Annotated in this window: 56 protein-coding genes, 6 pseudogenes and 1 other annotated feature; of the genes and pseudogenes, 23 read left to right on the plus strand and 39 right to left on the minus strand. The window is 39.7% G+C overall.

The features are described from left to right. On the minus strand, positions 1-142 hold a 142-nt coding region (locus E0H81_RS09160; protein ID WP_165492612.1), incomplete at its 3' end, for a transposase. A gap of 217 nt (positions 143-359) precedes the next feature. Between E0H81_RS09160 and E0H81_RS09165 the strand changes: the two genes are divergently transcribed. Next, positions 360-1,061: a DUF1003 domain-containing protein gene (locus E0H81_RS09165; protein WP_131269228.1), complete on the plus strand. Its 702-nt coding sequence runs from the start codon at positions 360-362 to the stop codon at positions 1,059-1,061. Positions 1,062-1,111: 50 nt separating this feature from the next. Here E0H81_RS09165 and E0H81_RS09170 read toward each other — a convergent pair whose 3' ends face one another. The 4 genes from E0H81_RS09170 to E0H81_RS09185 all read right to left on the minus strand — a co-directional run bounded on the left by E0H81_RS09170 (position 1,112) and on the right by E0H81_RS09185 (position 3,677). After that, on the minus strand, positions 1,112-1,813 hold the full coding sequence (locus tag E0H81_RS09170; RefSeq protein WP_131269229.1) for a VIT1/CCC1 transporter family protein: 702 nt from the start codon (positions 1,811-1,813) through the stop codon (positions 1,112-1,114). 152 nt (positions 1,814-1,965) lie between these two features. Then, entirely contained in the window at positions 1,966-2,841 is an 876-nt protein-coding gene (locus tag E0H81_RS09175) for an MBL fold metallo-hydrolase (RefSeq protein WP_131269230.1), read from the minus strand. 2 nt (positions 2,842-2,843) lie between these two features. Beyond that, entirely contained in the window at positions 2,844-3,260 is a 417-nt protein-coding gene (locus tag E0H81_RS09180) for a YeeE/YedE family protein (RefSeq protein WP_131269231.1), read from the minus strand. Continuing rightward, entirely contained in the window at positions 3,261-3,677 is a 417-nt protein-coding gene (locus tag E0H81_RS09185; RefSeq protein WP_131318366.1) for a YeeE/YedE family protein, read from the minus strand. A gap of 111 nt (positions 3,678-3,788) precedes the next feature. On the opposite strand from E0H81_RS09185, the gene E0H81_RS09190 reads away from it, so the two are divergent. After that, positions 3,789-4,100, plus strand: coding sequence for an ArsR/SmtB family transcription factor (locus tag E0H81_RS09190; RefSeq protein ID WP_131269233.1), 312 nt, complete (start codon positions 3,789-3,791; stop codon positions 4,098-4,100). Between the two features lie 4 nt (positions 4,101-4,104). On the opposite strand, the gene E0H81_RS09195 is transcribed toward E0H81_RS09190, so the two are convergent. Continuing rightward, positions 4,105-4,467 (minus strand): YidH family protein, encoded by a 363-nt coding sequence (locus E0H81_RS09195; RefSeq protein ID WP_131269234.1) that lies wholly within the window; start codon positions 4,465-4,467, stop codon positions 4,105-4,107. A 321-nt stretch (positions 4,468-4,788) separates the two neighbouring features. After that, positions 4,789-4,980 (minus strand): annotated as a pseudogene (locus E0H81_RS16185) (hypothetical protein). Positions 4,981-5,419: 439 nt separating this feature from the next. Here E0H81_RS16185 and E0H81_RS09210 point away from each other — a divergent pair. After that, positions 5,420-5,626, plus strand: coding sequence for a hypothetical protein (locus E0H81_RS09210; RefSeq protein ID WP_131269236.1), 207 nt, complete (start codon positions 5,420-5,422; stop codon positions 5,624-5,626). Positions 5,627-6,390: 764 nt separating this feature from the next. On the opposite strand, the gene E0H81_RS09215 is transcribed toward E0H81_RS09210, so the two are convergent. The 16 genes from E0H81_RS09215 to paaA all read right to left on the minus strand — a co-directional run bounded on the left by E0H81_RS09215 (position 6,391) and on the right by paaA (position 20,044). Next, positions 6,391-7,530, minus strand: a complete 1,140-nt coding sequence (locus E0H81_RS09215) for a GGDEF domain-containing protein (RefSeq protein WP_244926527.1) — start codon at positions 7,528-7,530, stop codon at positions 6,391-6,393. 101 nt (positions 7,531-7,631) lie between these two features. Beyond that, a complete protein-coding gene (locus E0H81_RS16330; RefSeq protein ID WP_268916193.1) occupies positions 7,632-7,847 on the minus strand; it encodes a transposase family protein in 216 nt (71 codons plus the stop codon). 40 nt (positions 7,848-7,887) lie between these two features. Then, a complete protein-coding gene (locus E0H81_RS16335) occupies positions 7,888-8,106 on the minus strand; it encodes a transposase family protein (protein ID WP_131318370.1) in 219 nt (72 codons plus the stop codon). Beyond that, on the minus strand, positions 8,096-8,356 hold the full coding sequence (locus E0H81_RS15980; RefSeq protein WP_171458590.1) for a helix-turn-helix domain-containing protein: 261 nt from the start codon (positions 8,354-8,356) through the stop codon (positions 8,096-8,098). Before E0H81_RS15980 ends, E0H81_RS16335 begins: the two co-directional genes overlap by 11 nt. Before the next feature lie 617 nt (positions 8,357-8,973). Continuing rightward, positions 8,974-9,573: a DapH/DapD/GlmU-related protein gene (locus E0H81_RS09235; protein WP_131269239.1), complete on the minus strand. Its 600-nt coding sequence runs from the start codon at positions 9,571-9,573 to the stop codon at positions 8,974-8,976. Positions 9,574-9,601: 28 nt separating this feature from the next. Beyond that, on the minus strand, positions 9,602-10,543 hold the full coding sequence (paaX, locus tag E0H81_RS09240) for a phenylacetic acid degradation operon negative regulatory protein PaaX (protein WP_131269240.1): 942 nt from the start codon (positions 10,541-10,543) through the stop codon (positions 9,602-9,604). A 63-nt stretch (positions 10,544-10,606) separates the two neighbouring features. Next, positions 10,607-11,899, minus strand: coding sequence for a phenylacetate--CoA ligase PaaK (gene paaK / locus E0H81_RS09245; RefSeq protein ID WP_131269241.1), 1,293 nt, complete (start codon positions 11,897-11,899; stop codon positions 10,607-10,609). 60 nt (positions 11,900-11,959) lie between these two features. Beyond that, on the minus strand, positions 11,960-13,171 hold the full coding sequence (pcaF, locus tag E0H81_RS09250; protein ID WP_131318374.1) for a 3-oxoadipyl-CoA thiolase: 1,212 nt from the start codon (positions 13,169-13,171) through the stop codon (positions 11,960-11,962). 11 nt (positions 13,172-13,182) lie between these two features. Next, positions 13,183-14,736, minus strand: a complete 1,554-nt coding sequence (locus E0H81_RS09255; RefSeq protein WP_131318376.1) for a 3-hydroxyacyl-CoA dehydrogenase — start codon at positions 14,734-14,736, stop codon at positions 13,183-13,185. A 3-nt stretch (positions 14,737-14,739) separates the two neighbouring features. Beyond that, the gene (paaG, locus tag E0H81_RS09260) at positions 14,740-15,531 is read right to left on the minus strand and encodes a 2-(1,2-epoxy-1,2-dihydrophenyl)acetyl-CoA isomerase PaaG (protein ID WP_131318378.1); all 792 of its coding nucleotides are present in this window, start codon (positions 15,529-15,531) and stop codon (positions 14,740-14,742) included. Continuing rightward, a complete protein-coding gene (locus E0H81_RS09265; RefSeq protein ID WP_131318380.1) occupies positions 15,531-16,301 on the minus strand; it encodes an enoyl-CoA hydratase-related protein in 771 nt (256 codons plus the stop codon). Before E0H81_RS09265 ends, paaG begins: the two co-directional genes overlap by 1 nt. A 40-nt stretch (positions 16,302-16,341) precedes the next feature. After that, the gene (locus tag E0H81_RS09270; RefSeq protein ID WP_131318382.1) at positions 16,342-17,400 is read right to left on the minus strand and encodes a 2Fe-2S iron-sulfur cluster-binding protein; all 1,059 of its coding nucleotides are present in this window, start codon (positions 17,398-17,400) and stop codon (positions 16,342-16,344) included. Between the two features lie 75 nt (positions 17,401-17,475). Beyond that, positions 17,476-17,976 carry a 1,2-phenylacetyl-CoA epoxidase subunit PaaD gene (paaD, locus tag E0H81_RS09275; protein ID WP_131269247.1) on the minus strand — a complete coding sequence of 167 codons (501 nt, stop codon included), beginning with the start codon at positions 17,974-17,976 and terminating at the stop codon, positions 17,476-17,478. 28 nt (positions 17,977-18,004) lie between these two features. Further along, the gene (gene paaC / locus E0H81_RS09280; RefSeq protein ID WP_131318384.1) at positions 18,005-18,760 is read right to left on the minus strand and encodes a 1,2-phenylacetyl-CoA epoxidase subunit PaaC; all 756 of its coding nucleotides are present in this window, start codon (positions 18,758-18,760) and stop codon (positions 18,005-18,007) included. Positions 18,761-18,777: 17 nt separating this feature from the next. Further along, positions 18,778-19,068: a 1,2-phenylacetyl-CoA epoxidase subunit PaaB gene (paaB, locus tag E0H81_RS09285; RefSeq protein ID WP_004279183.1), complete on the minus strand. Its 291-nt coding sequence runs from the start codon at positions 19,066-19,068 to the stop codon at positions 18,778-18,780. A gap of 31 nt (positions 19,069-19,099) precedes the next feature. Further along, the gene (gene paaA, locus E0H81_RS09290; RefSeq protein ID WP_131318386.1) at positions 19,100-20,044 is read right to left on the minus strand and encodes a 1,2-phenylacetyl-CoA epoxidase subunit PaaA; all 945 of its coding nucleotides are present in this window, start codon (positions 20,042-20,044) and stop codon (positions 19,100-19,102) included. 261 nt (positions 20,045-20,305) lie between these two features. Between paaA and paaZ the strand changes: the two genes are divergently transcribed. Further along, entirely contained in the window at positions 20,306-22,417 is a 2,112-nt protein-coding gene (gene paaZ / locus E0H81_RS09295; RefSeq protein WP_131318388.1) for a phenylacetic acid degradation bifunctional protein PaaZ, read from the plus strand. A gap of 189 nt (positions 22,418-22,606) precedes the next feature. Next, entirely contained in the window at positions 22,607-24,046 is a 1,440-nt protein-coding gene (locus E0H81_RS09300; RefSeq protein ID WP_131318390.1) for a spinster family MFS transporter, read from the plus strand. Between the two features lie 339 nt (positions 24,047-24,385). On the opposite strand, the gene trpA is transcribed toward E0H81_RS09300, so the two are convergent. Together trpA and trpB are read right to left on the minus strand one after the other, a co-directional pair. Further along, positions 24,386-25,171, minus strand: a complete 786-nt coding sequence (gene trpA / locus E0H81_RS09305) for a tryptophan synthase subunit alpha (protein ID WP_131318392.1) — start codon at positions 25,169-25,171, stop codon at positions 24,386-24,388. Next, positions 25,168-26,379, minus strand: coding sequence for a tryptophan synthase subunit beta (gene trpB, locus E0H81_RS09310; protein ID WP_131318394.1), 1,212 nt, complete (start codon positions 26,377-26,379; stop codon positions 25,168-25,170). Before trpB ends, trpA begins: the two co-directional genes overlap by 4 nt. A 102-nt stretch (positions 26,380-26,481) precedes the next feature. On the opposite strand from trpB, the gene E0H81_RS09315 reads away from it, so the two are divergent. Beyond that, complete coding sequence (locus tag E0H81_RS09315) at positions 26,482-27,363, plus strand: LysR family transcriptional regulator (protein ID WP_067723115.1); 882 nt, start codon at positions 26,482-26,484, stop codon at positions 27,361-27,363. A 13-nt stretch (positions 27,364-27,376) separates the two neighbouring features. Here the strand turns inward: E0H81_RS09315 and E0H81_RS16190 are convergent. The 4 genes and pseudogenes from E0H81_RS16190 to nudC form a co-directional block, all read right to left on the minus strand. Then, a pseudogene (locus tag E0H81_RS16190) lies at positions 27,377-27,674 on the minus strand (ISNCY family transposase); the annotation flags it as partial. 149 nt (positions 27,675-27,823) lie between these two features. After that, complete coding sequence (locus E0H81_RS09320; protein WP_131318396.1) at positions 27,824-28,609, minus strand: MipA/OmpV family protein; 786 nt, start codon at positions 28,607-28,609, stop codon at positions 27,824-27,826. Between the two features lie 47 nt (positions 28,610-28,656). Then, positions 28,657-29,259 (minus strand): GTP cyclohydrolase II, encoded by a 603-nt coding sequence (ribA, locus tag E0H81_RS09325; RefSeq protein ID WP_131318398.1) that lies wholly within the window; start codon positions 29,257-29,259, stop codon positions 28,657-28,659. A 453-nt stretch (positions 29,260-29,712) separates the two neighbouring features. Further along, positions 29,713-30,480 (minus strand): NAD(+) diphosphatase, encoded by a 768-nt coding sequence (gene nudC, locus E0H81_RS09330; protein ID WP_131318400.1) that lies wholly within the window; start codon positions 30,478-30,480, stop codon positions 29,713-29,715. Between the two features lie 543 nt (positions 30,481-31,023). Here nudC and E0H81_RS16195 point away from each other — a divergent pair. Beyond that, a pseudogene (locus E0H81_RS16195) lies at positions 31,024-31,095 on the plus strand (DUF2256 domain-containing protein); the annotation flags it as partial. Positions 31,096-31,105: 10 nt separating this feature from the next. Here E0H81_RS16195 and E0H81_RS09340 read toward each other — a convergent pair. After that, positions 31,106-31,348, minus strand: coding sequence for a TIGR03643 family protein (locus E0H81_RS09340; RefSeq protein ID WP_131269265.1), 243 nt, complete (start codon positions 31,346-31,348; stop codon positions 31,106-31,108). Positions 31,349-31,723: 375 nt separating this feature from the next. Here E0H81_RS09340 and E0H81_RS09345 point away from each other — a divergent pair, with 375 nt between their 5' ends. Then, complete coding sequence (locus E0H81_RS09345) at positions 31,724-31,963, plus strand: DUF2171 domain-containing protein (RefSeq protein ID WP_131269255.1); 240 nt, start codon at positions 31,724-31,726, stop codon at positions 31,961-31,963. Between the two features lie 117 nt (positions 31,964-32,080). On the opposite strand, the pseudogene E0H81_RS09350 reads toward E0H81_RS09345, so the two are convergent. From E0H81_RS09350 to E0H81_RS09360, 3 genes and pseudogenes are all read right to left on the minus strand, one after another. Continuing rightward, positions 32,081-32,269, minus strand: a pseudogene (locus E0H81_RS09350) (integrase core domain-containing protein); the annotation flags it as partial. Between the two features lie 134 nt (positions 32,270-32,403). Continuing rightward, a complete protein-coding gene (locus E0H81_RS09355; RefSeq protein ID WP_131269256.1) occupies positions 32,404-33,615 on the minus strand; it encodes a tyrosine-type recombinase/integrase in 1,212 nt (403 codons plus the stop codon). A gap of 194 nt (positions 33,616-33,809) precedes the next feature. Continuing rightward, positions 33,810-34,031 (minus strand): hypothetical protein, encoded by a 222-nt coding sequence (locus E0H81_RS09360; RefSeq protein WP_131318402.1) that lies wholly within the window; start codon positions 34,029-34,031, stop codon positions 33,810-33,812. A gap of 328 nt (positions 34,032-34,359) precedes the next feature. On the opposite strand from E0H81_RS09360, the pseudogene E0H81_RS16200 reads away from it, so the two are divergent. Beyond that, a pseudogene (locus tag E0H81_RS16200) lies at positions 34,360-34,467 on the plus strand (IS6 family transposase); the annotation flags it as partial. Positions 34,468-35,250: 783 nt separating this feature from the next. Here E0H81_RS16200 and E0H81_RS09365 read toward each other — a convergent pair. Then, positions 35,251-35,724 (minus strand): annotated as a pseudogene (locus tag E0H81_RS09365) (EAL domain-containing protein); the annotation flags it as partial. 49 nt (positions 35,725-35,773) lie between these two features. On the opposite strand from E0H81_RS09365, the gene E0H81_RS09375 reads away from it, so the two are divergent. Beyond that, positions 35,774-36,993, plus strand: a protein-coding gene (locus tag E0H81_RS09375) for an IS3 family transposase (RefSeq protein WP_131318404.1) whose coding sequence is annotated in 2 segments (ribosomal slippage) — positions 35,774-36,050 and positions 36,050-36,993 — 1,221 coding nt in all. Because the reading frame shifts where the segments join, the coding sequence is not laid out codon by codon here. After that, positions 36,049-36,165: a sequence feature (AL1L pseudoknot), on the plus strand. Its footprint overlaps the gene before it by 117 nt. A 35-nt stretch (positions 36,994-37,028) precedes the next feature. Here E0H81_RS09375 and E0H81_RS16000 read toward each other — a convergent pair. Together E0H81_RS16000 and E0H81_RS09385 are read right to left on the minus strand one after the other, a co-directional pair. After that, entirely contained in the window at positions 37,029-37,220 is a 192-nt protein-coding gene (locus tag E0H81_RS16000; protein ID WP_131318406.1) for a hypothetical protein, read from the minus strand. Positions 37,221-37,324: 104 nt separating this feature from the next. Continuing rightward, positions 37,325-38,038 carry a TraX family protein gene (locus tag E0H81_RS09385; protein WP_165492613.1) on the minus strand — a complete coding sequence of 238 codons (714 nt, stop codon included), beginning with the start codon at positions 38,036-38,038 and terminating at the stop codon, positions 37,325-37,327. Between the two features lie 308 nt (positions 38,039-38,346). On the opposite strand from E0H81_RS09385, the gene E0H81_RS09390 reads away from it, so the two are divergent. Beyond that, positions 38,347-39,642: a type II toxin-antitoxin system HipA family toxin gene (locus E0H81_RS09390; RefSeq protein WP_131318410.1), complete on the plus strand. Its 1,296-nt coding sequence runs from the start codon at positions 38,347-38,349 to the stop codon at positions 39,640-39,642. Between the two features lies 1 nt (position 39,643). Continuing rightward, positions 39,644-39,925, plus strand: a complete 282-nt coding sequence (locus E0H81_RS09395) for a helix-turn-helix domain-containing protein (protein ID WP_131269428.1) — start codon at positions 39,644-39,646, stop codon at positions 39,923-39,925. 1,317 nt (positions 39,926-41,242) lie between these two features. Here the strand turns inward: E0H81_RS09395 and E0H81_RS09400 are convergent. Further along, positions 41,243-42,157, minus strand: a complete 915-nt coding sequence (locus tag E0H81_RS09400; protein ID WP_131318412.1) for a ParB/RepB/Spo0J family partition protein — start codon at positions 42,155-42,157, stop codon at positions 41,243-41,245. Positions 42,158-42,175: 18 nt separating this feature from the next. After that, entirely contained in the window at positions 42,176-42,961 is a 786-nt protein-coding gene (locus E0H81_RS09405) for a ParA family protein (protein WP_131318414.1), read from the minus strand. Between the two features lie 904 nt (positions 42,962-43,865). Between E0H81_RS09405 and E0H81_RS09410 the strand changes: the two genes are divergently transcribed. The 5 genes from E0H81_RS09410 (at position 43,866) to E0H81_RS09430 (ending at position 51,575) form a co-directional block, all read left to right on the plus strand. Continuing rightward, positions 43,866-45,035, plus strand: coding sequence for a replication initiation protein (locus E0H81_RS09410; RefSeq protein WP_067724374.1), 1,170 nt, complete (start codon positions 43,866-43,868; stop codon positions 45,033-45,035). 167 nt (positions 45,036-45,202) lie between these two features. Next, positions 45,203-46,771: a type I restriction-modification system subunit M gene (locus E0H81_RS09415; protein ID WP_131318416.1), complete on the plus strand. Its 1,569-nt coding sequence runs from the start codon at positions 45,203-45,205 to the stop codon at positions 46,769-46,771. Beyond that, positions 46,771-47,970 (plus strand): restriction endonuclease subunit S, encoded by a 1,200-nt coding sequence (locus E0H81_RS09420; protein ID WP_131318419.1) that lies wholly within the window; start codon positions 46,771-46,773, stop codon positions 47,968-47,970. Before E0H81_RS09415 ends, E0H81_RS09420 begins: the two co-directional genes overlap by 1 nt. An 8-nt stretch (positions 47,971-47,978) precedes the next feature. Continuing rightward, positions 47,979-48,641 carry an abortive infection protein gene (locus E0H81_RS09425; RefSeq protein ID WP_131318421.1) on the plus strand — a complete coding sequence of 221 codons (663 nt, stop codon included), beginning with the start codon at positions 47,979-47,981 and terminating at the stop codon, positions 48,639-48,641. 57 nt (positions 48,642-48,698) lie between these two features. Continuing rightward, positions 48,699-51,575: a type I restriction endonuclease subunit R gene (locus tag E0H81_RS09430; RefSeq protein ID WP_131318423.1), complete on the plus strand. Its 2,877-nt coding sequence runs from the start codon at positions 48,699-48,701 to the stop codon at positions 51,573-51,575. 104 nt (positions 51,576-51,679) lie between these two features. On the opposite strand, the gene E0H81_RS09435 is transcribed toward E0H81_RS09430, so the two are convergent. After that, on the minus strand, positions 51,680-52,357 hold the full coding sequence (locus E0H81_RS09435) for a type 1 glutamine amidotransferase domain-containing protein (protein WP_131318425.1): 678 nt from the start codon (positions 52,355-52,357) through the stop codon (positions 51,680-51,682). Positions 52,358-53,333: 976 nt separating this feature from the next. On the opposite strand from E0H81_RS09435, the gene arsC reads away from it, so the two are divergent. The 6 genes from arsC (at position 53,334) to E0H81_RS09465 (ending at position 57,608) form a co-directional block, all read left to right on the plus strand. Continuing rightward, on the plus strand, positions 53,334-53,762 hold the full coding sequence (arsC, locus tag E0H81_RS09440) for an arsenate reductase (glutaredoxin) (protein WP_131318427.1): 429 nt from the start codon (positions 53,334-53,336) through the stop codon (positions 53,760-53,762). A gap of 58 nt (positions 53,763-53,820) precedes the next feature. After that, positions 53,821-54,141, plus strand: coding sequence for an ArsR/SmtB family transcription factor (locus E0H81_RS09445; RefSeq protein WP_086194141.1), 321 nt, complete (start codon positions 53,821-53,823; stop codon positions 54,139-54,141). A gap of 3 nt (positions 54,142-54,144) precedes the next feature. Beyond that, positions 54,145-54,618 carry an arsenate reductase ArsC gene (locus E0H81_RS09450; RefSeq protein WP_067723681.1) on the plus strand — a complete coding sequence of 158 codons (474 nt, stop codon included), beginning with the start codon at positions 54,145-54,147 and terminating at the stop codon, positions 54,616-54,618. A 5-nt stretch (positions 54,619-54,623) separates the two neighbouring features. Beyond that, entirely contained in the window at positions 54,624-55,664 is a 1,041-nt protein-coding gene (gene arsB, locus E0H81_RS09455) for an ACR3 family arsenite efflux transporter (protein ID WP_067723682.1), read from the plus strand. A 4-nt stretch (positions 55,665-55,668) separates the two neighbouring features. Next, positions 55,669-56,373: an arsenical resistance protein ArsH gene (gene arsH, locus E0H81_RS09460; protein ID WP_131318429.1), complete on the plus strand. Its 705-nt coding sequence runs from the start codon at positions 55,669-55,671 to the stop codon at positions 56,371-56,373. A 167-nt stretch (positions 56,374-56,540) separates the two neighbouring features. Next, on the plus strand, positions 56,541-57,608 hold the full coding sequence (locus E0H81_RS09465) for an ArsO family NAD(P)H-dependent flavin-containing monooxygenase (RefSeq protein WP_131318431.1): 1,068 nt from the start codon (positions 56,541-56,543) through the stop codon (positions 57,606-57,608). Positions 57,609-57,671: the final 63 nt, after the last annotated feature.

A 57,671-nucleotide genomic window follows, 5' to 3' on the forward strand; every position in this document is an offset into this window, starting at 1 on the left:
TTCCGCCATATTTAGACTTCCACTTATAGAAAGTTGCGGTGCTCATTCCATGCTCACGGCAAAGGTTTGGAACAGGTGTTCCTGCTTCAGCTTGTTTCAAAATACTCATAATTAAGCTGTCTGAATATTTAGATATTTTCATAGAAAATCTCCTTAAATCAAGGGTATTCGATTTTCTACTTTTAAGTCCAATTATTTGCGGGGGGCATTACCTTGGTGTCTCTATCGTATAAAGAAATTGAACGGTGTCAGTCTTGCAAGAAGTCTGTGATCAACGCCTAACGTAATCTAAAGCTTATCAAGTTGTAAAACTATTAGACTGTTAGATTCCTCGGTTAATTCAAGGATACAAAGGCCTCATGAATGAAAAAAATAAATGTTATAAATGCATGGTTTGTGGAAAATATTATCCTATAAAAAATCTCATTCCGATGGGCACAGTACGCAAAGCCATTACAGAAGCAATTTCACAGGATTTTCCAGAATGGTCACCTCAAAGTTATATTTGCCAGGCTGATTTAACCAAATATCGAATAAAGTATGTTCATTCATTGTTAAAGTCTGAAAAAGGTGAAGTGACTGATCTTGAGTATGAAGTGATTAACAGTATGCAACAGCAGGAACTCATCACAAAAAATGTTGAAACCAAGCTAGATCAAAACTGGACTTTTGGGGAAAGACTGGCAGATAAAATTGCGTCTTTTGGGGGAAGTTGGTCCTTTCTGATTTGTTTTGCTATTTTTTTAGCAATTTGGATTATTGTGAATACGGTGGTGATGGTCTCACATCCTGCTGATCCTTATCCTTTTATCCTGTTAAATCTAATCCTGTCCTGTATAGCGGCTATTCAAGCACCAGTAATCATGATGAGTCAAAATAGACAAGAAGCAAAAGATAGATTGCGTTCACAAAATGATTATCAAATTAACTTAAAAGCCGAGCTTGAAATTCAACATTTACATGAAAAATTCGATCATCTTTTAATGCATCAGTGGGATCGACTGGCTGAAATACAAGAAATACAACTCGAGTTACTATCTGAAATGAGCAAAAAGAATTAGACAGGTTCATTCAACATTGCCATTCATTGTATTTATATACAAAAGATATCTTAGTTCACATCAACATGAAATAATGAGCCGATCCAAGCACTGAATAACATAGCGACAATTCCCCAAATCATAACCCGAACAGAACCTCTCCAAATACTCGCCCCACCGGCATAACTGGCCAATGCACCCATAATTCCGAGGCTTAATACCCCAATCAGCATGACACCTTTATCTAAATATTGTTCAGGCAGAAGTAGAATTGAGATTAAAGGAAATAATGAGCCTACAGAAAAGGCTACAGCAGAAGAAAATGCTGCAATAAGGGGCTGTGCAGATGTGTGATCTGAGATTCCAATTTCATCACGGGCATGAGCATCTAAAGCATTATGGGCCGTAAGTTGTTGAGCGACTTCTAGGGCTAAAGTGGGTTGTAGTCCACGCTGTATATAAATATTTTTTAATTCTTGTAATTCATGTTCAGGATGGCGTTGTAGCTCACGCGATTCCATATCAAGATCATTTTTTTCAATATCTTGTTGAGATTTTACAGAAATATATTCCCCAGCAGCCATCGAGGCTGCGCCTGATATTAACCCAGCAACACAAGACACTAATATAACAGGAGATGAAGCGCCACTGGCCGCGACCCCAACGACTAAACTTGTTACAGAAATAATTCCATCATTCGCTCCGAGTACCGCCGCCCGAAGCCAGCCGGCACGCTCAAAATAATGTTTTTCAATATGATAAGAATGGCGCATTATTTAATCTCTTTTGTTATCAATATCATGGTCATTAAATTTATTTAATCTTTAAATATAAAGTAAATTTAACATTAACAGCGGAGTTTTTAATTTATTTAGTGATAAAAATTAAACAAGAGATGAATGCTCTTGTTTAATTTTAAATATTTTTACTTTTTAAAGTAGTTTAGAGGAAGCTTCAGATAAGACACGCCATTTTCCTCGGGGATTGGGAACTGTCCACCCTTCATATTGATTTGAATCGAAGGCAGGATCAGCTTCGGCATGCCCAGTCCGGCATCACGCTGCTGACGCATTTCCACAAAATCGGTTTTACTGACACCATTATGTACATGAATATTATGCTGTTTCTGCATCTGAATAGTGGTTTCACACTGATACGCATGACGTGACTCAGGCAGATAGTCATGACACAGGAAGATCCGTGTATGCTCTGGTAGTTCAAACAGCTTCTGTACTGAGTCATACAGGATAGGTGCACTGCCCTTTGGAAAATCACAACGTGCTGTACCATAGTCCGGCATAAACAGCGTGTCGCCGACAAAAACTGCATCTTCAACCACATAGCTCAGGCAAGCAGGCGTATGCCCCGGTGTTGGTATGTTATAAACATCCAGCTCACCGATTTTAAAATGTTCACCATCTTCAAATAAATGATCGAATGGCTGATTGGCATTCACCTGCTTGAGATCCAGATGATAGATTGCAGCAAAGGTTTCCTGCACCACAGCGATTTTCTGGCTGATTGCAATTTTTCCGCCCAGTTCCTGTTTCAGATATTGGGCTGCAGTCAGATGATCTGCATGAACATGGGTTTCCAAAATCCATTCCACTTCTAAAGCCTGTGCTTTAACATAGGCAATGATACGATCTGCCTGTGTGGTTGAAGTGCTTGCAGATGCCGCATCATAATCCAGCACACTGTCAATGATGGCACAGCGCTTTGTCATTGGATCGGATACCACGTAACTGAAGGTATTGGTCGCCTCGTCAAAAAAATCCTGTACCAGTGGGTGTTTTGCCATGATTATTCTCCAGCCCATTTACGGTGCAGCAATACGCCAATCAACATCGCGATAATAAAATAGAAGACCTGGTAATGCCCCAGGCCGATCAAGGTGAAACTTGGTGCTGGACATACCCCAGCAATCCCCCAGCCGATACCAAACAACAGGCTGCCAATGATTAAACGTGGGTCAAGTTTTTGACTGGTGGGCAATACAATAGGTTCATTAAATACGGTTTTCGGTGCTACAGAACGTATGGCTTTTTGAAATGGAATAAATGCCACGGCAATTGCCCCCATCATCACAAAGGCCAGACTGGCATCCCAATCACCAAATAAGTCCAGAAAGTCGAGCACTTTTTCCGGATTCGACATGCCAGATAGCATCAGCCCTACAGAAAACAAACCACCAAAAATAAAAGCGAGCAAATTTTTCATTTAGAAAACTCCTGTAATATGGCGAATCATATAAACAGTGACAAAACCAGCAAACATGAAACTCATGGTGGCCACGATGGAACGTTTAGACAAACGACTGATCCCGCAAATGCCATGACCGCTGGTACAGCCTGAACCTAAGCGCGTACCAAAGCCGACCAAGAGACCCGCAATGATCATCATCAGCGGACTCGCATTCAATTCAATTTCTGGCTGAACAAACACTCCATAGATAAATGGCACCGCGATTAAGCCCGCCATGAACCAGATCGCAGGTGTTTTAAACATCGTTTTAGGATTCAGCACCTGTCCGATTAAGCCACTGATGCCTGCGATACGACCATGCACATACAGGTAACCGACCACAGCTACGCCAAGCAGTAATCCACCTAAAAATGCGATGAGAAAATCATGCATAGTAAATCTACTCATTTACAATATATAATTTTATATTATATAATAAATAAAAATATTCAAGTAGAAGTACTGATTATTTTGTATCTCATTATTGGTTATTAGGAGGCATTCATGAACACTGCTCAGTTAAAATCGCGAATAGACTTTTCACAAGTCGATCTTGTCAGTGATTGTCTGAAAGTTTTGTCAAACCCGGATCGTCTTAAAATTCTGTGTGTCCTGGTTGAAAGTGAACTCAATGTACAGCAAATTGAACTACGCACTGAAATCCAGCAACCGACCTTGTCACAACAATTGACTGTACTGAGAAAAGCAGACATGGTCAGCACTCGTCGTGAAGGTAAACAGATTTTCTATCAGGTCTCTGATCCTAAAGTGCTTACTCTTATGCAAACCTTATATCAACTGTACTGTGCGGTTTAAACAATCAATGTATCCAAAAAGAAATGATCAGCAGAAGTCCTGTCAGCAAAGTAAACAGGTTAAGCCAAACGGGATGCTGGGTGTGATAATCAGGCAAAAACTCTGTATGGGTTAATGATTTCAGTCCGGTACGGTATTGCTGAATCGATGCCAGACTAATCAGCATACCAAAGACAATCACAGCAATACCCAACCATTGACTATATACAATCTTATGTTGGTACTTCACAGGATCTACCAACTGAATCAATAGATTTGATTTTTCAATCACAAAACCAAAGCCGATCAGAGCCAAACCACTTCGGTTCCACGCCAAAGCTGTGCGCTCCAGAGCAAACAAAACCCGTGGATCTTCGAGATTTGACATATTTTTCCTTATAATTTAATAATTGATGCTGATTATTTTTAACGCTTAGACAAATAGAATTCAATGTCCTCAACTATAGTTTTGGCAGTTCTTGATCCCCTAATTAATGTTACAGATGCCACAAATGGCCAATCCTCGTATCGGGATAATCATAAATTTGAATTAATTAAAATATAGAAATTCTATACCTTGTTGAGGTGTAGCTCTGCCTATCATGTGTCCTTTAGAATCAAAAATATCAATAGTTCTTGGCTTAGTATTTGAACTTACATTTTGACTTGACTTGTGTTATTCATCAACTCAAACCATATCAAAAAATGGTTATTTAAAGTGTAATTGGTACTCATCAGCAGTGACTTTAATTTTGAAATTTTTATATTTTCTATCATTAGAACTCAGTGCTGATTTTGTAATTTATTCGGCAAATTCCGAGTCATTCATAAGGTGTGAAAATAGCTTGTAGCCTATTAGTATTTTATTAACCTCTTTATCTTCTTCTATAGCTTCCTCAATTCATTGGTCCGGCTCTTTGATTGAAATGATATTCATCAATAATATATAATGAGACGAAGAATATCCTACGTACTAACTGTTTTTTCTTCTATGAGTGTGGCAGTCTGCATAGCAAACTAAAGTACCTACCAAATCGTTGGCTATTCATATCTCACTTTTTCTTTTTATAGAAGATGATCAGTAGAACCGCAATAATAGCTAAGATTACAATAATTATAGTTATTTCCATAGCTTGACCTAAAAGACATAAATTTAATATTTCCATAATAATTTATATTAGTTCTTAATGTTTTACTAATTCGTTATGAAACTCTCAAACTCAGTAACAGGTAGACTTTTTAGCATTGAAGAGTCATGAATTGTTGAAAAATATCATAAATTAATCTTTTCTGAATTAATATGTTATAAAGATTTCTTAAAATTTTTCTCGAGAATAAAAATGCTAATTGAACTAAAAAAAGATTTTTTCCTTAATACTGCTTATATTGTTTCAGTAGAAATTGTCACCAATGAAACGGACAATTTTTCACTAATTGTTAAAAGCTTACCCAATAATCAGGGAAATAAAGGAATTATAAATATTGATTTTGATGACCATAAGACTGCCCAAAAAATGGTGGATAAAATCAAAAAAGCACTTAACTAGATCTTAGTTACAAGAATATTTGTAAATCAGTAATTATCAAATTGGTTCAGCCGTGACTCTAATTCATTTCCTAACGCTCATATAACCTTATTTAAAGTAAAAATAGGCAATAAAAAACCCCGGCATCCTGCCAGGGTTTTTAATATTTGGTTCGCTTGGTATAACTCCTGTCGTACCTGCCAATCCTTGTGCGATCTTTCTTATTCTTGTTATTTGGAACAGCCTGTTCTCTATGGCTTCATCATAGGAAATTTCTCATATCTCAACCAGCAGCAAAGGGACGAGATTGGTGTGAGCCAAAGCGTACAACGATGCCTAAAATTTGTCCTATGGTTATCCGCAGAAATTATGGATCTTTTTCAGATCCAGAAGCGTAGAAGCGTTATAATCTAGGCAAAAGATATCAAAAGGGGGTTTAAAATCCGATTTGAGGGTTTACGTCCATTTTTATAGAGTAAGTTTTTGAAATTTAATACTATTTTTTTGGTATTAGAATCCATTTAAAGTATCTATATTCTCACCAATAAAGATGTCAATCTGGCTCATTTTCTAGGTTGACAGGATTTTTAGCAAATCCCTTAAATAGACGTATGGATCGTTTCCATACAGTTTAATAATGGACAATATGGGAAGATGTTTAGCTCACAAAAAAGTGATGCTTCACTGTATGCTTACCATCAATTAAACAATTCAATTTGAGTTAAAATACCCCTCTTTCACACAATCTAAAAAGCACAACCTGAATTCATCTCTTTCTAAAAAATTTAATTAAAACAAACTCTATTTCGGCCATTATTTTTAGCATTGTATAAACGTTTATCTGCTATTTCTAGAGCACTCATTAACTGGGAATCTGCATCTATTCTGGCTGCCCCAAAACTTGCAGTAACTCGAATATGATTAATAAAAAAGTGATCTTCAATCGTTTTGCGTAAGCGTTCAACCAAAGCGAAGGAAGATTCTTCATCTGCACTTTGCAGTAATATAATGAATTCTTCTCCGCCAAATCTACCGGCAATATCACCTTGCCGAATGTTAGATTTTAATAGATCCGCAATTTCACATAAGATTTTATCCCCGACCACATGCCCCCACGTATCATTTATATCCTTAAAATTATCAATATCACACATCACCAGATAAACTTGACCGTGCTGCAATTCATTAAACAAGTCTTTGGTTTTTTCTAAAAAACCATTACGGTTATACAGCTTGGTTAAAGAATCTCTCAATCTTTCTTCGTTAATGATATCAAACCTTTCTTTTACCGCTACAGCCGAAACTATAATTGCAAACCACAGGCTGAGGAGAAGATTTACAGAAACCATCATCATCCACCATTCGGTTGTTACTAAGTTTACATATTGCACATTTTGAAGGTATACGATGACAATTAAAGTTCTAATAACACCATAAGTAAATAATAGAACATAACTAAAACATAAAAGCTTTTCTAAGGCGTAGGTTTTTTTAAATAACTCATATACTTTTGGAAGTGCTAAAGCTTCTAAGCATAAAATCACAATATTAATGATTACTATTCGTAGCCATAACTTCTCATCGAAGTGCGTAAAATATAAAAGCAAAGCCATACCTACTACAATCAGAGTGACGGCTACAAATATATTGGATTTTGAATTGGCTTTTAAGAGCATTCCATGCACAACTGCCCAAGCTCCACCTAAATAAAAAAGTGCAAACCATGGAGCAGTCAGCCTCAGCTGTGCATTTGTCATCAGTGTCTGTGAACCTAATGCTACTGATGGCAAAATACAACTCAGCCCCATCCACAATAAATATTTAGGAGCTTTAAACCATAGATGAGCAGCAATAAAAACAGCACCAATAAGAATTAAGCAAATTGGATAAACTAACAAAAAATACTGGGTATCTGGCAGATTCACGTACTGAATGACACCTAGGGACTGTGTGATTTTTATTCTAAATTGTTTAGCTAAAATTAATCAATAATTATTTATTTTTAATAATAAAAATTTTTCATAAATCATTTTTTAATCAGTTCCATGTTGTGAATTCCGGCAATTAAATTGTATCTCAAACCAAGTCTTTTCACTCTGTTTCGATAGCGTTCCGCAAAGATATTGAAAGTTTTTAGACTACCAAATATATGCTCAATTCCGATTCTTCTTTTATTGATCTCCTGATTATAGAGTTTGAGTTCAGGACCCAGTTTACAGTGTCTTTTGGCTTTTAATGGCAACAGGCTATTGGGATAAAAAGTATAAATTCCATGATAGCCTTTATCTGCGAGGATAAAAGACCCCTAAAGGAATCTGCTTTAAATTTCGTTTAAACAACTCGAAATCATGCACTGCTGCACCTCGACTGCTACATAAACTCAGTATTTGCTGAGTCTTGTAGTGAATCATAGCCTGTACTTTAAAGGTATGGGTCTTTTTCTTGCCGCTATAGCTTTTCTTCTGTTTTTTTAAGCCTTTGGATAGGAATTTATGTGGCATCCACGATCAGCACATTCCAGTCTATGCATTCACCTTTGGGCAAATTCTTCGGTAAATTAAACAGATTGGACTGAATCAGGCAATCTTCAACATGACGGAAAATTCTTAAGACTGTGGGCTCTGAAACCCCATAACTCTTAGCAACGTGAAATAAAGTTCGGTATTCCCGCCAATAGCTCAGACAGAGCAGAACCTGATCCTCCACACTTAACTCGGGTGGTCTGCCTTTAGCTGGAACATGCTTCTGCAATTGCTCAACCCTTAAATAGAAGGTTGACCATGAGATGCCGGTGTATCGCTTGAATTGAGGCTCAGAAAGCTTGTTTGAATCGATATATTTTATCCGCAGATTATGCACGAATGCTAAAAAATCTTGAGTACAAATATCGGGCAAAAGGATGATCGTTTTTTGATTTATGAAAGAGGTTTAATAAAATAGATCAAAAAAATATAATAGTCGGAAATGATAAAAAATCTTTCCGTATATATTTGAAATCAGAAAATACCAATAAATCACTCAGTATTCTTAAGTGTTTTCTTATAATTCTTTCTTTGTTTAATAAAAATATTTATCAGACATAATGATCAGCATCTATATTTATATTTAGCTTATGATGGTGAAAACCATCATAAACCAGACTTTTTATTGATGAGAATGTGGACACTTTAAATGGGTTCTAACATTTCTGACTCATGTAACGACCATTATGTTAACAAGGGTCTGTTGACATCTGCTATTTAAAAATAGCGAGAAAATAGAATTCAATAACTAAACCAAACCTACCTCTCGCGATGCCCCATACAATGCTGAATGATCAACAGTGGTTAAAGCCGAAAGCCTTACGGAGCAATGTTCCCATGGAAAAATTAACTATTTCCCTTCAATACATGTGCCGCATTAAATTCTTTATAAGTAAGTCGATCTGCTGAATCTTCTGACAAAGGCTCAATCTCATGCATAGATGAAAGGCAGCGTTCTGAGAGCTGGATATACTGTTCGGTACCCTTAGTTTTCCATGCAATTTCTTTAGCCTCCAAGCTACGGATCACTTTGGCTGGACTGCCGAGTGCCAGTGAATTTTCAGGAATCTTGGCTTTGGCTTTTACCGTGCTATTGGCACCAATAATAGTATTTTCGCCAATTTCTGCTTCATCCAGAATGACACTGTTCATTCCCACCAGCACATTTTTGCGAATAATACAGCCATGTAAAATTGCGCCATGTCCAATATGACCATATTCTTCCACTAAGGTCACACTGTCTGGAAAACCATGTATGGTGCATGAGTCTTGAACATTGGCATTTTTTTGAATACGAATTCCACCAAAATCGGCTCTTAAGGCCGCGAAAGGACCAATATAGACCCCGGCCTCAATCACGACATCACCAATCAGCACCGCAGTCGGATGAACATAAGCTTGAGGACTGACAACAGGGATCACACCATCTATGGCATAACAAGGCATCGTTTTATTCCTTTAAAATCTGATTGCTTTAATAGCTAATTTCTTCCTGCCGCAAACCACCAAAGCGTTTATAAAACTGCGGATGTACAGGCGGCATGGAGCCTTCTGAAGTTCGTGCGATATCCATAAAGAATTCTTCACCCGCAGCCACCACTGTTTGATACAAGTTACTGCTTAAGTTTCGAGCATTGATGGATAACCAGTTTGATGGCAATAATTCAAATGGCAGGTTTGGATCCTTTAATAAAATGCGACGATATTGATGAATCAGTAAAATTCGCAGTTGAAAAGCCTGTACCGGATCGAGCTCATCTTCATTTTCGACTAAATGAAAGAACTCTCTAAACACACCGATGAATTTTTCATAACGCTGATGCAACTCTTGAACCGGCCAATTCGTTTCTACCATGCGTTTCACGGTTGGATAAGATTCTTGCCATAACAGTAAAGCTTCTGCCTTAAATACCACCACCTGCTCTGTCATTTTTAAATTTAATAGCAAGTTTTGCAGTTTGTGGTGATCACAACCCGGGTAGGCCATGACATTGGTGGCAATATTGGCAAAACCTAGCCATTCCAGTTCTTTTTTGAGTAGCAATTTATTTTCCAGTTCAACCGAACTCAGCAGCACCAGATCCCATTTCTGGTCCCATTCCTGATGAGTAAAACTGTAAATTTTTTGGTCCGCCATAATGAAGCGCTGGCGGCTGCTTTCAGTCACCCGGTAATAACTGGTGCGGCCAATTTTTTCCGAGACCAGCCAGCCATTTTGAACCAGGCGAAACACGGCAGTACGAACGGATCTCTCGTTAAAACCAAATACGTCCATTAACTGAATTAAGCTGGCAAGACTGATAATACCACCGCGGTGAAAAATACAATCACCAAAGATAGTCATGATTAATGAAGTCCCGCTCAGTGCTTCATTGCGAATAAAGTCATCGATTATTTGTTTTAATTTCAGATTCATTTCGTTTAACTTTACCTTTTAAAGACTGGATGATAGACCATTTGGTTATCATCCAATAGAACTTCATGCAGACTTGCGGATATCAAACACACGTTGTGCCTTACCTTCAGAGCGTGGCAGACTGCCTTCTGGTAACACTTCCACACTCACACTAATACCCACCATAGTTTTAATCTGGCCCTTAAGCTGAGTCGCCAGCTGATGCGCCATAATATCACTACTATCTTTACGCATTTCGGTACGGATATGCAACGTATCCATATGTCCATGTTTACAAATATGGATTTGGTAGTTAGGGATGAGTTGCTGGATCTGTAAAATCTGTTCTTCAATCTGGGATGGGAATACATTCACACCACGGATAATCATCATGTCATCACTACGCCCGACAATTTTATCCATTCGGCGCATGGTACGTGCCGTGCCTGGTAATAAACGGGTTAAGTCACGGGTACGATAACGAATCACCGGCATGCCTTCTTTGGTAATGGTGGTAAAGACCAGCTCCCCCAACTCACCGTCTGCCAACACTTCACCTGTTTCAGGGTGAATGATTTCAGGATAGAAATGATCTTCCCAGATGGTTGGACCATCTTTAGATTCCAGACATTCCATCGCCACGCCGGGTCCCATGACTTCTGACAGACCATAAATATCCAATGCATTAATGCCCAGGCGTTCTTCAATCTCCTTGCGCATTTCATTGCTCCATGGCTCTGCACCAAATACACCGGTTTTAATCGAACAGTTTTTAGCGGTTCCAAATTTTTTCTCAAGCGCCTCAATAATATTCAGACAGTAAGATGGGGTGACCATCAATGCAGTCGGCTTAAAGTCATGAATTAGCTGAGCCTGACGTTCCGTCTGTCCACCTGACATCGGGATCACGGTTGCGCCTAAGCGTTCAACGCCATAATGGGCACCTAAACCGCCAGTAAACAGGCCATAACCATAAGACACCTGAATGATATCCTTGCTAGTCAAACCGGCTGCTCGAAGAGAACGCGCCACCACGTCAGACCAAACATTAATATCGTTCTGAGTATAACCAACCACTGTAGGCTGGCCAGTGGTGCCAGAAGATGCGTGCACACGTACAATCTGTTCCTGTGGAACAGCGAACATGCCAAAGGGATAGTTATCGCGTAAATCCTGTTTGGTGGTAAACGGGAATTTAGCCAGGTCTTCCAGTGATTTCAAATCATCCGGATGCACACCAGCATCATCAAATTTCTTTTTATAAACCGGACTGTTCTGATAAGCATGCTGCAGGGTATTTTTCATACGCTGAAGCTGGACACTGCGTAACTCATCAACCGATACTGTTTCAATTTTTTCCATTGCATTGTTATTCATATTCTTACTCCTGACGCAGTCATCCTGACCACGATTTATTTCATTAATAGAATGATGTTGTTAATCCATATTTTCTAGAATCAGTGCAACTCCCTGTCCTACACCAACACACATGGTACAGAGGGCATATTTTCCATTACGACGTTTTAGTTCATGCATGGCGGTAATCACCAGACGAGTGCCACTCATACCTAAAGGATGACCCAAAGCGATTGCACCACCATTCGGGTTAATTCTTGAATCATCATCTTGTAGACCCAGTTCACGAATCACTGCCAGTGACTGCGCGGCAAAAGCTTCATTCAGTTCAATCACATCCATCTGTTCCAGACTTAGGCCAGTCTGCTTCAAGACTTTCTGCACGGCTGGCACCGGTCCAATGCCCATATATTTAGCTTCAACACCGGCACTGGCTGTCCCGATCACTTTGGCTTTCGGACGTAAACCATACTGCTCGGCAAACTGCTGATTCCCGAGTAATACGCAAGCTGCACCATCATTGACACCCGAAGCATTACCGGCGGTGACTGAACCACCTTCTTTACGAAATGGTGTTTTTAAGGCTGACAGATTGTCCAGTGTCGTCTCTGCACGTGGGTGCTCATCTTGGGAAATGGTCAGGGTAGTTTTCTTCGAACCTTTGACCTCTACCGGCAGAATTTCTTCGGCAAAAATACCTTTCTGCTGTGCTACTGCTGTTTTCTGCTGGCTGTGATAGGCAAATAAATCTTGATCTGCACGGCTAATCTGGTATTTCTCGGCCACGTGCTCTGCAGTTTCCGGCATGCTGTCGACGCCAAACTGCGCTTTAAATTTTGGATTGATAAAACGCCAGCCAATCGTCGTGTCATAAATTTCTGGCGTACGGCTGAAGGCCGTGGTTGGCTTAGACTGCACAAAAGGGGCACGGCTCATGGATTCTACCCCACCAGCCAAAATAAATTGTGCTTCACCCGATTTGATAGCACGTGTTCCCAGTCCAATGGCATCCAGACCTGAGGCACATAAGCGGTTCACGGTGAGCGCTGGAACAGATTCAGGTAGTCCTGCGAGTAAAGCCGCCATACGAGCCACATTACGGTTATCTTCACCGGCCTGATTGGCACAGCCTAAAATGACTTCGTCCAGTTCTGCCCATGGCAATGCAGGATACTGATCTTTGAGATATTGAATCGGTAGCGCTGCCAGATCATCGCTACGGATACTGCTCAGTCCACCGGCGTAGCGTCCGATCGGGGTGCGTATTCCATCAAAAATATAAACCTGTTCCATGATTCTTCCTTTTAGCCCGCGACGCGTAATGGTTGCTGCTGAGTTTTCTGTGCATGTCCCTGCACCGCTTTCTTTGCTAAATATATACTAGTTCTATAGCGATCTTCACCATAAACATGATACATATTTTCTAAAATTTGTAAAATTGTGTAATATCCAATTCTATCTGCCCAATCAAATGGACCACAAGGATAATTCACACCATATTTCATAGCAGAATCAATATCTTGTTCTGATGCAATATCATGCAAAACGGCTTCACACGCTTCATTCACCAGCATGGCGATACTACGTATAACATAAAGACCTGGATGGTCCTTAGACCAAATTGGTATCACATTCATACCTATTAGGAATAGTTCTGCCGCTTGACGCTGTTCTTCACTACAAGCCGGTGATGCCACCACTGGAATCGCCTTAGCATTGCTCCAGTCTGCATGCCAGTCCATCAACACCACCGGGTCATGCGGATAAGCCAGTTCAACCGACTCTCCAAGCGATAAACGCAAGGAAAGATCACCAATCAGGATTTCATTCTGTTCTGCTACCTGAAAACTCAGTTCCACATGAGATGCCTGTTTTAAACGTTCAATCAGTGCTAATGAATGCAGCCATTCACCTTTTACCGTGACTTTGAGCTTATTCAGCAACTTGGCATAACACACTGGCAATTCATACACTGGTGCAGGCTTGGCCTGAGCGTAATCATAAAAACCCTGTCCAGACTTGCGGCCGTAACAGCCGGCATCGACCAGTTCTTTTTGAATCAAGGATGGGCGGTAGCGTGGCTCATAGAAAAACTCCTGATAAACACTTTGCGTGACCGAGAAATTCACATCCTGACCAATCAGATCCGTGAGTTCGCACGGTCCCATGGCAAAGCGGCCACATTCGCGCATGATGTAATCGAGCTGTTCCGGTGTAGTGGATTTTTCCTGCAGGGCGCGAAAGGCTTCGGCATAATACGGTCGCGCGACACGATTGACGATAAAACCCGGGGTAGATTTGGCTCTGACTGGAACTTTGTTCCAGCCCTTCATTAGCTCAAATACAGCATCTGCAATAGTTTCTGAGGTTTTCAGTCCGCGGATAATCTCGACCAGTTTCATCACGGGGGCCGGATTAAAGAAATGCAGCCCAATCACCCGTTCCGGATTCGGAATAGCCGAGGCAATTGCGGTAATCGAAATCGATGAGGTATTGGAAGCAAAAATCGTCTGTTCCGTGCAAATGGCAGCAAGCTGTTGAAACAGGTTTTGTTTCACTTCTTTCTTTTCGACAATGGCTTCAATAATTAAGCCCGCATCGGCAAGCTGCTGAATATCCTCTGCCACAATCAGATTGGCGAAAGTACTTTCCAGCAATTGCTGGGTCATTTTGCCATTCTGTACGCGCTTACTGAGCTGTGCCTCTAAAGCAGTTAAGGCACTCTGAACTTTGCTGCGATCGAGGTCAAACACATAAGTCGGATGCCCGTGCATGGCCGCCAGTTGCGCAATCCCGATGCCCATGGTTCCAGCACCGATCACAGCAACTTTGACGTGTTCCAAATTGATCTGTTGCATGATTTAGCATCCTTTATATTCAGGGGTACGTTTCTGCATAAAGGCTTGTACACCTTCTTTATAATCGCTTGAACGTCCAGCCAGACGTTGCAGGTCACGCTCCAGAATGAGCTGCTGATCAAGATTATTGTCGGCTGCGGCATGAATGGCTTTTTTGATTAGTGACAGGCCATAAGTCGGTTGCTTGGCCAAATGCTCGGCCAGTTTTTTCGCTTCCACTTGCAGTTGCTCATCTTCAACCACCTGCCAGATCATGCCGAGCTGTACTGCGCGCTCAGCCGGAATTTTATCACCGAGCATCGCCAGACCCATTGCCTGAGCACGCCCGACCAGACGCGGTAGGAACCAAGTACCGCCTGAATCTGGCACTAAGCCAAGACGGCAGAAGGCCTGAATAAAGGAAGCAGATTTTGCTGCCACTACAATGTCACACGCCAAGGCGATATTGGCGCCTGCCCCTGCCGCCACACCATTTACCGCACAAATCACCGGTTTTGGCATTTCAGTAATCAGTTTGATTAAAGGGTTGTAATATTTTTCAATCGACAGACCTAAGTCCGGTGCATCGGCATTTGGATCGACCACACGATCATTCAAATCCTGACCGGCACAGAAACCACGGCCTTCAGCTGAAATCACTACGGCACGAATCTGGCTGTCTTTGGCCCAGGCCTTGATGACCTTGGAGACTTCCTGATGCATGGTTTCATTAAAGCTGTTGAGCTGTTTTGGACGGTTAAAGGTCAGGTAGCCCACTGCATTTTTTTCTTCGACAATAATTGTTTGATAATCCATTACACACCTCTAAATTCTGGTTTTCTTTTTTGTAAAAATGCATTGATGCCTTCCTGGCGATCTTGGGTCGCCGCCAACCAGACAAAATGCTGACGTTCCAATTTCAATCCCTGACTTAAAGTCACTTCATGAATCGACTTTAAAGATTGCTTGATGGCGCGAATGGCCAGCGGTGCCTGCTTGGCAATTTTTTCTGCCAGTTCCAGTGCGTATTGCACGGTCAGTCCTGCCGGACAGATCTGGCTGCTAATGCCATGTTGCAATGCGGTCTGGGCTGAAATCATTTCACCGGTCATGGCCCAGCGCATCGTCAATTGCTGTCCGACTAAACGTGCCAGACGCTGTGTGCCACCGGCGCCCGGTAGCATCCCTAAACCAATTTCAGGCAAGGCAAATTGGGCATTTTCTCCGGTCAGCACCATGTCACCATGCAAGGCCAACTCGAAACCTGCACCAAGAGCATAACCATTCACGGCCATGATTAAAGGTTTGGAAAATTCATCAATTTTTTTCCACAGCAGTGGCCGCTGATCCTGCTGGATGCTGACCACGTCTAACTGTGCCAGCTCATTTAAATCAGCACCGGCAGCAAAGCATTGCGTATTTCCGGTGATGACCACGGCTTTCACGGCAGCATCAGTTTCCAATTCCTGTAAACAGTCTGCAATACCTTGCAAGGTCGCATTGTTTAAGGCATTACGCTTTTCCGGGCGATTCAGCTCAATCAGTACTACACCTGGCTTGGGTGAGCTGGTTTTAATGTAGGTCATCCTTGAACTCCTGCTGTTCTCAGTGCTGTAAATTCAGCTTTTATTCATCAAAACTCAGACGTACATTGGCTGTGGTCGGACGTGCCTGACAGCTCAGCACATAACCTTTCTGGATTTCGTCTTCTTCCAGGCTGTAGTTGACTGCCATTTCGACCTGACCTTCCAGCACCTTACATTTACAAGTCGCACAAACACCGCCCTTACAGGCATAAGGTAAGTCCGCTCCGGCACGTAGCGCAGCATCTAAAATACTGTCATCCTGTTTGGAGACTTCCACAATCAACTCGCGACCATCGAGGATGATATTGACGCGTTCTTCACTGCGGCTTTCCATCTGCTGTGCGGTTGCTCGTGGTGCAGTACCGGTATTAAAACGTTCGGTATGAATCTTGCTGCGCTGAATTCCCCAAGTCGGTAATACAGTTTCCACCGCCGTCATCATTTCTTCAGGGCCACAGGCAAAACAGTGATCGGCTTCAGCAGAAATCAGATTGGCCTGAAACAGCTGCTGCAATTTATCTGCGTTGATACGCCCGTTAAAAATCTCGCTATCATTCAATTCACGGGAAAAAATATTTACCAGTTGCAGACGCTCTTTAAAACGATCTTTCAGATCCATGATCTGTTCAGAAAACATGGTCTGTTTCCAAGAACGATTGCCATACACCAGGGTAAATGTGGCTTCCGACTGACGGTTTAAAACCGACTTCACAATGGATAAGATCGGGGTAATGCCACTGCCTGCTGCAAAACCTAAATAATGTTGACCGCCTGCCTTGGCTGCTTTTTGAAAGAACACCCCTTGCGGAGGCATCACTTCCAGCACATCACCGGCTTTTAAATTTGCATTGGCCCAGCTCGAGAACTGACCCTGATCAATTTTTTTAATCGCAATACTCATATCTTCCTGAGTATCACTGCAGATTGAGTAACAGCGGCGCAGCTCGCCGTCATCGCTTAAATGGCGGATGGTGAGATGCTGACCTGGCTGATATTGGAAAGCATCAAACTGCTCAGGTGCGAGATCAAAGGCAATGCAGATCGCCTGCTCGGTTTGTGGCTGAATCGATTTAATGGTTAATGGTATAAATTGGCTCATGGCAAAATCCTTCTTTTAGGTGGCGGTGTTCAGGCTTGTTATTGGTTTACCCTGCCCACCGCGCAATCGTTACAATTAAATACATTTGAAATAGTCAAAAGTTTCTAAGCAGTCCCGACATTGATATAAAGCTTTACAGGCGGTCGAACCAAATTCACTTAATAATTTGCTGTTATTACTTAAGCACTGTGGACAGGTAATGCCATCTGTTAAAGCGACATGCGTGCCGCAGCTATGTGACTGGCCTTGCGGCGGGGCAATACCATACTGCTGTAATTTGTGTTTGCCCGATTCACTCATCCAGTCCGTGGTCCAAGCTTCAGACAGATCGACAATCACTTTGACTGGCGTCAAACCGTTCGCCTCGAAAGCCTGGGTAATTTCTGCTTTTAATAAATCCGTGGCCGGACAGCCGCTATAGGTCGGCGTGAGTCGCACCACAATTTCATCCTGCTGATTCAGCTCGACGCCACGAATCATGCCCAGATCAATCACCGATAATACTGGAATCTCTGGATCAGAAACCTGCTGCAAAACGTCCCAACATTGATCTTCTACGTGTCTAATCAGATTCATGCGACTCACTCCCTGTGATTGTGCCGAATTACCAGTTCATGTTTGGATATGAGCGCTGCATATATTGCAGTTCGGCCAAAACAAAACCGAGATGCTCTGTATGTAAACCCTGTTTAGCCCCACTCCGATAAGCACCCAGCTCTGGTAGGGTGAGTTCAAATCGAGTTAACTCGGCTGTAATTGTTTCCAGCCACTGGACTTTTAAGTTTTCAATATTCGGAATTACACCGGTATCGACTAGTTGTTTTTCAGCTGCCGTCAGGACAAAAAGCTCTTCGGTAAAACGCCATAACTGGTTTAAACCTTGCTGGGTTTTCTCGTGGGCTTCTGCTGTACCTAAACTTAGGCGCTCCATCCAGGTGGTTGAAAAACGCTGGTGATATTTCACTTCTTTCAGCGACTTCACTGCAAAGGCAGCTAGTTCTGCATGCTGACTTGCACTTAAGGCGCTAAACAATAAAGCGTGGTAGTGATCCATCAGCCACTGGCGTACTAAGGTCTGGGCAAAGTCACCATTCGGCTGTTCGCACAGCAGTAAATTACGGTATTCACGCTCTGTGCGGAAATAAGCCAGTTTGTCTTCATCACGGCCTTGTCCTTCCACTTCACCGGCCAGACTGAGTGCGGTACGTGCCTGACCGAGCAAATCCAGCCCAATATTGGCTAAGGCAATATCCAGCTCCAGTTCAGGTGCATGACCGCACCACTCTGCCAAACGATGTGACAGGATCAGTTGACTGTCACCCACATGTAAAAGAAATTCTGCCAATACTTGATTTGTCATAATTTTCACCTTTCCCTTTACATGTGCTCGATGCCAGCTGGAATATTATAAAAGGTCGGATGGCGATAAACCTTGTCCAAAGCCGGTTCAAAAAATTCTGCTTTTTCATCTGGCTGTGAAGAAGTAATCAATTCAGATTTCACCACCCAGATACTGATGCCTTCATTGCGGCGAGTATAAACATCGCGGGCATTTTGAAGTGCGACTTCCTCATCTGGTGCACGCAGGCTGCCGACATGACGGTGACTCAGACCCTGTTTACTACGCACAAACACTTCATAAAGTGACCAGTTATTTTTGTTATTCATGAGCAAATTTCCCTATATTGATCAAACTGTTTTAAGCAACTTTTTGTGCTGCTGACTGTTGCTGCTGTTTCTGCGCATAGACTGCTGCTGAATCACGTACCCACTTGCCGCCTTCCCAAGCTTTGCGGCGTGCTTCGATACGCTCATGGTTACAAGGTCCCTTGCCTGCAAGAATCGCAAAGAACTCATCCCAATTGATTTCACCGAATTGGTAATGTCCTGTGTCTTCATTAAATTGGAGGTCTGGATCGGGAACGGTTAAACCCAACTGCAAGACTTGCGACACAGTGTTATCAACAAATTTCTGACGTAGCTCATCGTTGCTGAATAATTTAACTTTCCACTGCATACTTTGTGCACTGTTCGGTGAATTATCATCACTTGGACCAAACATCATCAGTGCTGGCCACCAGAAACGGTTCACGGCATCCTGTGCCAATTGCTTTTGTTCCGGCGTACCATTGGCCAATTGCATCATGGCTTCAAAGCCCTGACGCTGATGGAAACTCTCTTCCTTGCAGACGCGCACCATGGCACGTGCATAAGGACCATAAGACGTACGGCAAAGCGCAACCTGATTGACAATCGCTGCACCATCTACCAGCCAGCCAATCGCTGCAACATCGGCCCAGCTCAGGGTTGGATAGTTAAAAATTGAAGAATATTTCATGCGACCGGCAATCAGTTTATCCATCATGTCGTCACGATCCGCACCCAAGGTTTCTGCAGCACTGTACAGATACAAAGCATGACCGGCTTCATCTTGGACTTTCGCCATCAGCACGGCTTTACGTTTCAAGGTCGGTGCACGGGTAATCCAGTTGCCTTCCGGCAACATGCCCACCACTTCAGAGTGCGCGTGCTGACCGATCTGACGAATCAAGGTCTTACGATAAGCATCTGGCATCCAGTCCTTCGGCTCTATGGAAATATCCTTTTCAATCTTTTGATCAAAGATTTGTTGTTGATTATTCATTGTTCCCTCACTTATCCCAAGTGTTGATACATTCAAATTAAAACGATACGTAATTAAAATCAATATATATTTAATTGTATCATTTGATTTTTATGGCTTATTTTAAATAAATAATTGTTTTATATGATTAATTACTTTTAATTTTATTGTTAACTATTTTTAAACACAGATTTATGATTGACTTTTTTGCTTTTTAACGACAAATTATGAAACATCAAAATTAAAATACTTCTCAAAACGTATCATAAATGGAGTTTTACAATGTTAGAGTTAGATAGCGGCTCAAGCACAATGGATTATCAAGATACTGAATTGACCCATAATCCTATTGTCATCAAAAGCTTAGCTTCATTGGTTTATGGTCAGGAATACACAGCGCAAGCCGGTTTACGTACGGTTTACCATGCCATAACCGGTGAAGCCGTTTATCAGGTCGGCAGTCAGGGCATCGATACCCAAGCCGTGGTGAATTATGCCAAACAGAAAGGCTCAACCATTGCCACCTGGACTTTCCATCAACGTGCCAATGCACTGAAGCAAGTGGCACAGTATTTATTAGAACGTAAAGAAGAGTTTTACCAGCTTGCCAAGTCAACGGGCTGTACCCGTAAGGATGCCTGGATTGATATTGAAGGTGGGATTGGAACCTTATATGCCTATTCGAGTTTGGTGCGCCGCGAACTGAGTGATGAAACCGCATGGGTTGAAGATGCATGGATTCCGCTATCCAAGCAAGGCAACTTTGGCGCCAAACATATACTGAGTCCTAAAGTCGGTGTCGCAGTGCATATCAATGCCTTTAACTTTCCAATCTGGGGCATGCTGGAAAAAATAGCGCCCACGTTACTGGCGGGCGTACCTTGTATTGTCAAACCGGCAACAGAAGGTGCCGAGCTGACCCACGCCGTGGTCAAAGCTATTCATGAAAGCGGCTTTTTACCAGAAGGTTCACTTCAGCTGATTTGCGGTCAGATTTATGATTTATTTGATCATTTAAATCCTCAAGATACGGTCACCTTTACCGGTTCAGCATCAACAGGACAAAAACTCCGTTCTCATCCGCACCTCAATGCCTACTCTATTCCATTCACCATGGAGGCAGATTCAGTCAACAGCGCGATTTTGACTGAACAAGCCAATGACGAAAGCATTGATTTATTTGTCCGTGAAGTGTTCCGTGAAATGACCTCTAAAGCCGGACAAAAATGTACCGCAATTCGTCGTGCGTTCATTCCGGCTGAACTTTTGGACACGGTACAGAGTCGCCTAATTGAAAAACTGAAAAAAGTCGTTGTGGGTGATCCTGCTCAAGAAGGCGTCAGTATGGGTGCTTTGGCCAGCATCAAACAGAAACACGATGTTGCTGCAAAAGTTGAGCAGCTGAATCAGGATGCAGAAATTGTGTTTGGTAGCCACTTACGCCAAGACTTTATTCTTCAGGTAGAAAACCCTGAAAAGTCTGCCTGCTATCCACCTACAGTTTTAGTCTGCACAGTACCAGAACAAGCACAGAATATTCATCAAGTAGAAGCTTTTGGTCCTGTGGTCACTTTAATGCCCTATCGCAATCTGGCTCAGCTTGCAGACTTGGTGGCACGCGGTGAAGGCAGCTTGGTTGCCTCCATCATCCGTAATACGGATGAAAACATTGAACAACTGCTGGGCAAAATTGCGCCATGGCATGGTCGTGTACATATTCTGGATGCAGAAAGTGCCAAAGAAAGTACCGGACATGGTTCTCCATTGCCATTATTGGTTCATGGCGGCCCGGGACGTGCTGGTGGCGGTGAAGAACTCGGCGGCCTGCGTGCGGTGAAACATTATATGCAACGTACTGCAATTCAAGGCTCACCTAATGCCATGACCCAAGTGGGACACAGCTGGACGGCTGGTGCTCAGGTCTTTGAAGATCGAGTGCATCCTTTCAAAAAATCATTTGATGAATTGCGTATCGGTGAACGCTTGCTGACCGCTCGACGTACCGTGACTGAAGCCGATCTGGTCAACTTTGGTTGTCTGAGTGGTGACTTCTTCTATGCGCATATGGACAAAATTGCTGCGGCAGAATCCCTGTTTGGTGAGCGTGTGGCGCATGGTTATTTTGTCGTGTCTGCTGCGGCTGGCTTATTCGTTGATGCCGCTCCAGGTCCGGTCATTGCCAACTATGGTATGGACAACTTGCGCTTTGTGGAACCTGTGAAAATTGGTGATACCCTTCAAGTGGAACTGACCTGTAAGCAGAAAACCCCTAAAACACTGCGCGATCCGGAACAGAAACCACATGGTGTGGTGGTCTGGGATATTAAAGTCAAAAATCAGCGCAATGAGCTGGTCGCAACATATGATATTTTAACCCTGGTTGAACGTGGCTAAAAATTCAAGCTCAAAAAAGGAATCATTATGATTCCTTTTTTCTATTCTAAAAATTTATTTGTATCCTTTTATGGAAATTGATTGACGCAAATAGATTTAATCTCTAGATTGAATAATACGATACAGAATAAAAACAATATTAATATTACAAGTATCAAAATATATCAAATGATCAACATAGGATGTTGCATGATGAATGAAAAATCGCTGGAAATAGAAACGATTGAAAGGACGCTTCAACCCGAAAATCAAAATTTTGAACCTAGCTCTGTAGAAACAGTATTGCCTGTTTCTGACCAGACTCAGCCGCCCAAAGAAAGTAGTACCTATCAATGGTATGTGGTAGTGATCTGTATGCTGGCTTACATTCTGTCATTTGTAGACCGTCAAATTTTATCGTTAATGATTGAGCCGATTAAAGCCGATTTAATGCTGAGTGATACCCAGTTCAGCTTATTGCAAGGACTCGCTTTCTCATTATTTTATGCCATTATGGGTCTCCCTATTGCCGCACTAGCTGATCGAAAGTCCCGGATTAAAATTATTGCGACAGGTATTGCGTTCTGGAGTCTTGCGACGGCAGCCTGTGGTTTAAGTAAAAACTTTATACAAATGTTTTTGGCACGCTTGAGTGTGGGGGCAGGTGAAGCCGCACTTTCCCCAGCATTTTATTCGATTGTCGCTGATTTATTTCCTAAAGAAAAATTAGGCCGTGCACTCGGTGTTTATGCAATTGGCGCCTTTATTGGTTCAGGTTTAGCTTTCCTGATTGGCGGCTATGTGATTGGTCTACTAAAAGACATCAGTTTCGTGGCTTTACCGGTAATTGGTGAAGTGAAGACCTGGCAACTTACCTTTATGATTGTGGGCTTACCCGGTGTATTGCTTGCGCTCCTCATGGTGCTGACAGTGCGTGAACCTGCTCGTAAGGGGATGAAAGTTGGTCAAGATGGTCAGATTATTAAGGCTTCCTTCAAGAACTCGATTGGCTTTATTAAGACGCATAAAAAGACTTTCTTCTGTCATTTTATTGGTTTTTCTTTTTATACCATGATGTTGTATTCACTTCTGGGCTGGGCACCTGCTTATTACATGCGTAACTTCGGCCTTGATGCAAGCCAGACCGGTTATATCTTAGGTAGCATCATTTTAGTGGCGAATACCTCTGGTGCCTTATTCTGTGGCTGGTTGATCGACTTCTTCTCTAAACGTGGATACAGTGATGCTGCTATCCGTGCCGGTGCAATCGGCTGTGCAGCCTTAATCGTTCCAAGTGTATTGTTTACCCAGGTCGACAACATGTATTTATCATTTGCACTGATATCTGTGGCTATGTTCTTCTCAACATTCCCGATTCCGGCATCTGCAGCCGCAACTCAAATGCTGACACCAAACCAACTACGTGCACAGGTTTCTGCCAAATTCCTGCTTATCTCAAATATGATTGCCCTTGGGATAGGAACCACCGCAGTTGCTTTAATTACTGATAAATATTTCCAAAACACCGTAATGGTGGGAAATTCCATTTCAATTGTGAATGCTGTCGCAGGTGTAATTGGAATGTTTTTACTGTTCAAAGGCTGTAAATATTATCGAGAAAGCATGAAGGTTGAAAAACTGATTGAATAAGATAATCAATGAATGCCAATAAAACTTTATTAGCTCCAATTTTAAAGCTTTAAATATTTCCTCTCTCGGGTCTGTTGAGAATTAAATCTGGTTAATTCTCAACAGACCCGAGATTTGGGCTTTTTTAGATTCGTGTAATAACTAAAAACACCTATAACTCATTTAAATGCGGCAAATCTAAGCGTGCAATTTCAAAGACTTCTTTAGCATTCAGCATCAATTCTGCCACTTCAATTCTCAGATCGCGCCACCCTTTATACCCTTCTCACACCATAAAAAGTGACTAATCTTAGAAGTAAAAAATGGGAGAATAGAATTCTCTTCTCCCTTTATACAAAATTATTTAGTTTGTTTAAGTACCTGTGAAAAAGCTCTTACTTTTTCTAAAGTAGCATTAACCCCTTTCTTAAAAAAAGTATCAACAAGTGCTGAACCTACAACGATTAGATCTGCTTTATTCGCTAAAGCTTTAACATGACTTTCATTTTTGATCCCAAAGCCAATTGCAATAGGAATATTAAAGATTGGTTTTATTTCAGCAATCTTTTTTTCAAGATTGGGCAGATTTAAATTTCCTCCGGTTAGGCCATTTTCCGCAACATGATATAAAAACCCTGTCGCACTTGCTGAGATTTGCTCTAACCTCTCAACAGGAGTAGTTGGAGCCGTCATAGATATTAAGTGCATATTTTTTGCATTTAATATCAATTTAAAATGATCTTGATATTCAAGCGGTGCATCTAGAATAAGGATACCTTCAATAAGATTTTCTGTTTCACATACAAGTTTTTCAAAACCGTATTGCAGAATGGGATTTAAATAGGTCATGAATACAATTGGTGTCTTATTATCCTTCAACCTTATTTCTTTGACCAATTCGATAGTTTTATTCACTGTTTGACCAGCACTTAAAGCTCTGATATGGGCAGCTTGAATGATTTCTCCATCTGCAACAGGATCAGAAAATGGAATGCCAATTTCAATAATATCTGCTCCAGCTTGGCCTAATTGACTAAACAAATTAGAGCTTTCTACGAAACCAGGATCTCCGGCAGTAAAATAACACACCAGACCGCTTCGCTTTTCCTGTTTTAGTTCCCTTAATTTTTGGTCTAAACGGTTCATTCGGTTACTCCTGCGAGATATTTTTTGACTGTATTTAAATCTTTGTCACCTCTTCCACTTAAATTGACAATAATGGTCTGTTCAGGCTGCATTTCTTTGGCCAGCTTAATTGCATATGCGATAGCATGAGCACTCTCTAACGCCGGTATAATTCCCTCCTGTTGACTTAAAATCTGAAATGCATTGACTGCATCCTTATCATTTACAGTTACATAAGTAACGCGCCCTGTTTCAAACAGGATACCGTGCTCAGGACCCACCCCAGGATAATCTAATCCTGCCGATATCGAATGTCCGTCTAGAATCTGTCCATCTAAATCTTGTAATAAGTAAGTCAAATTACCATGCAGGACGCCAACTTTACCTTTTGAAATAGATGCAGCGTGCTCACCGCTGTTTGTTCCTTTTCCACCAGCCTCAACCCCAAACATTTTGATATTCGTATCTTGTAGAAATGGGTGCATTAGTCCCAGTGCGTTGGATCCGCCACCCACACAGGCAACTAAAGCATCAGGTAGTTTATTTTCTTTCAGCAGTATTTGATTTTTAGCTTCTATGCCAATAATTTTCTGAAACTCTCTCACTATGGTTGGATAGGGATGAGGGCCTGCACCGGTTCCTAAGAGATAATAGGTCGTGTCTACATTACTGATCCAGTCACGTAATGCCTCATTCATAGCATCTTTTAGGGTTCCACGACCTTTCTGAACGCTCTTAACTTCGGCGCCTAGTAATTTCATTCGATCAACATTCATTTGCTGACGATGAACATCCGTTTCACCCATGTAAATGGTGCATTTAAGCTTGAAGAGAGCACATACTGTTGCTGTTGCAACACCATGTTGTCCAGCACCTGTTTCTGCAATAATTCTTGTTTTACCCATTAATTTAGCCAACAAGATTTGTCCAACACAATTATTAATCTTATGGGCACCTGTATGGTTCAGATCTTCTCTTTTAAGATATATTTTGGCTCCTCCAGCATACATTGTTAGATTTTTTGCATAAAAAAGAGGGCTAGGTCGACCAACAAAATCGGTTAAAATGTGTCGATATTCAGTCCAAAACTCGGCTTTATTTCGAATAATATTAAATTCCCGCTCTAAATCTTGAAGTGCAGGCATAAGACTTTCAGGCATGTAGCACCCGCCAAATCTTCCAAAAAAGCCTGATTTATCAGGACCATTACCTGTATAAAGTATTGTCATTTCATATCACTTGAAGAATCAAAATTTTCTTAATCTTAAAAGATTTCCATTTTTTATATAATTGATATATTTTTAGATCATGATGTTAGAAAAATTCACACCATGAAAGGTAGAAAGTTACCACCGTTAAATGCTTTGAAAGCATTTGAAGCGGTGGCTAGAAATAGAAGTTTCAGCTTAGCTGCAGAAGAACTATGCGTAACCCATAGTGCTGTTAGCCATCAAATAAAACAGTTGGAAGAATGGCTTGAGAAAAAATTGTTTATTCGCCATTCATCAACTATTTCTTTAACAAGAGATGCAGAAGATTTATTCCGCCTTTGTACTCACTTTTTTAACGGTCTAGAAAAATGTGTCTTTGAATTAACAAATAAAGCTGCTGAAGTTGAAATTGTTATTGGAGCATCTCATAGTTTTATGGCTAATTGGCTAATTCCACGATTAGAAAAACTCGAAATAATTTATCCGAATATCCATGTTAAATTAATGACATGCAATGATTTAAAGTTACTGGAAAAAGAAAAAATTGATATTTTTATCAATAGTTTGAATCTAGGTCAAACGCTTCCGGAGTCTCTGGAGAAATACATGTTATTTCCTGATAACATGGGACCTATTTGTAATGGTAAAACATATGATTTAAATACGGTAAATGATATTTTGAATTATCCACTCCTTCATACCCATTCCAATAAAAACGCATGGCATATATGGTTGGATAGATCAGGGCTTAATTCTATCCCTAAATCTAGTGAACGTTATTTTGATAGTCTAAATTTAATGATAGAAGCCGCTGTTTCCGGGTTAGGTATTGCCATAGCACCTCAAATTTTAGTAGAAAAAGAAATATTGAATGGAAGGGTCATAGCTCCTTTTGGTTTTATATATTGTGACTATAACTTTTATGCGATAACAAGAAGAAATAGTTCTCACAGTGAGGTTATGAATATTGTTAATTGGTTAAAGAGCGAAGTTAAAGATTAGACAAATAATAATTTGTTTTTATTGAGATATTGACGTTAGGAATGGTAGTGAACTTTCCATGCACTAAGGTGGATCCGAAACCATGGAATTGATCAGCGCCAATATTGAAGCACTTGAGTCTGAGTTCTTCAGGAAGTTGGGAGTTGCTGGTTTGGCCACGACCAGCATGGGCTAATCCAGCCACTTGAGTATTATATATTTGCCTTAAACGTCTGACTTGGCGTTCTGAAATGCAGTAGCTGAGTAGCCTGGGATTGAGTTATGCGTCGATCACCGACTTCTGGCAAGACTGATAATCGTTTATTTGACATAGAGCTGAATAGATTAAACCGCCCGCTAAGAAAATCTCTAATTGAGTATTCTAAAAGCGGACATTTTTACTTTGGAGAAACCGGACATTTCTATTTGGGGCTTACATTTTGACTTGGTATCAGCTGTATTACGTTAAGTTTAGATAAACTTAGAATTTATAGGTAATTCCCATAAAGAAGTTGGTCATTGAATCTTTATCAATTAAGGGACTATCTACTATTTTATCGGGTAGAAATTTATGGGTTACGGCCGAAGTTACTCTTATTTTTGGATTCAATGAGTAACTTGCCCCTAAGGAAAGATACGGAATAATGAGGTTATTAGGTCTATATTTTTCTACGCCCTTAGCGACTTCGCTATCTAGTGTGCCGTAATAATAATTGGCTCGGCTATCTGACAACCATTCTACTCCCACATTTGGCATAAGAGTCCATTGATTATTTAAGCGCCAAAAATACTGATAATTAGCTTTTACTTCTGCCGCATCACTGGCGTTGCCAATATCATTGACTGCTTGCACAGAAATAATGCCATAGGGTACTTTCACTATCGCTTCTAAACCAACATCAGCACTGATATCACGATCTTCTAATTGTACTCTACTTAAATTTTTTTGAGCCAACTTCGATTCATTTAAGTCATCAACATCAAGTTTATTCATATTGAGGTTCACGATGCCATTCAAGGTGAATAACTCATTTTTATAGAGTTTCATGCCCCCATAGAGCCCACGTAAAAAGAAGCGATCTCCTTCATAAGATAATAGGGGAACTGGCGTAAGGTTTGTATCTTCGCCAATATATAGACCTGTGCTTCCCACAATACCTAAGCCTGTGCTAAAGCCTGTTGATCTTTTGATGGCAGGCTGATTTTCATCTGCAATTGCATTTAATGGAATAAGACAAAATGATATTAATAGAATTTTATTTAGCATTTTTAATCCAATATATTAATTTAAGAAATTAATGAAATTTACATCTACTAAAAGTCACATTGTTCATACATATGTGACATGCGTTCTTGTTTAGTTTGTAAATAACCTTGATTAAATATATTTAAACCTACTGTTATAGCAATACGATCAACCACATTTACACCTAAATCTTTTAAGGCATTAATTTTAAGCGGATTATTAGTAATTAGTCTCACTTCTTTAATCTTTAAATAATCAAGCATAATCGTACACATGTCATAGTGACGTGCATCTGCCGGTAAGTTTAAAAGCAAATTTGCATCGATGGTATCATGTCCTTGATCTTGGAGCGCATAGGCACGAATTTTATTCGTCAAACCTATACCACGACCTTCTTGACGTAAATATAAAATAACTCCCTGACCTTTATCACTAATCATTTTCATTGTGGAATGTAATTGTGGACCACAATCACATTTTAATGAACCGAAAGCATCGCCAGTTAAGCATTCAGAATGTATTCGGACTAATATTGGTTTCGTTGAAGCAGCATCCAACCCTTGAGAAAGAGCAAGATGTTCTTCACCTGTATCTGGATCTTGAAATACAATAATTTCGAAATCGCCAAAAGCAGTCGGTAATTTAGATTTAGCCACGAATTCTATAGCCACAGATTCATCCATTTATATTTTAAAAGCCAATAAAATTATAATATTCTCTATTCAAAAAAAAACAAAAAAATAGAAAATAATTAACCAGCAAACTCACCAAAACTAAATATAATAAAAACCAAATACTTGCTTTATAAAACTAAAAAACAAAACAATTAAGCTGATATCTGATTTAAATTAAAATACATTAATATAAATCATTAAAACAGGTATCAAATAAAAAATACTTACTACATCTAATGTAGTAAGTATCTCCGCAATTAGTCCGGATAAGGGTGACTGAAAATATCTTTAGAGATTAAATTTCAATTATAATAATAGTTCTTTCATAGTGAATTTTTTGTGAAGCGATATAACCAAAATAAGAATACTTAAAGAATAATTGAAAAAAATGATATTTTTCTCAAAAAGATCTCAAGCGGACGAACGCAGAAAAAGTAATTCAACATTATTTCAAAGCCATTCTTTGGTATCATCTGCCACAGGCGTTCCATTCATCACATGCATGATCATGGCATGAGCGATGCTGCCCTGAAATGGAATCTCTGGTAACTGATCAAACTTGAAAAACTGAGCATCACTCAGTTCATTCTCCTGTATTTGAATATCGCCGGCATGATATTCCGCCTTAAATGCCATCATCAGATTACTCGGAAAAGGCCATGGCTGACTTGCTAGATATTGAATATTTTTGACCTGAAGCCCCACTTCTTCCAGAGTTTCACGACGTACAGCTTCTTCAAGTGTTTCACCTACCTCCACAAACCCGGCAATTAAACTGTACATCTGGGTTTTATTGCGGGCATTTTTCGCCAGTAAAATTTCATCTGTCCCGCGGCTAATGATGGTAATGACACATGGATTGACTCTTGGATACTGATTATATCCACAGGCAAGACAGATCATCGTATACTGGCTAACATGCTGCTGCGTCTGATGGCCACAATGACTGCAGAATTGATGATTACGACGCCATTCCAGTAACTGAACCGCGCGGCTTGCCTGCTCGAACTGCTGTCTACTCCACACCTGCACCAGCTGCCGGATCGGAACGAGCTGATAGCCTTCAGGTACAGCCTTATCATCCTGCAGATCCCGAGCAATGATTTCACCATCTTCAGACAAGTTCAGGTCATGCTGAAGCTTTTCCACCTGAGGCAACTGAAAATCGTCGTCAACCAGCAGTTGCTGCTGTCTAAAAATATAAGCTTTTGAGTGCATGCTGATTCAGATCCCTGGATTAAAAAAAAATCCCATACAGGGGACGTATGGGACAAAACTAAGGAAGCTTACATGGAATAACTTCATGGAAAATACTAGGCGTAACCGGTCTGAATTACAACTATAATAATTTGTATCTTTTTGATTAAAATCACATAATTTTCACATCTCTTATGAAACAGATAACCTGGAAAAATTCAGGAGAGTAACTAGGCGGCTTGAGCCATTTATTGTTAAAAGCCTTGCCCCTATTTATCTGGCTTGCTGAGGATTCTTCTGCATCAGTAGTCCATCGACACATGGGAAACCTTTAAAACTTAGCTTAATATTTCATGATCAGGGATGAGGGAGTCTTCTGCGCCAATCCACGCATGGGCATGACTTATCGACAGCTAGATAAGCTGCAGGACAAAGATTAGATCATTACGCATGCCCAACAGTTACTCAGTCAGGTTAATGAGTTATAGCAGCATGAAGAAATAACATTCACCGGAAAAAACCTGTTTTCACTGCCTGCGTCACTTTAGCTGGCATAAGAAATGACAACGCTGCTGGGATGAGGTCCGCTATTGTTCTGAAAGATGCAAACGTCAATCCAAACAGCGCCGATCATAGAGTAACGTTGCTAGAAACGTTTGTACTGCCGCGAACAATAGGCCCGAATGACATCCGGTGAACGCAGTTGCAAATGTTTAGTTTTACGCCCTGTCACTCGCTCACGCCATAATTTAAAACTACTTGGTTTCATATTCTGACGCATTAAGCGAATCACTGCAGATTCATCCAAACCAAACTCACGCTGAATTGCTTCAAAAGGTGTTCTATCCTCCCAAGCCATTTCAATAATCCGTGACAGATCCGCTCCCATATATTCAATTACACTATGCACAACATCCCCCCTTCTTCCTTTAAGTTGTTTAAAAATATAGAAAGTTGATTGATTAAGTTCAAACGAATATCTATCTATATTTCCTGATCAGATCAAACTGACTGACTGATGCCATCGTATGAAAAGGAACATGAATAATTTGTGATTTTTTTTGGGCTGCTCTGGATTTTTCTTATTCAATGCTATTCAGGTGTAGCCCACATATAGAAGTTTGTAATTTTCTATCAAATATTCATTTCTCTTTCACACTTACATTTTTAACTTAGAAAAACTCAAACCCTGATAACCCTTACACATACTCAATTTTTTATTGTATAGACTGTCTATCTCAGCTTCTATAAATAGGCAATTATAATGAATAATTTCAATCCAACTGATATCAAAGAACATGCTTCAGTAATTTGTTCATGTGGTACGGAAATAGGAAAAGTAGACCATTTAGAAGGCCAAGACTCAATTAAGTTGACCAGAAGTGATGATGAAAATAATGAACATCATCTTATCCCCTTAAGTTGGGTAAGTGAAATCAAAGATGAAAATGTGATGTTGAACAAAACAGCAGAAGACGCTAGAAAAGAATGGAAGACCTTATAGCAATATAATATTTTTCAGTGAATAGATTATCTGCCTTGAATTGAAGAACGCCAGTCCAATTGACTGGCATTTTAGCATCTGAACCGTACCGGATTTGTCGGAGACAGTTTATTTAAGTTAGGCAGCCTGATCTGAAGGTTGCATCTTTTCATAATACATTGCTTCAAACTGAAGTGGTAAAACATATCCAATTGCACTATGCAGTCGCTTTTTGTTAAACCAATCCACCCAATTCAAAGTAGCCCGTTCAACATCAGCTAAACCACTCCAATCAGATTTCAAATATTTAATCACCTCCAATTTATGCTTTGTTATTTACCCATTAACCAAGAGACTAACACCCTAATCCTAGAAAATTTTCTTGATAAAATTCTTTGGGCTATATTCACTTTAATTTAAAAGATATGAAAAAATCAAAAAAAATACTGAGTGTTCTAAAATTATTCTAACCCCCTATTATAACTTTCAATATAATTACCCCACCACTGCATCATTTCAATACGCTGATTCAAATACTCGGCATGATTATAACTTGCCCTCGTTTTATTTTTATCTGTATGAGATAATTGGGATTCAATCCAATTTTGCTGAAATAACCCAGACTCATTTAATATGGTACTAAAAGTAGAACGTAAACCATGAGATGACAAATCATTTTTACCATAACCCATTTTACGAACTATTGTATTAAGTGTATTAAAATGGAGAGGTTTATTTTTAATACGGGGACTAAAAAACACGTATTTTTCACCATGGGACCACTCTAGTGCTGATTTTATAATAAGAATGGCTTGATCCGATAAAGGAACTAAAAATTCAGGAATATCATGACCTAAAATAACTTTACGTCTGAACTGTTTGATATGTAAAGCGGGTATTTTCCAAACTTTATTTTCCAAATCAAAATGATGAGGTTCACTTAACAATAGTTCAGCTCCCCTTACTCCAGTGTAAAGCTTAAACCACAATGCCTTTTTAATAATAGGATGCGTATTAACTTCGTTCAATCTCATTATAAAACCTGATATCTCTTTCTGTTTTAAATAAGGATAATTTTTCTTAATTTTATTATTAACCAATATTTTATTTAAACCAAGAGCAATATTATATTCACAATACCCCATTGCAACAGCATAATCGTAAATTTGATTTAAATAGCTATAAGCTTTTTTAACGGGTTCTTTTACTTCTCTGGATTCAATTTTTTTAATCACTGCCACTAAATCATATCGTTTCACATCTTCAAATGCGATATCACTTAACTCTGGATATATATCTTTATATAAACATTTTTTTGCTAATTGAATAACACCACAACGTGGCTCATCACTAAAAGAATTTCTTGTTTTAAATTCTAACCATTCCTCACAAATATCTTTGAAAGATTTTATTTTTTTATTAATGCTACCGTTAAACGAATAATTATTTAATTTATATTCATCTCGTGCAGACCTGGCATCTTTTAACAGCATTGAGGGGTAGACACCCAATTTTACTCGCGGTCGCTTAGCTCCCCCTTCTAGGGAATATCGGTAGCTCCATGACTTGCGTCCATTGGGTTCAATTTTCAGACTTAAGCCTTCATCATCTGCTAAAAAGTAGATTTTATCCTTGGGTTTAGCTTGGCGAACCTTAAATTCTGTAAGACTCATGAAATTGAATGAAACCACTAATGACACTGAATACTTTTATTATATCAAAATAAACCAAATTTTATGTGATGCGTATGATACGCATCACATAAAAATATAATATATTGTTATTTAATGAAATTATTTAACAATAAAAGATTTTAGTAACCACTTTAGTAACCTTGAAAATAGTATGGTGGCGGGCTTATATAGATTTATTTCATTCTTATATTTGGAATCTGAATCTTGTAGCCATGCTTCACTAGGTTATAAGTAAATTTTCGGAGAAAAATTTTAATAGCTTTGCTAATCAATTCAACGATCAAAAATTGGACTTCATCATAATCCTTACCAATTTCAGCATCATAATTAATATAGAGTAGCTGAAGGCCTGAACCTTTCAGCGGTTGTTGCTGAACAGTGTAATTTAAGACCATATTCCGCCCCATTCCACGGTTTTTTTGCCTGCTGTTTTAAAGTTTTACCCTAAATATAGCGGTAACCAATATCGAGACCCGGAACAACAGCATCGAACTTATATTTCATATTATGAATTGAAATATTTTAAGCGGACAAAATTCTGATATTCAGCTGACTTTAAAAGGTTGTATTCCATTCTTAAATAGAAATGGTTATACAGGTCATCTAGATAGCCGTCATAAACTTGATAACTAAAAACCTGATTTAACTGCGGCTTAACACTTCCATAATAAAGTCCATCTGACGCCCGGATAACACCAGTTTCCTGAAATCTCCTGCATTTTTCATGGCAAGCTAAAGCCGATCCTCAGGACCATGTTAAGATTCAAGTCTATACAGATTTCTTATGCCACAATGAAAGCTATTGAAGTCATGCGTGCAATATGTAAAAGATAAACTTCGTCATTTTATTATGGTCAGCCTCAGGGTGAAGGGTATCTTATGCAATTTCCTGTTCTCTATATTTCCATCATAAAAAATAAGCCTAGATCGCCTAGATGCAAAGGTTTGGAATTGATCTCAATAAATGCGCACAAGGTTGGCTAAAAATTGTCCCAGGTTTATCCCCAGAAATTGGGGATAATTTTTGCCTTGAAAGGTCCAGAAATATTGATAAAATTTTAAATTTGATTAAAAAATGATCAATATTGATGGCAAAAAATTCCAGAATACAAAACTGACTTGTTTCAAAGATAATTTGAATAATTTTTAAATATATTTTGCATAAGCCCCCTAATCTTAAATAAAAGATAAATTGCAAGTTTTTAACTCATTTGACTGTATTTTATTCTTTTATTCTTTGAGCAACGTTAAAGCAAACTTGCGCAATAATACAGGCAGCCAATAAGACATAAGCGACTGAAAAATTAGGATTATTTCCCAGATCACTGAATGAGGAGCATATAGTGCCAATGACCATTTGAAAAAACCATATGTTCCCGATGCTAAACCGGCAATGGGAGAATGTATATTGAGCGTCCGTGTCAAATCTGCCGGAGAACTAATCCCTACCCCAAAACAATAAATAATAATGAGGGTGATGATGACATCTAACTCCAAGAGTCAAGGGGCTGGTCTCAAGCTAATTTATAAACCTTAGCGGTTTTTTTAAAGCTATAGCATCCTATAATCATAATTTTGCCCCGTACTTTCCCTATTACAGAATTTTCTAATTTTCTAATTTTCTAATGCAGTATAGATCAGTTTTAAGTCAGTGATCGGGGCCGGTTTTGCATAAAAATAGCCTTGCAGCAGATCACAACCTTGCTGATAAAGCAGGCTGGCCTGTTTTAATGTTTCGACACCCTCAGCCACCACTTCCAAATTAAGCTGATGCGCCAGATGGATAATCGATTGAACAATGGCCGCATCCTGATTATTGATGGTAAGTTCTTCAATAAAACTCCGGTCTAACTTGATTTGACTGATGGGTAAGCGACGTAAATAACTGAGGCTCGAATAACCGGTACCAAAGTCATCAATTGATACTTGTACCCCTAAAGCACGTACCGATTTCAAAATTTCTACTGTTCTCTCTGCCCCTGTAATAATTACTCCTTCCGTGATTTCAATTTTGAGTAGTTCAGGAGGCAATTGACTTAATTCCAGCACATGCTTAAGTCCTTCCAGGAAACCGGTTCTACCGAACTTGAACCGTACCGGGTTTGTCGGAGACCAACTTTCCTGAGAGAATGCCCCGATGAAAAAAGTAAAATATACCCCTGAAATCAGAGATAGAGCGGTTCAACTTGTGATTGAATCCGAAAAAGATTATCCATCGAATTGGGCTGCAATCACAGCAATTGCACCCAAGATAGGTTGTACTCCTGAAACACTACGTGTTTGGTATTTAAAACATCTCGATCAACAAAATCCAGTTAAAGTACAGCAACTTTCAGATCAAGAACGGATTAAACAACTCGAACGTGAAAATAAAGAACTGCAACGTGCTAACGAAATTCTACGTAAAGCAGCTGCTTTTTTCGCCCAGGCGGAGCTCGACCGCCCACACAAATAATGGTGGATTTTATCCATCATAATAAAGAGCTGTACGGAGTCGAGGCGATTTGTAGAATTTTACCTATCGCACCTTCAACCTATTACCGGACTTTAGATCTCTGTGAAAATCCAGAACATCGAGCGAAACGAGATCTACATGATGTGCATCATGCTGAGCAAATCAAACGAATTTGGAAAGAAAGTTCAGGTCGATATGGTGTACGTAAAGTCTGGCAAAAGTTGAAACGTGAAGGCTATATTATTGCGCGCTGTACAGTTGCTCGATTGATGAAAAAGCTAGGTATACAAGGTGTTTGGCGTGGTAAGAATAAACAAACCACCCGTAGCCGAGATGATCAAAAAAGAGCAGATGATTTAGTGAAACGGGATTTTAGTGCAGATCAGCCTGACCAGCTATGGGTCGCAGACTTTACGTATATTCAAACAAATTCAGGCTGGGTATATACCGCCTTTATTATTGATGTGTTCTCACGAGCAATTGTTGGATGGAAAGTATCTACACGGATGAATACAGATATGGTACTCGATGCACTTGAGCAAGCTTTACATGCTCGAGACATGCCAAAGAACGTGATTCACCATAGTGACAGAGGCGTACAGTATCTTTCCATTCGCTATACCAATCGTTTAGAAGCAGCAAATTTACGAGCATCAGTCGGTACGACTGGTGATTCATACGATAATGCTTTGGCTGAAACAGTGAATGGCTTATACAAAACAGAGGTGATTAAATATTTAAAAGCAGATTGGCAAGGTTTAGCGGATGTACAACTTGCGACACTAAACTGGGTAGATTGGTTCAATAAAGAGCGTGTACATAGTGCACTAGGTTATGTGTCACCTTTTGATTTTGAAGCAATGTACTATGATAAAATTAATCCGTTAGGTCAGGTGGCCTAACTTAAATAAAAAGTCTCCGACAAACCCGGTACGGTTCAAAGATGAGTAAATGTCTCGTCACCACTTAAATCAACTACTTTATCTGTAGGTGCAATCTTAGGTAAGGATATTGATGTTTTGTTGTTACTTGTTTCATTTAGAACTCTTTCATAGATACACTCTACGATAATTTCTGTGCCACCACTTCTTTTAGACCTTAGCTCTTTTAATTTATAAAGTTTAGGCATTTTATCTGTCTACTATTTTTTCCTAGACATTATAAAAAGGTATTCAGTAAAAAATGAAAATTATTGAAGACTCTATGGCTATTCACTTCCAGTGAACCTTTTAGTTAGATAAAATAACTAATTACCAATAAATGAACGGGATAAAACCAGTATGCCGATTTGCCGATGGGTGGGACTTTAAAATTCAACTGAATTAGAGGAGATTTTAATAAAAGAAATGACATGAGTACCGAAGCAATAAAACTGTTCAAAGCGAAGTTAAACACTGTTAAATAAGTATTTTCTTGTGTAAATCCTCGAACTTCGAACCACGATTCAAGGTTAGCAATTACCGCACATACACCACTACTGAAAATAAGAATTTTTTGAAGGGCGGTGATTTGTATTCTAAAGATGCAATAAAATAGAATGATTAACAAAACACCAAATGTACCGTACATAAAAAACTTAGAAAAAAAGACCGTCAAAGTCGTCAACAAGATTAAGCTCACTTTTGCAGAGATGCGTTTTGATTCTGCTAATAGGATAAATACAAATCCCAACAGTAAAGTAGGCATAATATTAAATGTTGTAAAATCAGACCGGTTATACAGTTGATAAGGAATTTCAGAAATAAAACTAAATAAAATCAAATTTTTTAAATAATCATCTAAAGTCTTTGTCTTGTTATTTTGTACAGCATTATGGGTATTGTAGGCGATCATAAGCGCAAACATTGGAAAAGCCCATCTACCAATACCTCTCAGCACAAAAGTATATTCTGAAAAAAGTACCCAGAGGTGATCTAGAACCATGCTAATGGTCGCAATCCACTTCACAAGATCCAAGATACTATTTCTTTTTATAGAGTGATTCATTTGAAATTATTTTGATTCCTCTCCAACTCAAGCTAAATGATTCTCTTACTAGAGATTGATCCTCCAATGCAGCAATGGTCTATATAAAGCTTAAATTGTTATTTATACCAAGATAAATTTCGTATGCTTTTTACTTATGTATCCACGAATTTAAGACCTCTGAGGCTCTGACCAATAGCGATTAAGCTAGATATCTATAATTGCTAATATTTTATTATAATAAAATATTAAACCTTTAAATCCTCATATTTATCTATTATAATAAAAAAATGAATGAATTTTGCACGATACAGATTTTTAAAAATCAACAGTGGATCGACTGCGCCCTGGTTGAATTATTAGATGTCACCACCTTAGGTTGGGAGGCCCCGACTCGTACATCTTATTTATTTGAATATGCCATTTCATCTATGGACGCAAGAGACATCCATGCCCTGTCTTTCAACCTTCCGGTGAATGTCCAGTCTGTACAGACCCCTACATGGCCCGCTTTTCTTATAGATTTATTGCCCCAAGGTTATGGACGTAAAGAATTACTGAAAGAATTGAACTTTTCTGAAAATGCCCAGCAACATGCAGATTGGGCATTGCTTAAAGCAGGGGCAGGAAATCCAATTGGTCATCTGCGGATTAAAGAGGCGCATGAATGGCTCTACACAAAATTCCCGGTAACGCCTACACAAGGCTTTAGTTTAGAAGAAATTATTCAGCGTAGAGAGACCTTTATTGAATCCTTAGCTGCTTATGGACTGTTTGTGGCAGGTTCTTCTGGTATCCAGGGTGAATGGCCTAAACTTTTGCTGACCCAAGCACAGGATGGGCTGTTTTATTTAGACCATACTCTGCCGGATGATCAGGCGATGAAGCATTGGCTGGTCAAATTCAGTCGAGGAAGTGATCAACGCCTAGAAAAAATTCTATCTCAAGAAGCGTTGTATATGCAGGTGGCCCAGCATTTAGGATTACGCGTTTACCAGGATATTGAATTGCATGAGCGCACCCTATTTATCCCCCGTTTTGACCGCCGGATTAAAGAGGGTCAGGTTGAACGGATAGCTCAGGAGAGTATTGCCTCTTTGAGTAACCGTGCAGGATTTGGGGTCAAACTGACCCATAATGAAATTTGTCAATTGTTGGCAAGCAGCTGCACTCATCCAGAAACTGAAATCATTGAATACTTGAAGCGTGATCTCGCCAATGTCGCCTTAGGCAATAAAGATAACCACACACGCAATACCGCTATTCAAAGGACGGAACACGGTCTTGTTCAATTGACTCCGGTATTTGATTTTGCCCCAATGTGGCTACATCCCGATGGTATCGCACGTACCACACGCTGGCAACGTGATGATCAAGGCGGCTCCCCTCTATGGGCATCGGTAATTGAACAAATTGCTGAGCTAAGTTCAGTTTCTACAGAGACATTGCGTCAAGTACTCAAGCAACAAATCCCCATCTATGAAAGCCTGCTTTCCTATATGTACGCCATTCATATGGATTCTGAAATTATTGAAAATAGTACGGTACGCATCAGCAATATTTGTCAGCAGTTAAACGAGCTCTAAGATGGATAAACGATTTAAGGCTTTAAGCCCAATTGAACAGATCCAAAAACGCCAACAGGTTTTGGACATCATCGAGCAGCACCCGGAATGGGAAATCCATCAGGTGGCTAAGTTTTTGCGTACCGAGCTACGTCTAACCTTGCAAGAGATGGCGAAGATTACCAAGATCGCACCCCAAACCTTACAGAAATTAGAACAGGAAGATGGAAACCCTACCCTGCAGTCTATTTTGAAGCTGTTCAATGCTTTTGGATTAACGGTCAGTGTTAAACGGAATTTTTAATTCGTGCAAATAAATTTGATCAATACTTAGGCTATTTAAATATAGATTGAATAGCTGAAGTAGTCATTATCACCTTACTTGAGTCCATAAGATCAAACACAAAACTGAGAAGTGCATCAAGGCTTTTAAATTTTTATTCATTTCATTATTTTAATGAATACTGTACCTGATCTGGAATACAGCTATTGCTAAAATAGAACAATCCATCGCTGGTATTTTTAATAAATGCTCATAAATGGTTTATATCTAGAGAATGTAATGTGATTTAGCCCCTCTCAAATCTTTTGGAATTGTCCCTCGGAGCGTATAAGGTCCCCCTGATTTTCTTTTATAAAACTGAAGTGAAGCATTTAGAATGAATGAATCATGGTCAAAACTTAGTCATTCTTTCTTCTTTATGAGACGAGACCCAAAGATAACTATATACAGTTTCTACTCGTCTGGAATGTCGCTTTATCCAAGGGATGACTCTCTACAGTTTTCCTCATCCAAGTTTATGATCAAGATAAATCTCTTCTGTTAACCTTTTCGAACCGCTGTAGAGAAAATTCGGATAAGGAAAAAATCCGGATTATATGTATGAATTGCTATGCTCAGTAGAAATTTAATCGATGGAGTACACAATTTAAATCTTTAGCGTGCAGTGAACATGTCGCGCTGATTCAAGTCAGCCATTTACCAAGTTTGAAAAGGACCTAAAGCTAGAACGGGCCAGTTTGCCATTTTTGATTCGGGGCATTTAAAAGACTACTGTTAAGTTGAAACAGCTTTAAGAAATGCAGAATTGGATTTGAAACAATAGATGACATCAAAAAATTCTTCTAAGCCGTGAACTTCTTTTTTGTGATAACTATTTTTTTTGATATTTTAATGTCTGTTTATTCAGATTTATCACAGAAATAATCTGGTTATACAACACTTTTGTATTCTTCTTCATTGGCGCTTAGAGGCATCATTTTTGTTCCAAGCTACCTTCCTATATAAACTGTTAAAATCGGCTTCTTACAAGCAAATAGACGCAAATATGCAGCATATTCATGCACAATTTTCCCATTTTTTGATGGTTTTCTTATTTATACGCAAAATAAGAAAAAATTACTTTAATCTCAGCCCAATATTCTCCATCTTAAAGATGGATTTTTTATATAAAATAAGGCCCATTGTGTTGAATGCGGGCAGAACCAAATTAGAATGAAATTATAAAGCTGGCGAGTTTTTTATAGTTAAGCAATGATATCTTCCGATTATGTATACATCAATTGCTATGCTCAAAAGTGAATTACGAGTTGCAGTTTAAAAAAGAAGTGTAGCAATTTGCTACACTTCTTTTTTTGATTTGATCAGCATGGTTTTCAGCAGACTTTCCAGTTGTTGTAAATTCTGATCATCAAATTCGCTCATTTTTAATGACACCTTTAAGGTGTTGTGATCAAATTTGATATTCCCTGCGACTTTTCCATCATATTCAATTTTATGCACGATTGAAGTTTTAATCGGCTGTTTGGTTTCTGTCGACTTTAGAATTTTTTCAGCCAGTAATGCCAGTTTTGTTTGTTCAACTTCTTTGTTCAGTAATTTCGCCCAGGCGTCTAACAGTGCTTTTTTGGCATTGTTGTAATTATCCTCGTAGTCGGACAAAAACTTTTTTACTGCCGTGGCTGCAGTACGTGCCAGCAAGGTCGGTTGTTGCTCTAAATCTGCAATCAGTTCTTGAGGTAATTTTTCGAAAGATAAATATTTATACATATCCTCACGGTTCATGCCCAAGGACTTTGCCAGTTTTTGCTTATTCTTTTTTAATTTTTCATTCAAAGAACTCAAACCGACATAGATTTCATAATCGGTTAAATCTTCCCGTTTTAAGTTTTCCGCTAAAGTTAACAGTGCTACATCTTCATCTGATGCATCTATAACAATCACTTCAATGGTACTTTTATTAAGAACCTGATGCGCCTTCAGCCGTCGTTCACCCGCAATTAACTCATATTTGTCCTGTACTCTTCGTACTGCAATCGGTTGTAGTAAGCCAATTTCGTCAATCGAAGCGGCCAAGTCTTCAATATCCTGTTGATTAAATATTTTTCGTGGTTGATTAGGACTAGGCTGAATATCTGTAATCTGTACATTTCGACGTAGTTCTTTCACATCATTGACATGCTCTTTTTGAGCCTGTTGATGTTTTTGAGTATTTTGCTGAAGACGTTGGGCCAACAGCTCTTTTGTACTTACCATAATATTCTCAGAGTGCTCTTATTCAACACGATTGATAATTTCTTTCGCTAGTTCTTGAAAAGCTTTACGAACTTTAGCGTTTTTATCAACAGCCAATAGGGGTTGTTGCAAAATTGCGGCTTGATTCACTTTAGTACTCATCGGAATTGTAGTTTTTAGCAATTCACCGACTTGGCTTAAAGCTTCGTCTCTGATCAGTTTACACACGTTTTGACGTTCATCATGTTTAATTAATAAAGCGCCTAAGAGTTTTAATTCAGGATTAACACGTCTTATTTTAGTTAAATGGTTAATTAAGTCAGTTACACCATATAAGCCATATTGTGAACCTGATTCAATTGGCACCATGACATGTGTCGATGCAGCCAATGCATTACTGGTGAGAAGTTTTAGGCTTGGAGGACAGTCAATCAGAATGAAATCATATAATCCTTTTAACAGTTCCAATTTAGTCGCCAGTTCTTCAGAGGGTCTTGGAGAATCATCTTTGAGTTGATCTTCAGTTTTACCTAAAGTTAGAGAACCATAAATTAAAGAAACATTTTTGAAATTGGTTTCTTCTTCTAAAGCTTCAGATAACAGACTTAAATCACCCACCAGTAATTCAGCAGAAGTGGTTTCAACTTCACTTGGATGTCTGGATCCGATATGTAGACTTGCGTTGGCTTGGGGATCTAAATCAATCACCAAGACTTTGTTGCCCAAGTCTGCCAGTTCTGATGCCAGATGAACTACAGTGGTCGTCTTTCCGCAACCACCTTTATGATTTGCCACAGCAATGATTTTAGTCGACTTACTTGTCATAATAGACCTCGTTTGAGTTATTGTAATATAAAGAACTTTGTAGCAACTTGCTACAGCTTCTTTACGCTACGTTGAAGTTATAATCTGAACTTGAATAAAAAACAAACAGATTCTTTTTTTTATTAAATATAGCTAGCTAATTATAATTAGTATTAATTTATATAATTAGTTAATTATAATTAGAGCACTTTTTTACTATTAAAAATCAATATCTTATGGTTTTAAAGGTGGAAGGTTTGTCACTGAAAAGTGGAAGGTTTGTCACTGAAAGGTGGAAGACTTGTCACTGAAAGGTGGAAGACTTGTCACTGAAAAGTGGAAGGTTTGTCACTGAAAGGTGGAAGACTTGTCACTAGGGTGGAAGACTTGTCACGGAGTTTAAATAAAGCTTGAATTTAAACTATAAAATTATTTAAAAACAGGTTGTTAATCTGTTGATAAGTTAGTTTATTTGGCTTTAAAGGTGGAAGACTTGTCATTTTAATATTTTTATCCTGTGGATAACCTGTTTGTTCGTAATTTCATCAAGGATATTGTCTGTTTTCATTTCTGAGCAGGCTAAAAGTGGAAGGTTTGTCACTGTTAAGGTGCATTTTTAATTATTCTTTCCACTTTATAGGGTGGTTTGGCGCATTTTTTGGCTTTCTAAGCACTTTCAAAATGAGTGAGAAATACTAAAAGTGGAAGGTTTGTCACTAAAAAGTGCAATACTTTTTTTATTTTCCACCTTAAGTTTAAAAAGTGTTTTAAATAGCAAAACAAAGTGACATGGCTTCCACTCTTAGCCTTTGCTTTGATTGCTTGTTGGTCATTTCTGTTTAGTGTCGAGTTAAAAGGGTGGATAATTTGCATAGGATTCCACTTTTGTGTATAACATGTAGAAAAGTACTTTTATTTTCCACTTATGAACAAGCTGAACGAAAAAGAAGAAATAGAATATTTACCTTATTGTATTGGGAATATTCGCCATAATGGAGTGGTCAGTACCAGCAACCGCCTGATTCGACCGATTGAATTGTCATCCAATGAGTATAAAGCGCTCCTTTATGCGATGGCGGTGGCGAATTACGGTGAAAAAAATAATCAAGACCGGGAAATTACCGAGCAAACCTATATTTATTTGCATAAAGATGATTTAGGCGAGTTACTCGGTTTAGATAAAAAAAATTCCATTAATGTTGCAATAGACCGGATCTATAAAGAGCTGTCCTCCCGGGTTGCCCATTTTGTCATTGAAGAACCTTTAGATGACAGCAAACGGAAAGTAAAAAAAGTACATTCTGTGGTGCCTATTATTCGAGAGCTGCGTTGGGAAGATGACGCCAAAAACGCCTTGCAGATTCGCTTTACCAGTGAAGTGCTGCCTTACTTCACCCGTCTGGCAAGCGGTAATTTTACCACCTATCAATTAAAAGATTTATTCGCTTTAGACTCGGTGACCAGTATGAGTCTGTATTCCTACTTTATTAAAAATGAGTTCAAGTATGCCAATCAGGACACATACGAAGTTGAACTGTCACTGGAAAACATCAAAGCATTAACCGATATTGGCGAGAAGAAATATGATCGTTGGGTTGATTTCAGACGTTATGTGTTAGATAAAATTGTTGAAGAAATTAATGATAGAACCAGTCTGAAGCTGGAATATGACACCATTAAGAAAGGACGGCCTATTGTCGGTGTCCGGTTTAAAATTACCAGTGGGCATATTGAGGCGGTGATTCCTCAAAGCAATGAAAATACCCAAATTTATCTGGATGTGGATTTTGATGACAATGCCATCGTGAAAGAGCTGGGTGCAAAATTCGATATGACGGTTCGCTCTTGGTATATTCACGCCAATGATCCGAATTATAAACAGTTCAGCAAGTGGTTTAAAGCTGAAGGCTGTTTAACCGATTCTCAAGCTAACCTGATTGTAAACGATATTATGTTTCAAATGGATTTTGCTGTGGCCGGCGTATCGATGAATGATTTCAAAAAAGAAATGAAATATAAGCTAAAAAATGATCCTGCCTTTGTTCAGGGAAATCGCGAACGTTTGAACGAGATTTTCGGCAAAGAGATTATTTAAAAAGTGTAGCAACTTACTACACATTTTGTCGCGATGGATGCCACTCAATTGAGCTTATATCTTTAAGCACCGAAATTGAAACGACAAGTTATGTCACATGGTGGGAGAGGCTATGAATAAGCAAGCTAAACTCCTCCAGTATTAAGCAACAAGTGTATGGACTTCGAATGACTCAGGTACAACTGCAACAGCTACAAAAACAACTTTGGAATATTGCCAATACTTTACGCGGAACCATGGGGGCAGATGAATTTCGCGATTACATTCTGGGGTTTATTTTCTTTAAATATTTATCGGAAAAGTCAGTTAATTTTGCCAATGAGCTGTTAGATGGTGAAGATGTTGCATTCCTCGAGCTGGATGAGAACAATCCTGAGCATGTGCCTTATATCGAAGAAATCAAAAAGAATGCCATTGCCGAAGTCGGTTATGCGCTGACACCGAAACAGCTGTTTCATAGCTTGGCGCAGCGTGGTCGTCAGGGCGAGTTTATTCTGGATGATTTAACTGCGACTTTAAAATCGATTGAACAAAGTACTTTAGGCACCGACTCTGCCGATGACTTTGCCAACCTGTTTGAAGATCTGGATCTGAATTCGACCAAGCTCGGCAACAATGCCAGTGACCGCAATGAACTGGTGGCTAAAGTCCTCAGTCATTTAGACGACATTGATTTTGATATTTCCAATACTGAAGCCGATGTACTGGGTGATGCTTACGAATACCTGATTGGTGAGTTTGCATCAGGCGCGGGCAAAAAAGCCGGTGAGTTCTATACCCCGCAAACGGTATCGACTTTACTGGCTAAAATTGTCACCCAAGGCAAAGAGCGTTTACGTTCAGTGTATGACCCAACCTGCGGTTCGGGTTCTTTGTTGCTGCGGGTAAAACGTGAAGTCAAAGATGTGGACATGATTTATGGTCAGGAGATGAACCGTACCACTTACAACTTGGCGCGCATGAACATGATTCTGCATGATGTACATTTTGCCAAGTTCGACATCAAGCAGGAAAACACTTTAACCCGTCCGCAGCATTTAGAGCACAAGTTTGATGCGGTGGTGGCCAATCCGCCATTTTCAGCTAACTGGTCAGCCGATCCGTTATTTTTACAGGATGAACGCTTTGCCGCTTATGGCAAACTTGCGCCAAGTTCCAAAGCCGATATGGCCTTTGTGCAGCACATGCTGTATCAACTGGATGACAACGGTACTATGGCGGTGGTATTACCGCATGGCGTGTTATTCCGTGGTTCCAGTGAGGGCGTGATTCGTCAGTACTTGATGGAACAGTTGAATGTGGTGGATACCATTATTGGTTTGCCGGCCAATATTTTCTATGGCACCTCGATTCCGACCTGTATTCTGGTACTAAAGAAAAACCGTGAGCATACGGGCAATATTCTGTTTATTGATGCCAGTAACGGGTTTGAAAAACAAAAGAATCAAAACAAGTTATTGCCGGAGCATCTGGACAATATTATTGCGGCTTTTGAAAAGCGTCAGAATATTGAGAAATATGCCCATGTAGCAACTTTACAAGAACTCAAAGACAATGATTACAACCTGAATATTCCGCGTTATGTCGATACTTTTGAAGCGGAAGCAGAAATTGATTTAGATATGATTGCCAAACAACTGCAAGATTTGGAACAAAACAGTCAAAAAACCGATGCCGTGATTGCAGATTTTTGCAAAGAGCTTGGGATTGCTTCCCCATTTGCGGAGGTAAAATAATGACTGCGCCTAAGTTACGCTTTAAAGAATTTGATGGGAATTGGACTAGATACAAGATTGCAGAAGCAACTGAATATGTAGTAGATGGAACACATTTTTCTCCTAAAACGACAGAAGGGGAGTTTAAATATATAACGTCAAAAAATATTAGAAATGACGGTTTAGACTTGACTAATATTTCCTACATCTCAAAAGATGAACATGAGACAATTTATAAAAGATGTAAAGTTCAGCTAGGCGATATTTTGCTTACAAAAGATGGAGCAAATACAGGGAATTGTTGCCTAAATACTTTAGATGAAGAGTTTTCACTTTTATCAAGTGTTGCAGTTTTAAGAGGAAAAAAAGATAGTTTTAATAATAATTTTATTTTGCAAATTCTACAAAGTGATTTAGGGCAAAATACTATTATTTCTTCAATGTCAGGACAAGCAATTACTCGTATTACTTTAGCTAAATTGAAGGATTATTCTTTTTTCTTCCCCGAACTTACAGAACAAACCCAAATTACTTCTTTTCTTTCAGCAGTAGATGAAAAGATTAGTCAACTGATGCAAAAACATCAGCTGCTTAGCCAATATAAACAGGGCATGATGCAAAAGCTGTTTAGCCAGCAGATTCGTTTTAAAGCGGATGATGGGAGTGAGTTTGAGGAGTGGGAGAATAAAATTTTAGATAATGTAATTAAATTTTATAATGGGAAGGGGCATGAAAATAATGTTGATTTTAATGGTGAATTTATATTAATTAATTCAAAATTCGTTTCAACAGATATGAAGGTATTTAAAAAAGTAATTGCATGTAATCAAAAGGTTTTTGATGATTGTTTAGTTATGGTTATGAGTGATGTGCCAAATGGTAAAGCCATAGCTAAAGTTTTACATATAGAAGATGGTAGTAAATATGCACTTAATCAGCGTATTGGTATGTTTGTTTTTAATAAATTAAATCATTCTAAATTTTTTCAATATCAGCTTAATCGTCACAAGTATTATTTAGCCTTTGATAGTGGTGTTGGGCAAACAAACCTAAAAAAAGAAGAAGTTCTTTCATGCCCGATTCATGTTCCTTGCCTAGAAGAACAAACCAAAATCGCTAATTTCCTCTTTGCCATCGACCAAAAAGTTGAAGTGGTTGTACAGCAAATTGAACAGGCCAAAACTTGGAAAAAAGGCTTGTTACAGCAGATGTTTATATAGGTTTTGTTATGAAAAAATCCAGAGAACTTATAGCACTACATTCATCTAAACATAAATGGTTGCAAGATTTAGAAAGATTATTAAATCAAATTGATCAACAAACTAATCAGTGTGGAGATACGCTGATTGAATGTAGTAAATCATTTATAGAAGCGATAGCTAAAAATATTATTTTAAAACTTAGACCGTATGAAAACGCCAAGGATATTAATTTATTGGATTTAGGGCGCTTGTTTAAAAAAGCTAAGGAGTGCATTTACGAACATTCAGCAATTGAAAATGTAATGCCAAAAAGCGACATAGAAAATTATTTTTCAGCACTTAATCAATGGATACGTTTTCTGGGGGAGATGAGAAATAATGTTGGTGAGATATCTCACGGCAAAATTCTTCCAAAGAGTTATTCAGTTGGAGTGGAATTAGCTCAGATTATTGCACAAACAACAGATCGATTATCATATATATTGCTTCTTTTTCTGCTTAAAATTGATCTCTCTTACACACAAAGCTACCGTTACGAGGACTATCTTGAATTCAATGATTTTCTTGATGAGCAATTTGAATTGCCTAGTGGTTTAAGTTATAGCAAGGCATTGTTTGAGCAAGATTATGATGCGTACTCAGAAGAGTTAGATAATTATCTTGATGCGCAAGGTATCGAAGTTGCTTAAATTTTTATTATAGATAATCAAGATTGACGTGAATAATTTAAAAGATTAGAGGGTGAAATGACAGTACAAAGCGAATATCAACTTGAAAATGAACTGATTGGCCAGCTGAAACAATTAGGTTACGCCTCAGTGACGCTCAAGGATGAAGGCCAGCTACTGTCAAACCTGAAAACGCAGATTGAACGTGCCAATGCTTTGCAACCATTATCGCAAGATGAATGGAAACAGGTGATCAGTCATTTAAATTCTGGCACAGTGTTTGAACGTGCCAAAAATCTGCGTGACCGCTTTCCTGTGAAGTTTGATGATGGTTCCAGTCGACATATCGACTTTCTGTTCAATGATGCTTCAAAAAATATCTATCAAGTGACCAATCAAATTACCATTGATCATCGCGATCATAATGGCCGTACCAGCCGCTTTGACGTGACTTTGTTGGTCAATGGTCTTCCTTTGGTTCAAATTGAACTGAAAAAGCGCGGTATGGAAATTGCCGAAGCCTTTAATCAAACTTTGCGTTATACCCGTGAAGCCTATTGGGCAGGGCAGGGCTTATTCAGTTTTATTCAGCTGTTTGTGATCAGTAATGGCGCCAATACCCGTTACTATTCAAACGGTACCAAACATATCGACTTTGCCTTTCCGTGGGCAGGGATCGACAATAAAACCATCAATGAAGTGGTCAAGTTCACTGAGGTGTTTCTGACCCCGGCACATATCACCGATATGATCAGCCAATATATGGTAATGCATGAAACGTCTAAAGAATTGATGGTGCTGCGACCTTACCAAATCTATGCGGTACAGAAGATTGTGCAGCAGGTGCAAACTTCAAATCGAAATGGCTATATCTGGCATACCACAGGCTCGGGTAAAACCCTGACCTCATTTAAAGCCAGCCAGATCATCATGAAAATGCCGGATGTGGAAAAGGTGTTATTTGTCGTGGATCGCAATGATCTGGATACGCAAACTTCCAGAGAATTTAACGCCTTTAAAGCCGACAGTGTGGACAGTACCGATAGCACGCATACCTTGGTCAAACAGCTCGATCAACGGCATGACAAGCTGATTGTCACCACCTTGCAAAAGCTCAATCGCGCGATCAGCAGCGACCGCTATCTGGAATATATTGATTATCTGAAAGACCAGAAAGTGGTATTTATCTTTGACGAATGCCATCGTAGCCAGTTTGGCGATACCCATCAAAACATCAAGAAGTTCTTTAGCAACGCCCAGATGTTTGGTTTTACCGGAACCCCGATCTTTGCAGAAAATAGCCAGTCCAAAGCCGGTTTAAAGCTCACGACAGATCATCTGTTTAATCAGTGCCTGCATCAGTATGTGATTGTCGATGCCATTCGGGATCGCAACGTGCTGCAGTTCCAGATTGACTATCGCGGAAAATACAGCAGTAAAGGTATGCAGACTAATGAGTCGTATGATGAAGATGTCGAAGGGATTGATACCCAAGAGCTGTATGATAATCCGCAACGTCTGGAAATGATTGCCCGCTATATTGTCGACACCCATCCGACCAAAACCCGCAATGGTGAATTTACCGCGATGTTTTGCGTCAGTTCCGTGGCTACGCTGACCCAATACTACGAGATGTTTGAAAAGGTTCAAGCCGCCAAACAAATTGAAGATGAAGCACAAGGCCGATTATTCAAACCGCTGACGATTGCCACCATTTTCTCTTATGGCGCCAATGAAGCGGTCAATAGCGATGCTCAGAATGGGCTGATTGAAGAAGAAGCCGCCGATGTACCCACCCAGATTAATCAGTCCAATCGCGATAAACTCGATCGTTATATTGCCAACTATAATGTCCAGTTTGGCACCAACTACAATTCAGGTGATGGCTTTTACGCCTACTACCGCGATATTGCAGAGCGGGTAAAAAAGAAGCAGATCGATATTTTAATGGTGGTCAATATGTTCCTGACCGGATTTGATTCCAAGCCACTGAATACGCTGTATGTCGATAAAAACCTGAAATATCATGGTTTGATTCAGGCTTTTTCACGCACTAACCGGGTTTATAATGACAAGAAACCTTTCGGCAACATCATCTGCTTCCGTAATTTGAAACGGGCGACCGATGAAGCACTGGCGCTGTTCTCGAATAAGGAGAGTAGACAGATCGTACTGGTGCCAAGTTTTGAAGACATCAAAAAAGACTATGAAAATGCAGTCGCAAAGCTCTTGGCGATTAGTCCTGACTATCAGGCCGTCGATGCACTCTTGACCGAAGAGGATCAACTGGCATTTATCAAGGCTTTCCGTGAAGTGATGCGTTATAACGCGCAGTTACAAACCTTTGTGGAATATGATCAGGATCAAACCAAGCTCGATAAACAGCACTTTGCTAACTTTGCTTCTAAATATGCAGACTTGTGCCGTGATCTGCGCAAGACCACCACCAGAGAAAAAGTATCGGTACTGGATGATGTCGATTTCCAGCTGGACTTGCTGCACAGCGACCGGATCAATGTCGGTTATATCCTCAACCTGTTGCAACTGGCGATTGATGCAGGGGATGATGAGAAACGTAAGAAATACGAAGCACAGGTCTATGACCTGCTGGGTAATGACGTGAGCCTGAATGACAAGCAGGAACTGATCAAGAAGTTCATTAATGAAAACCTGCCCAAAATGATCAATGGTCAAAGTGTGCAAACCGCTTTTGCAGCATTCTGGGATTTCGAAAAAGAACAGGCCTATCAACACATCTGTGAAGCAGAAAACCTCAAGCCTGAAGTGATGAAACAAGTACTGGATCATTACCAGTTCACCAAACGTTTGCCACGTAAGGAAGAACTGAAAGATTTGCCGAACTATAAGGTGAAGCTGTTTGAACGGGATAATGTATTTTCAAATCTGCTGGTGAAGACACGGCAGTTTATTGAGAAATTTTATGTCGGGATATAGATTATAAAAGACTTTCAGAAATCGTCATTCTGGTCATAGCCTCTCAATTTATTCACTTCAAATGGCTGATCACGTTTAAAATGAGATCAGCCATGGGTTATGGATTAATTTAACAGTTTAAGTAGTGCGTGGGCTGTTGCCTCAGAAGAAGCTGGATTTTGTCCAGTGACGAGCAATCCATCAACCTCAACATGCACTTGCCAATCATCCACTTTGGAATAACTCCCCCCATTTTCCTTAAGCACATCTTCTACCAGAAAAGGCACGATTTCAGTCAGACCCACTGCAGCTTCCTCGCTATTGCTAAAACCTGTGACTGACTTACCTGCAACTAACGGTTTACTCTGTTCCGTTTTAACGTGACGAAGCACCCCAGGCGCATGGCATACAGCGGCAACAGGTTTACCGATCTGAATAGCTTGTTCGATCAGGGCAATTGAATCTGTATCTTCTGCTAAATCCCATAAGGGTCCATGACCGCCTGGATAAAACACGGCATCAAAATCGTTAATAGACACTTCGCTCAGCTTTTGGGTATGCGCAAGTGCTTGCATGGCAGAGGAATCTGCCTCAAAACGATGCGTTGTTTCAGTTTGGGAATCGGGCTCGTTGCTTTTAGGATCTAGCGGCGGCTGACCCCCTTTGGGAGAGGCTAATGTCACTTCTGCACCCGCATCGATAAAGGCATAATAAGGTGCTGCAAGCTCTTCAAGCCAGAAGCCGGTCTTCTTGCCTGTATTGCCAAGTTGGTCATGTGATGTAAGAACGACAAGAATTTTCATATTGTTTACCTAATGGTTGTACTTTTGGGTTTTTGATGTGCGGTTATTTGGTAAAGTAATACCCTTTATTAGACTACGTTCATAAATCAAAAAAATATGATCTTTTTGGTAATAATCTGTACCGTAAATTTTAAAATATTCATGCATAACTTATGCATGAAAGATATCGATATAAAAAGCTTTTCGCTACCAGTTCAGGAGGCCACTTAAACAAACTTTAAATCCGATTGCTGCAGGAGCCTGTGTACTTACAGATAAAGATTAGGCTTTGTATCCAAAAAGTCTATTGTCATTAAAAGCAAAGGGACGCTGCAAACGGTTGGTTAAGCCCAGAAGCCTTTGAACAAAAATATTTCAAGAATTTAGAGGGATCAACTGTCCACAATACTGTCTAGGATCAGTTCTACAATACAGAACAAGATCGACTTTTCCTCGAAAATTTTAGAAATATGGGGAGCTCTTTATTTGGCAAGCAAGTATGGCATTTAAGAGGTTATAATCCCGAGGAGAAAGAATTTGAAAAAATAAAAATAGATCACAATCTCAATGGTTTGAATAAGTATTAATATTTCGAGCTAACATTCAAATTTATCTATAAGCAAAAGACTATTCATTTTCAGGATTTTAGATCATATATGCATCTTTGGATGATCATGCATCCTGGCTTTTCGAATAAAAAATAGCCTAAGTGTGTTATCCAAAATTTTAAGCTAGGGTCTTTTTGACTAGTCTTCAGGGTGTATTTTCAATCCTGAAAAACAATCGAGTAATTCAATAGCCATTGTTGATAGTTGGTAGAAGGAGGAATACCTATCCTTGAATGCTTCATGTTTAAATTTGTGAGAAAAAATACAAATATTTTATGAATTTTTGAAAGCTCAGTTGACCAAATAAAAGAATTTTAATATATGTATTTGCATATATATGGAAATACATATATAAATATCTCTAAGTTTTTAACAGCAGAGTCAGCAAAATGACCTCTAACGTCAAGATTTACCACAATCCTGAGTGTGGTACGTCCAGGAATACCTTGGCTTTAATCCAAAATGCAGGAATTGAGCCTACAGTTGTTCACTATTTACAAATGCCGCCATCGCAAGATGAGCTACGCCGCATGATTCAAGAGGCAAATCTTACAGTTAGACAAGCTATACGAAGCAATGTAGCACCGTATTCTGATTTAGGGCTTGATCAGGAAGATTGGTCTGATGAACAACTTATAGATTTCATGCTGCAGTATCCGCTGTTAATTAACCGTCCTTTTGTAGTTACAGAATTGGGTACACGTCTGGCAAGACCCTCAGAAGTGGTACTAGATATTTTACCTTTCCCACAAAAAGGTGCTTTTAGCAAAGAAGATGGTGAAAAAATAGTAGATGAAAATGGACAAAGATTGAAATAAAAAAATTGGTTAATATATGTGGATATTTATATATCCACATGAGCAGAGAGGTGCAGTGATGCAACAAGTCAATTTCTTTAAATGTTTAGCGGACGAGACACGTCTGAACATTGTTGTCTTGGTGGCGAAGCATCAAGAGCTTTGTGTTTGTGACCTCACCGAAAAACTCCAACTGAGCCAGCCTAAAATTTCTCGCCATTTAGCTCTTTTACGTTCAGTCGGGCTACTAACCGATCGTCGTCAAGGGCAATGGGTGTATTACAGTATTAACCAAAAATTACCCGAGTGGTGTTTTGCAATTCTTGCAGAACTACAACCTACAGAAAGTCTGAATAAATCACCTATACCTGATTCTTGTATTCAAATTCATTGTGAGTAAAAAATGAAGTTTTTATTTCTTTGTACAGGCAATAGCTGCCGTAGCATCTTGTCAGAAGTTTTGTTTAATAGCCGTGCCCCGGAAGGTTGGAAAGCATATAGTGCTGGGAGTAAGCCTTCAGGACAAGTGCACCCGCTGACCATAGAAACCCTTGAAAACTTAGGGTTATCTACCGAAGGTTTATGGAGTAAAACGATTGATGACTGTGAACAGTACCAACCTGATGTTGTGATCACGGTATGTGACTCTGCTGCTCAAGAAGCCTGTCCACTTTATTTGGGTGGTGCAATCAAGGCACATTGGGGATTGGCTGATCCTTCACACCTAGAAGTGAATAAAGAAGAAAAAATGAAAGCCTTTATGAGCACTGTTGAACATATCAATAAACGCTTAGATGCTTTATTTGCCCTCGATGTAAATAAACTCTCTCGTCCTGAACTCATTGCTGAAATCAATAAAATTTCGAATGTCGAGTAAGAGATATGTCTGAAAAACGCTTATCCTTTTTAGATCGTAACCTGACGCTATGGATTTTTATTGCCATGGCTCTAGGTATTGCCATCGGGAACTTCTTTCCGCAAGCTTCTGTCGCACTCGATCAATTAAGTATCAACTCTGTGAATATTCCAATTGCAGTTGGTCTTATTCTGATGATGTATCCACCCCTGGCAAAAGTGAACTATGCGACGTTGCCACAAGTATTTAAAGATAAAAAAACACTAACTTTATCTTTAATACAAAACTGGCTAATTGCTCCAGTATTGATGTTTGCTCTGGCTATTATATTTTTACATAGCTATCCCGAATATATGACCGGTGTCATCCTGATCGGTCTAGCTCGATGTATTGCCATGGTATTGGTTTGGAATGGCCTAGCTTGTGGTGATAATCAATATGTTGCAGCCTTAGTGGCGTTTAACAGCATTTTCCAGATTTTATTCTTTAGTACCTATGCCTGGTTATTCCTGACCTTCCTGCCACCTTATTTTGGGGTTGCTTCACAGGTCATTCATGTTGATTTCTGGACTATCACCCATGCTGTTCTGGTTTATCTTGGTATTCCATTTCTGTTGGGTTTCTTAACGCGTTGGATTCTGGTGAAACAAAAAGGGGTAGAGTGGTATGAAACTCAGTTTATTCCGAAAATCAGCCCGCTGAGTTTAATGGCTTTACTGTTCACGATTCTGGCCATGTTTAGCCTAAAAGGTGGTGATGTCGTGAGTCTTCCACTGGAAGTTTTACGAATCGCGGTTCCTTTAACCATTTACTTCGTTTTGATGTTCTTTATCAGCTTCTTTATGAGTAAATGGATGGGCAATGACTATCCTAAGACCACAGCAATCGCATTTACTGCAGCCGGGAATAATTTTGAATTATCACTGGCAGTCGCAATTGCCACTTTTGGTATCGCTTCACCTGTTGCTTTTACCACGATTATTGGTCCATTGGTCGAAGTTCCGGTGTTGATTGCCTTGGTGAGTGTTTCGCTCTGGCTGAGAAAAAAAGTTTTTAAAGAGGCCTAATTCTATGAATCTCCCAAACGTAGATCTTAATCTTCTTGAGCGACCGACTTTTGAAAAAGTTCAGGCAAAAGAACTTGCTCCTCCCCCTCGCATTTTGCTCCTTTACGGCTCGAATCGAGAACGCTCTTATAGTCGCCTTGCAGTTCTTGAAGCCGGTCGAATCCTTGAGCATTTTGGGGCAGAAGTCAAAATCTTTCATCCTAAAGGGCTTCCTTTACCAGAAGATGCCGATACTGAACATCCAAAAGTAAAAGAGTTGCATGAACTTTTAACATGGTCAGAAGGCATGGTCTGGTGTTCACCTGAACGCCATGGTTCTATGAGTTCAATTTTTAAATCACAAATAGACTGGATTCCACTGGCAGGAGGGGCAATCCGTGCCACCCAAGGTAAAACCCTTGCCTTGATGCAAGTCAGTGGTGGATCACAGTCATTTAACAGCCTGAACCAGATGCGTATTTTGGGGCGCTGGATGCGGATGATCACCATTCCAAATCAGTCTTCAATTCCGAAAGCTTTCTTGGAATTCGAAGAAGATGGACGAATGAAGCCTTCAGCTTTCTATGACCGGATTGTGGATGTCATGGAAGAGTTATTTAAGTTCACCCTACTGACTCGTGGTCAAAGCAAATACCTGACTGATCGTTATTCTGAACGCAAGGAATCGGCTGAAGAGTTGTCCAATCGTGTAAATCAGCGCAGTTTGTAAATGCTGGATGGTATTAAATACTGCGCCTCATTGCCAGGTCAGTAACACTTTTATGCTGTACCGATGAAGTGCTGTTAAAGGTACAATGAATATTGTAAAAACCCAGTCTTCATGATTGGGTTTTTACATTAAAAAAGTCAGAGATAAATAAGGAAAAGGTGAAGGCTTTGAACCAGAAACAGACTGAAACTGATGTGATCATTATCGGTGGTGGGCAGGCCGCTTTATCTACCGCTTATTTTTTAAAGCGCAAGAAAATCCCATTCATTATATTGGATGAGCAAAATCAAGCAGGGGGTGCCTGGCTGCATACCTGGGAGTCATTGCGTCTTTTTTCTCCTAATACCTGGAGTTCTCTATCCGGTTGGATGATGCCCATCACTGAACAGACCTATCCAACACGAAATGAGGTGATCCAGTATTTATCGGCTTATGAACAGAGATATCAATTTTCGATTGTTCGTCCAGTACATGTCGATCGTGTGGAATCGAAGGGAAAGTATTTAGACGTATATGCCGGAGAAAAGTTTTGGCGAGCCAAGGTGGTGGTCAGTGCAACAGGGACATGGAGCAAACCTTTTATTCCTGATTATCCGGGACAGGAAAACTTTCAAGGCACTCAGTTACATTCAGCCCATTACCTGAATGCAGATCCATTTAAAGATAAGAAAGTCATCGTGGTGGGCGGGGGGAATTCGGGCGCGCAGATACTCGCTGAGGTTTCACAAGTTGCTGAAACCATTTGGGTCACGAAAAGTCCACCTCAATTTCTATCGGATGATGTAGACGGTCGTGTATTATTTTTAAGAGCGACGGAACGCTTAAAAGCACAACAAGAGGGTAAAGTCATTGATCAGCCTGTTGGGGGGCTTGGAGATATCGTGATGATAGACAGTGTTAAGGAGGCGAGGGAGAGAGGGGTTTTGCATAGTCGTCCGCCTTTTAAATCGTTTACCACAAATTCTGTCATTTGGCCTGATGGCTCTGAAGAACACGTTGATGCAGTGATTTGGTGTACGGGTTTTAAAGCCTCATTGGATCACTTGAGAAGTCTGGGTGCGGTAGAGCAAGATAACTCGGTAGAGGTTAAGGACGGAAGGTCGGTCAAGATCGCGAACTTGTGGTTAGTGGGATATGGAGACTGGACTGGACTAGCCTCTGCAACATTAATTGGCGTTTCTAGAACAGCGAGAGCCACAGTGGATGATGTTGCAGATTATTTAGCCAATATTTGATTTGAGCGTGGATAATATTTTGAAGAAACCTTTTTATCAAATGGAGCGTAAAACTCTGTCCTT

The sequence above is a fragment of the Acinetobacter terrestris genome, from assembly GCF_004331155.1.
Taxonomy (GTDB): Bacteria; Pseudomonadota; Gammaproteobacteria; order Pseudomonadales; family Moraxellaceae; genus Acinetobacter; species Acinetobacter terrestris.

What these genes read in the sequence shown, in the direction of transcription:
- E0H81_RS09165 (WP_131269228.1), top strand. Translation starts at nt 360, where the DNA reads ATGAATGAAAAAAATAAATGTTATAAATGCATGGTTTGTGGAAAATAT.
- E0H81_RS09170 (WP_131269229.1), bottom strand. Translation starts at nt 1,813, where the DNA reads ATGCGCCATTCTTATCATATTGAAAAACATTATTTTGAGCGTGCCGGC.
- E0H81_RS09175 (WP_131269230.1), bottom strand. Translation starts at nt 2,841, where the DNA reads ATGGCAAAACACCCACTGGTACAGGATTTTTTTGACGAGGCGACCAAT.
- E0H81_RS09180 (WP_131269231.1), bottom strand. Translation starts at nt 3,260, where the DNA reads ATGAAAAATTTGCTCGCTTTTATTTTTGGTGGTTTGTTTTCTGTAGGG.
- E0H81_RS09185 (WP_131318366.1), bottom strand. Translation starts at nt 3,677, where the DNA reads ATGCATGATTTTCTCATCGCATTTTTAGGTGGATTACTGCTTGGCGTA.
- E0H81_RS09190 (WP_131269233.1), top strand. Translation starts at nt 3,789, where the DNA reads ATGAACACTGCTCAGTTAAAATCGCGAATAGACTTTTCACAAGTCGAT.
- E0H81_RS09195 (WP_131269234.1), bottom strand. Translation starts at nt 4,467, where the DNA reads ATGTCAAATCTCGAAGATCCACGGGTTTTGTTTGCTCTGGAGCGCACA.
- E0H81_RS09210 (WP_131269236.1), top strand. Translation starts at nt 5,420, where the DNA reads ATGCTAATTGAACTAAAAAAAGATTTTTTCCTTAATACTGCTTATATT.
- E0H81_RS16335 (WP_131318370.1), bottom strand. Translation starts at nt 8,106, where the DNA reads ATGCCACATAAATTCCTATCCAAAGGCTTAAAAAAACAGAAGAAAAGC.
- E0H81_RS09235 (WP_131269239.1), bottom strand. Translation starts at nt 9,573, where the DNA reads ATGCCTTGTTATGCCATAGATGGTGTGATCCCTGTTGTCAGTCCTCAA.
- paaX (WP_131269240.1), bottom strand. Translation starts at nt 10,543, where the DNA reads ATGAATCTGAAATTAAAACAAATAATCGATGACTTTATTCGCAATGAA.
- paaK (WP_131269241.1), bottom strand. Translation starts at nt 11,899, where the DNA reads ATGAATAACAATGCAATGGAAAAAATTGAAACAGTATCGGTTGATGAG.
- pcaF (WP_131318374.1), bottom strand. Translation starts at nt 13,171, where the DNA reads ATGGAACAGGTTTATATTTTTGATGGAATACGCACCCCGATCGGACGC.
- E0H81_RS09255 (WP_131318376.1), bottom strand. Translation starts at nt 14,736, where the DNA reads ATGCAACAGATCAATTTGGAACACGTCAAAGTTGCTGTGATCGGTGCT.
- paaG (WP_131318378.1), bottom strand. Translation starts at nt 15,531, where the DNA reads ATGGATTATCAAACAATTATTGTCGAAGAAAAAAATGCAGTGGGCTAC.
- E0H81_RS09265 (WP_131318380.1), bottom strand. Translation starts at nt 16,301, where the DNA reads ATGACCTACATTAAAACCAGCTCACCCAAGCCAGGTGTAGTACTGATT.
- E0H81_RS09270 (WP_131318382.1), bottom strand. Translation starts at nt 17,400, where the DNA reads ATGAGCCAATTTATACCATTAACCATTAAATCGATTCAGCCACAAACC.
- paaD (WP_131269247.1), bottom strand. Translation starts at nt 17,976, where the DNA reads ATGAATCTGATTAGACACGTAGAAGATCAATGTTGGGACGTTTTGCAG.
- paaC (WP_131318384.1), bottom strand. Translation starts at nt 18,760, where the DNA reads ATGACAAATCAAGTATTGGCAGAATTTCTTTTACATGTGGGTGACAGT.
- paaB (WP_004279183.1), bottom strand. Translation starts at nt 19,068, where the DNA reads ATGAATAACAAAAATAACTGGTCACTTTATGAAGTGTTTGTGCGTAGT.
- paaA (WP_131318386.1), bottom strand. Translation starts at nt 20,044, where the DNA reads ATGAATAATCAACAACAAATCTTTGATCAAAAGATTGAAAAGGATATT.
- paaZ (WP_131318388.1), top strand. Translation starts at nt 20,306, where the DNA reads ATGTTAGAGTTAGATAGCGGCTCAAGCACAATGGATTATCAAGATACT.
- E0H81_RS09300 (WP_131318390.1), top strand. Translation starts at nt 22,607, where the DNA reads ATGATGAATGAAAAATCGCTGGAAATAGAAACGATTGAAAGGACGCTT.
- trpA (WP_131318392.1), bottom strand. Translation starts at nt 25,171, where the DNA reads ATGAACCGTTTAGACCAAAAATTAAGGGAACTAAAACAGGAAAAGCGA.
- trpB (WP_131318394.1), bottom strand. Translation starts at nt 26,379, where the DNA reads ATGACAATACTTTATACAGGTAATGGTCCTGATAAATCAGGCTTTTTT.
- E0H81_RS09315 (WP_067723115.1), top strand. Translation starts at nt 26,482, where the DNA reads ATGAAAGGTAGAAAGTTACCACCGTTAAATGCTTTGAAAGCATTTGAA.
- E0H81_RS09320 (WP_131318396.1), bottom strand. Translation starts at nt 28,609, where the DNA reads ATGCTAAATAAAATTCTATTAATATCATTTTGTCTTATTCCATTAAAT.
- nudC (WP_131318400.1), bottom strand. Translation starts at nt 30,480, where the DNA reads ATGCACTCAAAAGCTTATATTTTTAGACAGCAGCAACTGCTGGTTGAC.
- E0H81_RS09340 (WP_131269265.1), bottom strand. Translation starts at nt 31,348, where the DNA reads ATGGGAGCGGATCTGTCACGGATTATTGAAATGGCTTGGGAGGATAGA.
- E0H81_RS09345 (WP_131269255.1), top strand. Translation starts at nt 31,724, where the DNA reads ATGAATAATTTCAATCCAACTGATATCAAAGAACATGCTTCAGTAATT.
- E0H81_RS09355 (WP_131269256.1), bottom strand. Translation starts at nt 33,615, where the DNA reads ATGAGTCTTACAGAATTTAAGGTTCGCCAAGCTAAACCCAAGGATAAA.
- E0H81_RS09360 (WP_131318402.1), bottom strand. Translation starts at nt 34,031, where the DNA reads ATGGTCTTAAATTACACTGTTCAGCAACAACCGCTGAAAGGTTCAGGC.
- E0H81_RS16000 (WP_131318406.1), bottom strand. Translation starts at nt 37,220, where the DNA reads ATGCCTAAACTTTATAAATTAAAAGAGCTAAGGTCTAAAAGAAGTGGT.
- E0H81_RS09390 (WP_131318410.1), top strand. Translation starts at nt 38,347, where the DNA reads ATGAATGAATTTTGCACGATACAGATTTTTAAAAATCAACAGTGGATC.
- E0H81_RS09395 (WP_131269428.1), top strand. Translation starts at nt 39,644, where the DNA reads ATGGATAAACGATTTAAGGCTTTAAGCCCAATTGAACAGATCCAAAAA.
- E0H81_RS09400 (WP_131318412.1), bottom strand. Translation starts at nt 42,157, where the DNA reads ATGGTAAGTACAAAAGAGCTGTTGGCCCAACGTCTTCAGCAAAATACT.
- E0H81_RS09405 (WP_131318414.1), bottom strand. Translation starts at nt 42,961, where the DNA reads ATGACAAGTAAGTCGACTAAAATCATTGCTGTGGCAAATCATAAAGGT.
- E0H81_RS09410 (WP_067724374.1), top strand. Translation starts at nt 43,866, where the DNA reads ATGAACAAGCTGAACGAAAAAGAAGAAATAGAATATTTACCTTATTGT.
- E0H81_RS09415 (WP_131318416.1), top strand. Translation starts at nt 45,203, where the DNA reads ATGACTCAGGTACAACTGCAACAGCTACAAAAACAACTTTGGAATATT.
- E0H81_RS09420 (WP_131318419.1), top strand. Translation starts at nt 46,771, where the DNA reads ATGACTGCGCCTAAGTTACGCTTTAAAGAATTTGATGGGAATTGGACT.
- E0H81_RS09425 (WP_131318421.1), top strand. Translation starts at nt 47,979, where the DNA reads ATGAAAAAATCCAGAGAACTTATAGCACTACATTCATCTAAACATAAA.
- E0H81_RS09430 (WP_131318423.1), top strand. Translation starts at nt 48,699, where the DNA reads ATGACAGTACAAAGCGAATATCAACTTGAAAATGAACTGATTGGCCAG.
- E0H81_RS09435 (WP_131318425.1), bottom strand. Translation starts at nt 52,357, where the DNA reads ATGAAAATTCTTGTCGTTCTTACATCACATGACCAACTTGGCAATACA.
- arsC (WP_131318427.1), top strand. Translation starts at nt 53,334, where the DNA reads ATGACCTCTAACGTCAAGATTTACCACAATCCTGAGTGTGGTACGTCC.
- E0H81_RS09445 (WP_086194141.1), top strand. Translation starts at nt 53,821, where the DNA reads ATGCAACAAGTCAATTTCTTTAAATGTTTAGCGGACGAGACACGTCTG.
- E0H81_RS09450 (WP_067723681.1), top strand. Translation starts at nt 54,145, where the DNA reads ATGAAGTTTTTATTTCTTTGTACAGGCAATAGCTGCCGTAGCATCTTG.
- arsB (WP_067723682.1), top strand. Translation starts at nt 54,624, where the DNA reads ATGTCTGAAAAACGCTTATCCTTTTTAGATCGTAACCTGACGCTATGG.
- arsH (WP_131318429.1), top strand. Translation starts at nt 55,669, where the DNA reads ATGAATCTCCCAAACGTAGATCTTAATCTTCTTGAGCGACCGACTTTT.